The following is a 57,671-nucleotide window of genomic DNA, read 5'->3' as shown; positions in this document are numbered from 1 at the left end:
TGACCCCTACAGTGGACCATCTGTTCGACAGAGGATTCATCTCGTTCGAAGATGACGGACGGATGCTTGTATCCCCCGTTGCCCACAGACCTTCCCTGAAGAAGATGGGGATACCGGTCGATGAGAATCTTAATGGCGGTAGCTTTACTGAAGGACAGCGGAAGTATTTGGATTTCCACCGCAGCGAAGTTTTCCTTGAGACTGGCCGCTGACTGTAAGTCCGATCGGGTACAGGCCTCGTTTTTGGTTGCGGTCACGCTCCCGGACAAAAAATGGTAGGGTTCCTCGGGTACACATCAAGCACTGCGGCGATTTTGATGAGGTTGAGCGCCGCAACATTCCGCTCCTCCCCCCGCTCAACTCCCCATAATAGGCACGATTCGAGCCCGACTTCGGCCGCGAAGCCCTCTTGCGAAAAGCCCTTCGATTCCCTTATCGCCCGAACTCTGGCTCGATCGGTTTCGCCTTTGGTAGGCCCGCTCTGATGAGCCATCCCACAAATCGCCACAAGGTGATCAAGTAAGACCTCCAAGCCTATCCGTCAGGCCTGGAGGCCTTGGTCTCAGCCTTTCCAGTACTGGAGTTCTGGCGATAGCACGTCATCGATCTCTTTGATTCGCTTCTGGTACTGCCCAACCCAACTATCCGCAGGCGGATTGACGTACTCCCGATAGTCGAACCCGTTTTTGGCGATGTGTTCCCTGAGGGACTCTTGTAGTTTGATACGCTCTTTCACCAATTCCGCACGATTTTCGCTCACTGTTTTTTCCTCCGGAACATGAACATAAACGGACCCGCCGCTCCCGGTAGCGGACCTGTCGTTCTAAATGGGAGCGAGGAATGGCAAATCAAGCCTGATTACGTTTGTTCAGCCAATTATAGTGTGCTGCCGATCAGGCGAGCGTCCGTTGTGTGAATCTGTGCCGGTGACGCCCGCTGCTTCTTGCTAGGATGAGCCGGTTTTTTTATTGGAAGAGCAAACAATAATGAAAACGAGCGTTCTCTTCATGCTGGTGCTGAGCGGCGTTCTATTTCTACCCGGCTACGCGGTAGCGGAGCCCTGGAAAGATGAATCTGGCCATGGTTACAGCGACGGACCACCGCCCTGGGCGCCGGCCCACGGGTACCGTCGCAAGCATGAGGGTTCGCGTGACCATCGATACGGGGAGGAGAGACCGGTGGCGGAGATACGGGTCTCGAACGGAGATATCGCGATCGAGGGCAGCACCTGCAACCGTGAAGCCGCCGGAGCGGTCTTTGGCGGCATTCTTGGTGGCATCGTCGGCAATCAGGTCGGCCGCAACGAAGGCAACCAGGAACTGGGGACGGTTGCGGGCGCGATTACCGGGTTCGCTGTTGGCAAAAGCCTCGGCCGCAGCATGGATAGGAAAGATGCCAGCTGTACCGCGCACGCCCTGGACAGCGCACGCGACGGCCAGACGGTGAGCTGGCGCAATCCGGACTCCGGGGTCGATTTCCGCCTGACGCCGATCGAGACCTTCCAATCCGATGGTCTTCTGTGTCGGCGCTACCATACGAAGGTGATCAGTAGTGATGATCAGGCAGAGGGACGCTCGAAGGCGTGTCGCACGCAGGATGGCACCTGGCGATTCGGGCAGAAGACGTCCACCTGAACGGCTCTGATTAGCTAACTTTTTCGTAGTCGTACCAGACGGCCTCGATATTATGGCCGTCAGGGTCATAGACAAATGCGGCATAGTAGCCCGGCCAGTAGTCACGGTAGCCGGGACCACCGTTATCCGTTGCGCCAGCATTCAGCGCCGCCTTGTAGAACTCCTCGACCTCTTTTCGACTGTGTGCCTCGAAAGCGAGGTGAGTCGGCACGACGGTATCCTCGCTCTCAATCCAGAAGTCGGTATTCTTGCCGTCGTTGAAACCGGCCGCTTCGCCATATTCCATGTTGTTCTGATAACCGAGCGGTGCGAGAGCCTGCACGTAGAAAGCTTTTGACTTCGTGTAGTCGCTCACGTGTAACGTGGTGTGTGCGATCATCCTGATCTCCCATGCCTGGAGCTTAGGCAGCTTAGGTTCTGTGCTCTAGTGTAGATGACCCTGTTTTTCTCGGTCGTCCCGGCTTCCCGGGCGCCACCCGAAGCCCGGCGGGCGTTCGATGTTCTGCGTTGGAGTGAATATCGCAGGCGAGAATGGGGTCGGGTCTTCTTCTTGCATAACCCACAAATCCGACGGTAGCGCCCGGTTGGCGGTCACAATCCCAGTTATTGTCGTTTGCCGCGGCGCTCCCGGAACAACTTTAGCCGGGCCAGCAGGGGTGGGATGTCGTCCTGAACGATGCTCCAGACCGTATCGTCGTCTATGCCGAGGTAGCCGTGAATCAAGCGGTTTCGGGTGGCGATAATCATCCGCCATGGGATCTCCGGGTGAGCGGAGCGGATCTCGTTCGGTATATGGGTCGCAGCTTCGCCAATCAGTTCGAGATTGCGCAAAGTGGCATCGTAATTGAGACCAGTGGCGATGAAGCTTTTTTGGTCGAGACCGTTGCTATAGGCGAGCACCTTCTCTGAGAAGGCGATCATATCGTCGAGGTAAAAAGACCACTCGCGCTTCGATGTTTCAGACATTAACCCGTTCCTGTTCGATATACGGGCGTAATTCCGGACGTAGTGCCTTTTCAGTGACCAGGTCTACGGGGCAGCCGAGCAGGTCTTCTAAGTAAAACTGCACTCCGAAATAGCGGTCGGACGTGGCGGGCCCGTCGAAGTCCACCAGGACGTCCACATCGCTTTCTCTGCCCGCTGTATCGCGCGCCGTTGAGCCAAAAAGGGCCAGCCGGGTAACGCCGAAGCGGGCCTGCAATTCCGGCTTGCTGCAAGAAAGCAGTTGAAGGGCGCGCTGTCGTTTCATGCCGGTTTCCGAAAAGAATTACCTGAGATTAGAAGAAAAAGCTTATCACGGGAACCCTGCCAGGGCTTGAGTTGCAATCAGCCTTACGCCGCCTTGCGGACTTTCCCGGTGATCGGTTCGTGCACCAACCGATGCACGGTTGAATTGACTCTGACACCATTAACAAGTGCTTATCGGAAAACCGGGGGCGCTTCAGTCAGCCCCCGGTTCCGCGGGCACTATGGAGCCTGCGTGGCAAACGTGTGATACAGAATCTTGCCGTTGCGGACCACCAGCGTATCCGCGCAGAACGGATACCAGGGTTTCGCGTCCCAGAGGAGAAACGCGAGTTCACCCTGAACTTCCTGACGTCGCATGACAACGGCATCCTCGAACCCCTCTGGAAGATTCTCGATCATCGTCTTGAAGAACCCCCGAATTTGGTCGAGACCACGATATGTATCATCGTTTGTAATGAGAACCGATTCGTCGGTGAAGTCTTCCATAACTGGCTCAAGACCCTCGCTGAAAGCCCGAACATGGTGCTCAACGACCGATTGAGTTGACTCTGGCATATCCGCATCCCTTCATCGTTTGCGAAGCGCTCTTTCCCCTCCGGGCAGGCGTGAACCCGACTTCGCGAGCACACAAAATCAGGCACGCGCTCGATTTATTTTAGCCGCTGGAAGGTTTCATGCGTGGTCTATCCCCGGTTCAAAATATCGGACTAGACCCACATCCTTCGACTGTGGTCCTCTCTGTCTGGACCGTCTGGGCCGCACTAATGCGATGGCGAAGACGAGCACAGCACCTGCAAGGTTTTAATCCTTTCGCCCGCGGGAATCGAAGTGGATGCTCTATCTGCTGCGGGAAGCATTGGAGCCTCCTGTATCGGCCTACCGTCGCCCGGTCCTGCGTTTAATATCCATCACCTCGCGGACCATCTTGCCGAACACGCGTTCCCGGCGTCGGCGTTGATGGTCGGCGACGTTGTGACGTTCCTCGGCCTTCAGCTTCAGGTAGTGGTCCCACTCATCAGGATCGATTTCACCCCGGTCCACTGCCTGTCGCACCGCACAACCGGGCTCATCCTCGTGGCTGCAATCGGCGAACCGGCAGTACTCAGCCAATTCCCCAATGGTCCGAAACTGTCGGGCAACCGCGCCGTCCACCGGAGCCAACCCCACCTCACGCATTCCCGGTACGTCGATGATGCAGGCCCCGCCGGGTAGCCGGATCAGCGTGCGTGAGGTGGTGGTATGCCGGCCCTTCGAATCCTTGCGTATGCTCCTGGTGGCCTGGAGCGAAACACCTGCGAGATTGTTGACCAGTGTTGACTTGCCTACGCCGGAGGAGCCGACCACCACCAGGGTGGTTCCGGGTGCCAGAAAGTGAGCGAGACGCTGCGACAGCGGGTCGGAGAGTGTATTCACCGCAAGCACCTCGCCATCTTCCATGCGGCTTTGAACCATCGCGACGAAGGATTCCGGCTCGTCGACACAGTCGGCCTTGGTCAGGAGCACCAGCGGCATGACCTCGGCCTGTGCGGCGATCACCAGGTAGCGCTCGATACGATGCAGATTGAACTCGCCATCCAGCCCGCTGACGATCACCATCAGATCGATGTTGGCCGCGATGGGCTGACTTTCGGTTCCACCCGCCATCCGTCGCGCGATCAGGCTCCGACGCTTGAGCCGGTCCACTATCAGCGGCGACTCGAGTTCCAGCAGGACCCAGTCACCGACGGTCGGCAAATCCTCGGGTGCGGTGTGTGTGTGGCGAAAGCGACTGGCGAGAGTAGCCGCAAAGGGCTCCGAGCCGGCATCGACCAGGTAGCTGCCCCGCTCCACGCCGGTAACCCGCGCGGCACGGGAGCTGTCCATTTGTTCCAGCGAGAGCTGAGTGGAAAAGGCATTGCTCCAACCCAGCGGCTGAAGCGCAGTGAAATCGATAGACATGGCAGGTCATCCTCTCAACAGGATTCGGAACGGCGCGCGAACACGCCGCCAAAGTGACGGTGTTTTGTTGAGATGGGCCGCCTGCAGCCCGACCGCGTACGGTCTAGTGCTGATGCAGGCCGGCGCTGATGACAATGTCCATCGAGCCTCCGGCAGAACAGGAAAGGAGAGAATCGGAGAGTAGTTTAGTCGAACGGGCTTGCCGGGAACAGAAGTGGGCCGAAAATGGGCCGACGCTTACGGTTGTTACATCACTTCGTCCGCCTGCACAGCACAATTGAACCGGTCCCGCCTACGGCCTGGAAAGCCACCAGTACTGACAGGTTGCGGTCTGACGCTGCCCTGCCGCGCTAGGGGCCGCTATGCGAAAGATTTCGGCAATACGCATGCCGAAGGCAAAGACCGCTGGAACCGGGCAAAAAGGGTGCCTATTCTTCGTCTAATCATACTGGTCACAGCGGACCAAGGAGGGGACATGATTCTTGCCACTACAAAGGTCGCCGACTTCGATCGGTTCATAAAGACATTCTCCACAAAAGCCGCCGAGAAGAGGAAGGAGTACGGGTCCAGGGGTTCGCGAGTTTTCCGCGATCCCGACGACCCCAGCCGTGTGTGGGTGGAGTTCGATTGGGAGACGGAGGGCTATGATAGGTTCATTGCCGATCCCGAGGTTTCGTCGATCTTTCAGGAGGCCGGACTCGAAAGGCCGCCCGTGAAGGCCGAACCAGCCGGCGAGTACGACGCCTGATAGAGGCCGAATCGAGCTTAGGTCGCTTGATAGCCAGGAGGTCGCCCTCAGCACTCCTGGCTATCGAACGATCGGGTCAGAGTTGGTCAGAGTCGATTAAATTCCGGACCCCGGTACTAAGTAGCCGGTCTATTCCACAACGCTCAGCCGGTGGTAGCGCTCGGCCGGGATTTCGATGGCGACCACATGCTCCAGATTCACGAACCGCGAGCGGTAATCATCCTCATTTGCCAGCTCCGAACACAGTGCGCGTTACGGCGTGTCAGCCTTTTCTCTTGCATAACCCACAAATCCGATGGTACCCCCGCGGTCGCTTCTCGCTCCCTTCGAAAATTTACGGCTGAATACTCGGAAGTGGCGCGCTCGCCATTTCCGGATCGCCATGCACCCACAATCCGGTTTTCCTTCCTGCCGGCGAACTGAGCCGATCACTTCGGTGACGTCGGCGTACATCAGCTCGCCCTTGCAATTACTGCCCAGTTCAGTAATGAACACAATGTTTTAAGGCACCGGTTGGTGCTTGACTCATGGCCATGGCGAGGCAGCAAAAAGACCTCTTCAAGGAGCGTGTGAAATGGACGTTGTCGACAAGGACGGTATTCACGGACGCGTGGTGGCGAACGGGCCGCCGACCAATGGCGAAGAGCAATGGATTGTCGAGGTGGAGGACCGGAGCCTGTTGGTGCCCGTGCATGCCTTGGAGCCTCGCGGCGATGAATACTTCCTGCCGGTCCGTTTTGCTGACATCGAAACCGCTGGGGAGGGCAGTACGATCACCGTGCCTGTGATGGAAGAGCGCTTGCGGGTGGAAAAACGCCCGTACGAGGAGCGGGTGACGGTGGAGAAGTGGGTGGAATCCCATGATGAGTGGGTCGATCTGCCGACAGAAGGCGAAGAGATAGCAATCGAGCGCGTCGCAGTGAACCAGGAGGTGGATACGCCTGTCGATGCGCACTATGACGGGGAAACGCTGGTCATCCCACTGTTCGAGGAGGTGGTGGTAACCGAGAAACGACTGGTGCTTCGGGAGGAGGTGCGGATCACCAAGCACCGGAGTCAGCGCAGCAGGCCCGAGAAGGTCACGTTGCGCAGAGAGGAGGTTGCGGTGAAACGGGATAAGCAGCAACCGCATTGACCTAGTGGAGGGCAACGCCCGCCCAGTCTCATGGAGGAAACGTCATGACGGCAAAAACACTTTTAGGCCTGTTTAAATCAAAGGCGAAAGCCGATAGCGCGACTCAGGACCTCATGCATGAGGGCTTCTCTGCCCGCGATATCGAGGTACGGGACCACCGTGAATTCACCAAGGAGCCAGGACCCGAAGAGAGCGGTTTGCACGCGTTTCTGCGGGAGATGGGGCTGATCGGGGGTGACGGTGAGCACGCCTATAAGGAAGGCGATTACCTGGTGAAGGTCGATGCCGATGACACCCAGGTCGATCGCGCGGCCGATATACTCAATCGCCACGGTGCCCTGGATGTCGACCAGCGGGCCGCTGCTTACAAGAAGGAAGGGAAGGAGGCGCCGGAAAAACTCGAAAGCATCGAGGAGGAACTCAAGATCGGTACGCGACCGGTCTCCCGTGGTGGGGTCCGTATCTATACCCGTCCCACCGAGCGCAATGTGCAGGAGTCGGTGTCTCTACACGAAGAGGATATACACGTAGAGCGCCATCCGACCGACCGACCGGCGCGTGAAAAGGACACGGGGGCCTTCAAGGAGCAATCCTTTGAGGTGCGTGCCAAGGGAGAAGAGCCCGTGGTGGGCAAAGAGGCTCGTGTCAAAGAGGAGGTTGAGATCTCGAAAGAGGAAAAAGAGCGGAAGGAGGTTGTCCACGAGACGCTTCGCGGGACGAAGGTGGAGGTCGAGAAGCTGGGTCCCGAAGCAGAGGCCTCATTTCGGAATGTCGAGACGGAATTCCAAGACGACTACAACAAGGCGTATTCCGGCACCGGCGCCGATTATCAAGATGTGCTGCCGGCCTACCGTTACGGCTATCGAGTGGGTCATGATCCCTACTACCGTGATGGTGACTGGGGAAACGTAGAGCCGAAGGTGAGAAAGGACTGGGAGGACCACAACTACCCTGAATGGGACTTCTACAAGCCGGCGGTGCATCGCGGCTGGGAAAGCGGCATTCGCCATTAAGCGGCGGATTCGGGCCGGGGCCACGCCCCGGCCCTCCGGCGCAGGCTACTCTACAACGCTCAACCGGTGGTAGCGTTCAGCCGGGATTTCGATGGCGACCACATGCTCCAGATTCACGAACCGCGAGCGATACTGACCCTCTTGCACCAGCTCCACGAACGCAGTGCGTGGTACATGGGCGTGTCCGAACTCGAGGGCAAACAGGTCCGGAACGACCTCTTCATTGAGGTAGCTACACTCGTCTTCTCCGTTGTCGTAGGTCACCCGCAAGTCGGTGGCCAGTTGTAGGGCTCGTGCTTCGCCGAGTTCCGCAATCAGCTTTTCGCAGGCTTTTCGGACTTGGCCGGTGATCGCTTCGTGGCCCCAGCCATCCAGTGCCCGATAGACTTCGGGGTGTTCAAACCCAGGCATCGCTTCGACGTCATCCCCTGTCAACTCGATGTTCCTGACGAAGGTGGGATTGAGCAGCAGGATTCTGTTGTTCAGCGTCCAGGCGTAGAGCCAACCATCCGGGGTGCCTTCGGCGTGCAGGGGCTTGCGTGGTTCGAGTTGTTCCAGGAGCGATTCCCGTGCCCGTTCGTCGATGGGGAATTCGCGGTGGCCGACGGTGGTTTCTATGGTGAGGGTACCGTAAGGGGTGCCGGTATCGGTGACGGCGAACGGTGTCTCCGCCCACTCCTCGGGCTCGATCTCCCAGCCGAGCAGCTCTTCCACCGTACAATGCAGCACCATGCACAGGTCCTTCGCCTGGCGGACGCTCAATAGGGCGTCACCGCTCTCCCAGCGGGCGATGTTTCCCGGCTCTGTACCGAGGCGCGTCGCCAACTCTTCCTGGGTCATCCCCTGCTGGGTGCGAAGATCCCTGAGTCGCATCAGTGTGGCTCCTTTTCATCGGTGGCTCCAATATGTGGGCTCTGTTGTGCCGGTGTCAATCCATACCAAGAGGCGCGGATGTGGCACGGTGCGTTCGGTCGTACACTGTTCCGCCCGAAAAGGTCCATGACGGTGAGTTTTTGCCGAGTGAACAGGCAGGAGGGAAGCTGGGAAATAGGATACGGCAACGGCTCATCGCTTTGGGCGTGGAGGCGCTGGGGGACGCAATACCACTGGGCTGTGTTCATTGGCAAAAGTGTTTCATATTCTGCCGTTGTTCGAGTAATCTGACTTGCAAGCAAAGAAACTTTCGGAAGTATTCATGCCACGTTCTCCGGGGCAATACTATCGCCACCTGCATTCGAAGGTGACGAAATCTTTATTTGACGTTGTCTCCCAACGAACCTCAAAATGGCCCGTAACTCCACCATGGACCGTTGATCATTGCGCAAGATGATGGGAGAGCCGGTTGGGGAAAGGGGACATGACAGCAGCGCTCTGCTCCAACTGCTGCACTATCCGAAGAATACTCTTTTTGTCTTCTTTGTTTTTCTCGCCCTGCTCGTATCGTTGGGCTACCTGTTCATCGCCGAGCGAAACACCGCAATTGACGTTATCGAAAAAGAACGCCAGGGCTTGGCTTACATCGATCGGCTCCGGGGTTTACTGAAACATGTGCAGAAACACCGTGGAATGTCACTTCTGGTGGGCAGCGAAGACACGAGTAAACCCACCAAGCTTGCCGAAATCCGTTCCATCGTCGACCAGTCATTTTTCGCACTTTACCAAATAGATGAGCATTTTGGCGCCACTCTCCAGGTCGGTGATCGTCTGGAGCGTTTGATCCGACAGTGGAGCCGGATCAAGACGGGTGAATCCACAATGACGGCCTCCGAAAATTTTGAGGCCCACAGCAAACTGGCTGCCGGACTCATCGCCCTCAAAAGCTACATTGTCGATAATTCCGGGTTGATCCAGGAGCCTGATATCGACGGCTACTACATGGTGGATCTCGTTGCCATTCAGCTCCCGGCACTGACCGAGAGGATCGGGCATCTGCGTGCCATCGGCACCCACCTGCAAGCGAACGAATCAACCATAGCCGATGCACGTCTGCGACTTGCGTTTGACCTGGAGAGGGTTGAGGAGCGGAATAGCCGCCTGCGGCACAACCTGAGGATCATCTTCAATATTCATCCTCGGCTCGAGACCGATCTGAGCGACTTGGTCGGGGAAGCGGAGCAGGGCGTCGCGCAGTTCTCGGGTCTCATTCGGGAAATCCTGGATGCTGAGGAGCTCACCATCAGCGGGGAGATGGTGTTCGAACGCGGTAGTGAAACGATCGATAAGCTGTACACGATATACGACCATGTAATCCCCACGCTGGATGCACTTCTGCAAACGCGAATCGAGGAACACCGCAGGGCGCGGATGATCATGATCGGCGGGATACTGGCCGTCATGCTGGTTATTCTGTATCTGCTGACATCGCGCATCCGGCTGGAGCAACAGGTCGAAGAGCGCACCCGCGGCCTGAAGGCGATGAATCGGGAACTCGAGGCCTTCAGCTATTCGGTGGCTCACGACCTGCGGTCCCCATTGCGTGCCATCAATGCCTTCAGCCAGATACTCAACGACGAGCAGGCGGATTGTCTTACCGATGAAGGCAAGCGCTATCTGGGGCGAATTCAGGTCTCCACCCTGCAGATGGCGCACCTGATCGATGGTCTGCTTGATCTCTCCAAGGTGTACAGAAGCGAGATGGTGCCGAAGAAGGTGGATCTCAGTGCCATGGCCCGGAACATCGCCGATGCCCTGCACGAGAGCGATCCTGGACGGCGGGTCGCGTTCCAGATTGCTCCCGGATTGATCGCACAAGGGGACAGGGAGTGGCTGCAGGTCCTGCTGCAGAATCTGTTGGAAAACGCTTGGAAATTCACTGCGCCTCAACCGGAACCGCGTATCGAGTTCGGCGCCTACTCCGACTCCGGCGAGACCATCTTCTATGTCGCCGACAACGGGGTGGGATTCGACGCACAATTTTCCCATAAGCTCTTCAATCCTTTTGAGCGGCTCCACGATGAACGTGAATTCGTCGGGACCGGGATCGGACTTGCCACGGTGCGCCGTATCGTGGAGCGCCATGGGGGGCGCGTGTGGGCCAAAGGGGAACCGGGTGCGGGGGCGACATTCTACTTCTCGTTACCAACGATAAGCCGCCCACATCACGGGCTTGCCAGGTGACCCAAAACATCAGTGCACCGAGGCTGATGGTCAGCACCACGGGGACGTAATACAAAAGCACGCGGTCCGCCACCCGACCCACCCGAACGCAGGCGGCAGTCGCCAGAGCCCGACCCACATGCCGAACATGCCGAGAAAAGCGACGCCCGAGGCGATCGCCGCCGCGCGGAAGTCGCGCATTTTCCTGGAGATGCCGATTAGCTGAGGTCTGTCCTAGACTGAGGGTATGTAGTCACCGTTTCGGAGAATAGATGCAAAACGCGACCATCCTGATGTCCGAGTTCGTCACCCACGACGTGAAGCGCTTTATTGTCAGCAAGCCGGAGGGCTTCGAGTGGTCGCCCGGTCAGGGGGTCGAACTTGCCGTGGATGCGCCGGACTGGCGGGAGGAGACCCGGCCGTTTAGCCCGACTTCGCTGCCGGAAGACCGGGTGCTGGAGTTTACTATCAAGGGTTACCCGGAACATCGCGGCGTCACCGAAAAGCTCCATACACTGGGAGCCGGGGACTGCCTGCTGATATCCGAACCCTTCGGGACGATCACCTACCAAGGCCCAGGTACTTTTATTGCCGGCGGGGCAGGGATTACGCCGTTTATGGCAATTCTGCGGACCCTGGCCCGGGATGGTCAGTTGGCGGGGAATTCACTGCTCTTTTCCAACAAGACGCCGGACGATGTGATCGCCGCCAAGGAGTTTCGCTACTACCTGGGCGAGCGCTGTACTTACCTCTGCTCTCGGGAGGCGGGTTCCGGCTGTCAATCGGGACGGATCGACAAGGCGTTTCTCGAACGGCATATCACTGATGTGGACCAACGGTTCTATCTGTGCGGTCCGCCCAAGTTCGTCAGCGGCATTAAAGACGCCCTTGGCTCAATGGGGGCCAATCCCGACGCGGTGGTGTTCGAACGCTGAGCCTCCGGTAACCATCCCCATGATCTCCAGCGCCCTTCGGTCGACCTCAAGGATAGGGGGTACGGGTGGAATATGTTGCCTTTTTTCCTACTGTGCGAGCCTCTGCTCCATTGCCGCCTGATCCGGTCCAACGAAGGTGGGCGCGTCGATGGCCCGGTTGAGGATCTCACCCAACCGGTCGTTCATCCCCGGCGCGGGCGGCAAGTGACTGCTTAATATTATTTTGGGCTTGCGCTCCAGAAAGCTTGTGACCGCCTGCCTATGGAGACGGGCATCCACTACGCGGAGCCAGGGGGCATCTACGGTGGCCCAGGTTGTGAGCCCTTCGCCCAGTTCGTTGCCCGGGATCTGCCGGCTGTCCTCGTAGGGTGAACTGAGGAGGGCGCCGAAACAGTCGGCGCTGAATAGTGCCCCGGAAACCGGATCGAACAGGGCGGTCGTCTCCGGGGCGTCGTAGGTGGGCGGTCTGACTGCCTGGATGGTGCGGTCACCGACGTTCAGGGACTGTCCCGGATTCAGCAGATAAACCCTTTCGACGACCGGCAACCCGAGCATGGTCATTTTGGCCATGCCGACATAGTTCGTGACCACCCGTGCCTCGGGCGCTTCTTCCAGTACCGCTGCCAGATTGCCTACGTGGTCGGCGTCGGCGTGGGTCACCCAGATCCAGCGTAGCGTTTGCGGATCGAGGGCGGAGCTTAATGCGGAGAGAAAGCCTTCCCGCAGCATGGCGAGACCGGTATCGACCAGCATCGGCTGAGCGGCTCGGAGCAAAAATGCATTGACGGGAAGCACGCCGAACCCGGGAACCGGTAGGTACGACGGCAGTATCTCAACCCCGTCTGCCACAGTCTCGCGTTTGCCGAAGGTGGGCTCGTCCATGGTCCTTCTCCCACTGGGTATCAATCATTATTCAAGCGCGCCATTGGGATTGCGCAAGGGGTGGCTCTTTTTGGGTGCTACTTATCCAAACGCTGAGCACGGTAGATTGGGTGGTGCCAGCCGGTAATAGGCTTACGTCCAACGTATTGCCGGTGATGGAATGGTATCGGTGGTCCTACCTGGAGGCATGCTGCTCCTCCTTCCCGGCTACCCGTATCGCCCGTCGACCCGGCGCAGCACCAGCATGGGGCCGTAGATGGCCACGAACAGCCCGAAGGCGGCGATCCAGAGCAACTGGGAGGCGACGATCAGGCTGCCGTAGTAGCTCGCCGGGAGCACCAGGGGCAGAAGCACGCGCACCACGGTGCCGACACCCAGCAGCGCGAACATCCAGCCGACCGCCTTCGGCGGTTCGGACACGTTGCGCCCGGTGTGGCCGAGCGAGACCCGCGCCATCATGCCGAGGGTGATGAGGCCGATGCCGCCGTAGGTGAGAGCGTGCAGGCCCAGGAAGGGGTTAGTGAACCAGAAGGCGGCCATCGCCCGCATCACCAGGCCCAGTACCAGAAATGCGTAGCCGAGCCACAGCACCCACACGAGCGGTTTGTGCCACACTCCGGGCGTGTACCAGAGGTAGAGGCGCACGCCATGGGCCATTGCGGCGAACCAGGCGAAAAGCGCGGTCCAGGGCGATACCGGTGCGGTGAACTCGGCGACGGCGTAGACCAGGTAGGTGGCGATGCAGGCGATATCCAGCGCGGGCGGATTCCCGATGCTGGCCTCTTCGTCGACGCCGCGCTCGATGAAAAAGGGGATCACCCGCCGGCCCATGATGAAGATGAGCAGCACGACCAGAAACAGTCCGGCGTAGATGCCGGTACGCGGGGCAGGGGCGAGGATCACCAGCAGCTGGGCGATGAACAGTAGCGCGGGGATGATGATGACCGGCAGCTGGTTCCACTGTCGGGCGCGGGCCACCGGCAGGCCGATGGCGACGAAGACCCCGAGGAGGAAAAGGGCGTTGATGAGCGTGGCGGTGGTCAGCATGTCGGCTCCGCCGAGGGCGAACAGGACGCGCGCGGCGGCCCAGAGCACCACCAGTGCGGCCAGCCGGGCGCCGTTCCAGGTCTGCTGGTTGGTCCAGTTCTTCACGGACGTGAGCAGAAATCCGGCTATCACCGCGACGGCGTAGCCGAACACCATCTCGTGGGCGTGCCACAGGGTTGGCGAGAGCCCCGCCAGCGGCAGACGCCAGCCCAGGGTGTAGATGCCCAGCCACAGGAGCACACTGATGACGGCCCAGAGTCCCGCACCCAGGAAAAAGGGTCGAAACCCGAGATAGAGCAGCGCAAAGCGTCCGACCTTTTCGGGTCGATCAATATTCAGTACGGCCACGACCTGTCCTCTTGCCTTCCTAACCCGCTCCCTCGGGGAGAAGGGACGAAAACCCTCTTCCAGGAGCCTGCCAAACGCAGGGTAGAAGGTGAATGGCGGTGCGTCCTTGACCTCGGTTAAGGGGGGCGGCGCCCGGTTCGTGCTGCGGCTTTACCGATCAGGCCCGTCTTCGTGCCCGCTCTCGGGTTCCTCGGGCTGCTCTTGCGCCTCGGCCGCCGGCTCATCGGTCCCTTTCTGGTCGTGGGTATGTCCAGCGACCCCACCGGTGAGGTTTAGTACTGTTTCCCGGTCGCGCTGATCCTTTATGGCCGTGAAGAAAGAATACTCGCCGTTGGTTACCGTGCGGGAGGTCTCTTCCAACTCATTGGCCAGCTCCTGCACGCTACGAACCACGCGAATCAGCCGCTCCCCGGAACGGGAGACCGCAAACGAGTTCTTGAGCTGTGCTTCTGCGATGTCGGCGTTCAGCTTGGCCACCGTCTGTTCGCGATCAGCAAGGGTGGTGCTCAATTCCTTTTGCTCAGTACTCAGCTCGTCGATGCGGACCTTCAGCCGCGCCACTTCCGCCTCGTGGTGCTGCTGCAGTTCGGCAGCCTGGCGGTCCCGCTCCCGTTCGAGGCGTTCCAGGTTCTGTTCTCCATCCCGCCGCACAGCGGCCATCGCCTGCTCATGCTTCTCCCGCAGCGCCTGAACCACATTCTGGTGTTCCTGGTTAAGCTCCGCCGTCACCTGATTGAGGTTGGCCATATTCGTCGCATTGAGCTTCTCGATCAGGCCGGCGTGTTCGCTGGAGACGCGCTCCAGCTCGCTGGTGTGTTCGCGCTTCAGGGCGCCGAGCTGATCGGCGTGTTCCTGCTTCAGTGTACTCAACCCGTTCTGATGCTCCTTCGCGAGCGTTTCGATACGCTGCTCGTGCTCCCCCAGAACGCGGTGAAGATCGGCCTGCGCCTTTTCCTCTGCCTGGGTCAAAGCGACCCGCTTGCGTTTACGTTCTCCGGACTTGCCGATCAGGAAACCGACGATGAGCCCGACGATCGCCGCCGCAAGGCTGAGTGCGATGACGAAAGGCTCGGAGAGGGCTGAAAAATCCATATACAGTGCCTCGACCTCTGAATCTGGAAGTTACCACCAGTATCGTTCAGCGACTTCGCGTTTGAATGACCTGGCTAGAAAAGTCCCTGCGCAGGTCCAGGGAGAAGGACCGAGTGAGGAACAGGCCGTGCCGCAGGCGATCCGAAGAGAATCATCCCTAACGAATTGCGTCCTTTCAGCAGTATGGGTGCATCGTACCCGACGCTGCTCCTATGATTGCTGTCTGCCATTGTCAGTTTTTCGCAGTTGTCCATCTCGTGACATCAGCAAGGCGATCCACCGGGTGGTCTCGAAATTGTAGAAGATCATCATGGTGACCATGGTGATCGGCAGGGCCAGGAACATTCCGGCGATTCCCCACATGAAGCCCCACATAACCAGTGAGAGGATGATTACCAAGGGGCTCATATTCAGTGATCGGCCCATGATCTGCGGCTCAAGCACATTACCAACCAGCATCTGGATACTGCCGATGCCGAATAGCAGGATTAGAAAGGGTGCCACGGAGGTAAACTGAAGCAGTGCCAGGAGGGTGGGCAGAGCGGTGGCGACAATGGACCCGATATTGGGGATGAAGTTGAGCACAAAGATCAGTAGTGCCCAGAAGTCGGCGAAGTCCAGGCCCACCCATTGCATGAGTGTCCACGAAGCGAGACTGGTCAGAGCGCTTACCGAGGTCTTTATGCCTATGTAGCTGCGCACGTCTCGGTCGAGATCAAGGAGAAGGCGGCGGACGCGACGCTGGCGCTCCTCTGTGCGCAGCACCGCGGCCAACTTCGCTCCGAAATAGCGCTGCTCGAGAAAGAGAAAAAAAAGATAGACCGCGATGAGCCCGATATTGCCGATCAGACTTCCGAACCCGGCAGCGATTCTGCGGATCAGCGCGGCCAGGTCCAGTTCGCCGAACAGCTGCGAAGCCCCCGGCTGACCGGCCCACCCGAACCGCTGCTGCACCTCTTCGATAAGGTTTCGCAAGTTTTCCTGGTAGACCGGTGCAGCATTGATCAATTCACCGACGCTGGCGGTGATGATGCCGACCACGACGTTGGTGGCGATGAGGAGAGCCAGTCCCGCAAACAGGAACTGCAGCCAGCGAGGTGCCCGGACCCCGGCCACGCTGATAGCGCCAAATGAAGCTATCAGTGCATTCAGCAGATACCAGACAAAAATGGCGATGACCAGAGGGATAATAAGCGCCTGCGCCGTTACCAGAAGGTGACCAACGGCAAAGGCGATGAGTGTCCAGAGCGCAGTGGCGAGAAGGTGCTGTCTCGCGGAAGAATCCATATCGACTCCGGGTTCGCTCCCGTCTGCTTTTTCTGTCGCCTGAGGCGGAGCTCGGGTGCGTCAAAAGGCCAGTATCCAAACCTCAAGTGTAGGCCGGCCAGGATTTGGCAAGTCGGAGCTGGTTCGGGTTGCTACTTCGGGCACTGCGATTTCATTGGGCGAATTAGCCGATGACGGTCGAATTGCGCGAGGGGCAACCGGACTGTCTGTACGTTTTCCGCCCTTCTCCGTCTTGATGACAAACCGTGAGGTCATCGCTCGCACCAAGGCGCTGTAGTTGACGCCGAAGCGGACCTCGTCGCCCACGGACAGAGGGTTATCGCCGGCCTCAATGACGAAAGCGGTCAGGACCCGGTCAGGACCCGGGTCGGACCACAGTAACGAATTGATTCGAAGTCATTAATCCACGAAATACTCTACTTTTTTGTACTTAGAAGGCTGTTTTTGCCGTCGAAATTGACTGTGTAAGTGGCTGAGGACTCAGTGACCCAGGGTCGGACCACAGTAATCTGCAAGCCGACGGCGCCCCGGTTCCGTCCGGTGTCCGTTTTGGCTATGTTGTTGTAAAACCCGCTAGGCCGCCAAGAGCGGACACCGGACCGACCGTCGGCTTTGACCCCAAGCGAAAGGCACCCCCTATGCATCTGTTTCGACTACTCGCCCCTCTGGCCCTTTTTCTTGCCACTGTACCCGTACAGGCCCAGCCCCCCGAGGAGGCCGGCTGGTGGGACAACGACTGGTGGTTCGAGGGGGTCCTGCCTGCGCCGCAAACCCTCGCCGTGCGTACCGAATGGGTGGAGGTGAGTGGCGAGGACGTCGATATCCCCGCGTTGGTCGCCCGTCCGGATGACGGCAAGCGCTACCCGGCGGTGCTGTTCCAGCACGGACGGCGCGGACTCGACGAGCTGATCCAGCTGCACGTAAAGCGCCTCGCGGCACGTGGCTTCGTGGTACTGGCGCCGGATATCTACAGCGCCCGCTTCGTAGAGAAGTTCCCTATTGAGCATGACTATGCTCTTGAGCAGGATGTGGGGGTCGCCCTGGATGCCCTGTTGGAGCGTACCGATATCAGCTCGAGCCGCGCCTGCCTCTACTCGCACACCCGCGGCGGTTACTACACCCTCAAGGTGGCCGTCACGCAGCAGCGCCAGGAGCGCGATGTGGCCTGCTACGTCAGCTACTATCCTCATATGCAGGACCCCAACGCGCCGGAGCCGATGCAGGTCTACCGATATGCGCCTGAAGCAGACGAGTTGACCATCCCGACGCTCATCTTCATCGGGGAGGAGGAGCAGTATCAGCGCCGCCGGGGGATCGAGATGGCGGTGCAGTCTCTGCAGGAGAAGGGGCGGCCGGCGCGGCTGGTGGTCTATCCGGGTGTGGGCCGCGGCTTCGATTTCCGTCCGGATTCGGTGCGTACCTTCGCCGATGACCTGGCGGCCAAGGATGCCATCTGGCGGGCGACGCGCTTCATGCGCCGACACCTGCAGTAGCCCGTGAGCCCGAACTCAGACTGTGGCCAGACGTGGCCAGGGTCGGACCACAGTAACGACTTGATTCGAACTCATTAATTCACGATATCCTCCGCTGTTTTGTACTTAGAAGGCTGTTTTCGTCGTCGAAATCGACCGTATAAGTGGCTGAGGGTTCGCGCAGCCAAGCGGATTCTCTATCGACTTGCACGCTCCGTGAATGCGCCTCTGCTCCGAGCTGGGCCTGGATGTCCTGCACAAAGAGCTCGCTGCCCACAGTCAGGCTTTCTGACCAGCGGGCATCGCGGGAGAGACTGGATTGCCGCAGCGCCTGCTCAATCCACTCACGCTGGTGCTGCCGCAAGGTGTTCATTTGTTTGATCTCCAGCGATTTCTGTAACGCAACTCCGTCGATGATCCGATAGCGAGTCGGGGGCGATTGGATCTCGCGGTAGCCGCTCACTTCCCACTCCGACGGATGCGATACCGCACCGGCACGTACCATGTTCAGATCGATGTAGGCAAGGCAGCGAGCCAGATGCTCGCCAGTTTGAACGGCGGTCGCATGATAGCGGTCCTCCCAGAAGGCTCCTTTGCGCGCCTTGCGGCGGTTGAAAGCCTGCGCTGTCTGACCGGCGATGAGCTGCAGCGAGCGGGCAATCTCTCCCTTGCCCTGATCTCGAATGAGGAGGTGTATGTGGTTGGACGTGGCAACGTAGTTCAGCACGCAAAGGCCGTAGCGCTTGCGTGCCTCGAATAGCCAGCTCCGCCAAAGTCGTCGGTCTCGGGCAAACTTGAGCAGGAATTCTCTCTTGTGACAGCGATGTGTAACGTGCCAGATCAGTCCGGGCAGATAATGACGACTAGCGCGCGGCATAAGCTCCCTCCCTGGAAAGCTGTTTTTGGGGACAAAATGGGGCGTTTAAGGCTGAAATCTACCACAAAAATCCGAGGTTTTGGTGTCTGATCAGCAGGTTGGCTTGGTCCGACCCTCTTTGTCTTTGAACCGGTGCTCAACCCATCAGCGGTACACCGATGAGCCAGCCGTGCAGGCCGAACAGGAAGGCGGCGTAGATGCCGAGCCCGCCCACCACGGCGATGATGTCGTTGGCCGCTGTGGCGGGCAGTTCGGGTAACGGGCGCTGGATGCGTCGACGCATGGAGATGAGGTCGGCGACGGCCCAGATGAAAAAGGTTCCGAACAGCAGCAGGTCGGCAAGCATGCCGTTGGCGAGCAGATGGCCGCCGGCCCAGATGATGGTCGCCCACAGCATCGGGTGTCGGGTGAGGGCCCGGATGTGCCCGGGGGCATAAGTGGCGATCAGCAGGGGAAAGATCGGGAGCATCAGCAACCAGTTGAGATGGTTTGCCCACAGCGGCGGTAGATAGAGGATGGTCGGGTCCGTCCTGGCCATGCCGTAGCCCTGGATGATCAGTACCAGACCAACGATGGCGATAATCGAGTAGATACCCTTCCAGATTGGTTCGCCCAGACGTTCGGCCATACGGTTGCGCCACGGTTCATTGACGATAGAGACCGTGTGCGGGACAAAAAACAGTATGAGACCTGCAATGAATATCAGCATGCGGGTAGCTCCTGTGCGGCTTGTACTTCCTGATGTCCTTCTCTACAGCTTCGCTCCGAGCTGCGGAATTGTCACCCCGATTGGCCTCCAGGATCGATCTCATTGAAGGGTCGACGAGGATTCACCATGAAACCTCAAGGTTGTGTCGACATTTTTTCATCGGCGTGGGTGTGATAGAAAAGGCCCATTGCAAGTAGATATTGCAACCACCGATTGGAGACTAACAGCAGGTCGCAGACATGCCGGAGAGCGCGAAAATGGAAGATGAACCCCAATTGTGCCATCAGGAATACCCTCCTTCGAAATATCTCCTTCCGTTTGTTCGCCGGATTCTGCACAGCTACGGTCCCGAGGGTGCTTCCACCACCATTGCTGTCCCGCCCACCGGAGCGCATTACATCACCCACGTTTACAATGCCCCGATGCGGATGAGTTTCTCTGATGTTTGCTGGAGTCGATGTCCTGAGTTGTTTGTTGGTGGACAGTTGAAGAACGAAATGCCCGTTGCGGAAACTGCGCAGAACAGCGAGCTGTTAGGCATTGAGTTTCAGCCCACCGGGTTTTATCGGCTCTTTAAACGGGTCTGCAGTACCTTTACCGATTGCATCACCGACTTTCTTGAAATTGCTCCCGATGGTGGCGAATTGCTTGAGACGCTTCCCGCGCAGGTGGAGGTCACCAACAAGATCAACACGCTAGAGTGCTTCCTCTCGCGCTTTGTGGAGGATGCGGTGGAAACTCCACGGGTCGACCATGCAGTAGCCTTGATCGAGCAGTCTGATGGTTGTATCAGGATGGAAGATCTTGCCAAGCGGTGTCATTGGACCCCCAAGCAGATGTACCGGCAATTCGTCAGGACTGTGGGAGTGGGCCCCAAGCCGTTTGCAAAGATCGTGCAGATCAATCGGGTAGTCACGCATATGCTGACACAAAACAGCGAGGGGTTGCAGGAAGCAGCGTTACGCTGTGGCTACTACGACCAGGCACACTTTATCCATGACTTCCAGCGGCTGATCGGCACCAATCCGCTCGCTTTCCTGCACCACCCGGATCCGTTTCTGAAGAACTATCTTGGCCGGGCGGCATCGCTATCCGGCTGAACTTGTGTGGCCGCGTTCGCGGCCACACCTCCAAGTTTCCGCGCTACGCAAGTCCAGATCTGTCCGATTTTTACAATACCTCCCCCCTTCTGAACGCTAACTTCGTCCATTGACGGCCCGCACGGCTCCCATGCGCCAACTACCAGGGTTTCCATGGTATGGCAGGAGTGAACTGAAGCGCGAAGACAGGAAATGAAATACCGAGTCGAATGAGCTTCGGTGTCTTTGCAGCGGGATGAATTCGGTAATCGCAGGAGATGGAGAACCCTATGCAAAAAAAATCATACTTGATGCTGTTTCCCTTGTTGCTACTCGGGCTGCACGGCTGTGGTGGCGGAAGCAGTGGCGGGGATGATACCGATATGGACAGTGGTGGCGGCACGGATGCAACTGCTAAAGTCACCGATGACAACGCTCTTGCTGCCGCCCAGGAAGCCACTCGTGGCGCCGGTGGTGCGGGCTCTGCCGGTGATGAATTGAGTAGCGCCACAGACGAGCTTGCCAGTATTTCCGGTGATGCCGAGGAGAAAATAGCCAGGACCAGTGTCGTTTCCGCGGATTGTCCAGGTGGCGGTACTCTCGAAGCCACCGCGTTAAACAATACCAGTGGAAGTTCCACTATCGAATATGTTGCCACTAATTGCGATACAGGCGGTAGCGAGCCTTTCAATGGCGTGATGGTGCTTACGGTCGGCGAGTGGGATGAGTTTCCCAATGGTGGTATCGAGAGTTTAATCGAAACGGATAATGGCGCCTTCACGGGCAATGGGTGCAGTTTCGAGGGCGCATTCGGCTGGAGGATCTACACCGAGATGCCAGACACCCTGCCTGATGGTGATTACCTGTTCGTATTCGAATACGGGACTACTTCCGATCACGGTTTCTCGGTGGAGTGCGACACGGGCGCCGACTTCTCGCTCAATGCAGACGCTTCGGTCCGCAATTCCTTTTCCTATACCGTCAGTGGAAGCACTTACTCCAACTATTCCAATACGGTAACCGTGGGCGGGAGCTTCGAATCGCCCGACGGCGAGGGCACCCTTTTGTTGAGTGCCGAAGACCTCAGCTATCCGGTTGATGAGAATAATGAATCCCTTTACGGCGATTCGGGAGAAGTGTGCCCGGATGGTGGTTCCATCACGGTAACCGGTGCGGACAACACTGAAGTGGCCGTTTACTTCGGCGACGACGCGCCGGATCCCCATGAGGTGCAGGTGATTGGTCCCGATGGTTACACCGCTGAGTTCCAGACCTGTAACGACTTCCTGACTGCCACCCCATAGCAGACTGGGCTCGGCGAACGCGGGATCGTTCGCCGAGCCGCCGACATAAGCAACCCACAGGTATAGCACTGGTCCGGCTGGGCCGGCATTCGTGAGTGCGCCCGAACGCACCAGCAAAATGAAAAAGGGAGCATCAACATGAAATGTGATTCCAATAAACTGGGCACGATCCGGCTGTACCTGCTCACAAGTGGTCACCTCGTCGCCCTCGACGCGCCGTGGCCGGCACGGTGAAGTGGGAGCACCCCGTGGACACGACGGATTCATCCATAAACTACAACGCACCCTCCGGAGTGGTCACCATCGACAACGGTATCGCCTACTACCTGGCTCCGGATGATTCACATCTCTACGTCTACTTCGTGGACCTGTCCGGACCCACGCAAAACTGGCGCGAGGATGTCTCAGGCGGGTTTTTCTACCTGGTGAAAACCGACCCGGTTGTCGCGAACGGGAAACTCTACTACGTCGTGGCCGATAGCGGATACTCCAGCGCCGAACACCGCCTCCGCGCGTTCGATCTGCAGAGCAGGACCGAAGTCATCGACGTGGTTCTACCCGACGGCGTGCAATCCGATGCGATGGCGGTGACCGATCAGGGAGTTTATATCGTCAGGGATAGCTTCGCGCTCGTAGCGTTCGACGCCGAGGACGGGACACAGCTGTGGGACTCGGGGGACCTGTGGTACGAAGACCCCGAATCCGGCAACAACCTGCCAACCTACCCCGTGACCAACGGCGTCCCCATCGTGGTCGGCGACACCGTTTACCTGGCGGCAAGCGAGAGTCTCAAGACGTTCCTCTATGGCTTCGATCCGTTGAACGGTGACAAAAAGTGGACTACGGCCATTTTCACCGACGGGGCCAGCAAGGGACCGATAGGGTACGCAAATGGAACGGTGTTCATAACCGGCGACGAGGTATGGGCACTTAACGACGATACCGCGGCTGAAAGTTGCTGGTAGACGGGGTGTTTGGTGGGGAAATTGGATCGTGATAAGGGCTGCCACCCCGGGTTAGTTCGATCGGGATAGCGTCCCGCATGGTTCTCCCGCGCGATTGTTCGTGCCGGGCAGGGAACCGGTGTACGCAATATCAGGCCGGATTCAACCATCAGGACAACAAGGGGGTAACATTTGTGTGTGGCAACTTCATTCGACTATTGGTATGCGGTCTGTTTGCCGTGGCACTTGCCGCCTGTGGCGGTGGGGGCGGCGGTGACAGTGATGAGAACTCGTCCGTTGAAAGTAGCAGCGACTGGGACCGGATGGTCTGGGACCAGGATCATTGGAACTGAATAAATTCAATAATAGAAAGGGGCAATCATGAGCAAGCCTATACCGCTGTTGATTACCTGCGGGGTAATACTCTTGTTGATGTCGCATGCCGCCCGTGCGGGTCAGGTCAGCGTACCGCACAGCTTCCAGGCGGATACCCCGGCGGTCGCCGCCGAGGTCAACGCGAACTTCGATGCTGTCGCCACGGAAGTCAACGACAATGACACCCGCACGACAACTAATGCGGACGCGATCGCGGATCTGCAAGCGGCGGTCGACACCTTGCAAAATGAGGTCAATACCGCCAAGGACACCATTACGCAACTGGAATCGGATCTGAATGATGCCAACGCCACCATCGCGACACTGGAAAGCGAGGTCGCGACGCATGACTCCCAAATCAGCGGCATCAACAACAGCCATGTCATGGACCTGGAACCCTATCTTACGGTGGACACCGTTTCCGACAACCGCGGCCCGCTGGTACGCCTCATGGGCGTCAACCTGCAACTGGTCAACGGCGCGGGGCAGACCGACAGTATCAACGGCCTGGGCAACTTCATTGTCGGCTACGATGCCGCGCGTGATGCGGGGGATCCGATCTGCAGCGACGGTTCGTACGCTGATCCGACCAGTTGCGAGAATGCCGGTAAAACCTGGGCGCAAAGTCACAAGTCCGGCTCTCATAATATCGTTGGTGGGTCTAAAAACAGCTATTCCAGTTATGGCGGTCTCGTGGTCGGCAGTAACAACGCCATTCATCGCTTGCATGCCTCCGTCAGTGGTGGGGAGCGAAACACCTCCAGCGGAAAATACAGCAGCGTCAGCGGAGGAAGGTACCACACCGCCAGCGGGGACTTCAGCAGCGTCAGCGGTGGTGCAATGAACACCGCCAGTGGGGAGTACAGCAGCGTCAGCGGAGGAGAGACCAATACCGCCAACGGGGACTTCAGCAGTATTAGCGGGGGAGCTTTTAATTACGCCGGCGGGCAATCCAGCAGCGTCAGCGGTGGATATCTCAACACCGCCAGCGAGAGAGAAAGTAGCGTCAGCGGCGGTGACGAAGTAACGGCGGCAGACATGTATGGCTGGGCGGCGGGCAGCTCAGGCACCTACACCGACCCATAAATAGGTAACGGCACAGTAAATGATTTACTGGTGACCTCGTCCCTCGGAACTCGCCGAAGGACGAGGACGCTGGCCGGCCTGTTTGACGCGGGCGATTAGCTGGACTGCTTGATACAGTGTTTGGCGCGCAGGGTATGGGGCTTGAGTTCTCTGGGCAGGTCGAGGTATTCACTCAGCATGATGATTATCAGCGGCGAGGGAATTTTAGGGAGAGGATTAATTTTAGGGTCGGACCAGCGTAAGCGATTGATACCAATTCATTAATTCACGATATCCTTCATCCTTTTGTACTTAGAAGGCCGTTTTTGTAGTCGAAATTGACCGTATAAGTGGCTGAGGGCTCGCGCAGCTAGGGGATTTCTTATCGACCTGCACGCCTCGTGAATCCGCCTCTTCTCCGAGCCGGGCCTGGATGTCCTGCAAAGCTCGCGAGTCACGCTGCCCAAAAGCAAAAGTCCATTTGCGGCCGGAAGACGGGCGCTCTGTCTGGCGCACTTCAAGGTCGACAGACCGGTCGTGCGACCTCAGGTATTCGATATCACCTGCAGCCGGTTTCTCTCGTTGGCGTCAGTGTGGTAGAAGGGGGTTCGATCCCCAGCGAGGATATACCTTATGAAATCGATGCCTTTCCTGGTGTTTGCCGTCGCAGCAGTTCTCTCTGCCTCGGCTGCGCTGGCCGACACCCTATCGATAGCCGATGTGCATGCCAACCGCTCGGAACTTGGCGGCAAGCAGGTCTCTGTGGTGGGTGAAGTGGTGAAGGTGAACAACGGCATCATGAAGCGCAATTTCGTTCACGTTCAGGACGAGGGCGCTCCGGCCGGGGCCGAACCGCTGACCTTCACCAGTCAGCAGACGGCCAATGTCGGTGACCGGGTGCGTGCCACCGGTACCGTCAAGCTCGATACGGATTTTGGCATGGGTTACTTCTATCCCACGCTCGTTGAAGAGTCGACCATCGAACCGGTCGAATAGGGGAAAAGGAGCGCATTAGCCGCCCCGATTTTCCAACAGACGAGCCAGCTCGTCGCGCTCGGGCATTGGCCAGGGCACATAGCCATCATTCGTGAGCCGCTCCAGGCCTGCCGGACCCTCGCCCACCGTACCGATGTCGGCACAGGCGATCCCCTCCGACAGGAGAGCCGCTTTGATGCGGGCGGCATCTTCCGGGGCTGCAGTCACCAGCAGCGCTCCCGAGGCGATGGTCGCCAACGGGTCGATGTTCATGCTGCTGCAGATTTGCCGTGACAGTTCCGGGATCGGAACGGCTGCCGGGTCGACGGCAAGGTGGCGGTTACTGGCTTCGGCAAGTTCCCACAGGGCCGTGATCAGTCCCCCCTCGGTGGGGTCGTGCATGGCGGTGACTTGCGCGGCTGCGGTGGCGATTCGGGCATCCGCCGTGACGCTGATTCCGGGCTGGTGGGCGAAGGCCCGTGCAGCAGCGGCGACCTTGCTGCCCAGCTTTCTTGTCAGCTCTTCTGCCATCTCCCGGCCAATGATCGCCGTGCCCTCGATTGGGACACCTTTGGTGAGCAGGATCCGATCGCCGGGGCGAGCCCCGCGGGGCGTAATCAGTTGCCCCTCTTCAACCTCTCCCAGTAGTGCACCGACGGCAATGGGCCGGTCGAGGCCCGAGGTAATCTCCGTATGCCCGCCCACCAGGGCAATACCGAGTTCCCGGCAGGAGCGATTGATCTGATCCATCAGGTCGCTCACCAGGGCGAGGTCCGACTTTTGCTCGGGTAACAGCAGGGTGACCAGAAGCCAGCGGGGGCGGGCACCGGTGGTTGCGACGTCGTTGGCGTTGACCGAGACCAGGTAATGGCCGAGTCCATCGCTTGTGAGGGTGACCGGGTCGGACTTGGCGATCAGAAGCCGGTCGCCAAAGCGCAATACGGCGCAATCCATGCCGATCCCGGGGCCGACAACGATGTCGGGATCGTCGAGGGGTATTCGGCCCAGCAGCTCGCCAAGGATGTTGGGTGGCAGTTTCCCGAGCAGGAAAGGCATAGCATTGAAGATCGTTGGTCGAATCTGAAAACGTCGCTTGGGAGCGGCGAATCCGGGCAACCCACCCGTAGGGAATCCATGCGTCTCGTGCCGGATCGGGGAGTCCCCCGCTCCGGCACGAGCAGATTTACTGTTCGATGTAGGTCTTGGCGGTACGCATCCCGTGCAGGGTGACAGTGAAGCCGGCAATCCCGGTCGCTTGCAGCACTGCGTGATAGATTTCCCCGGGGCTTGCGCCTGCCTTTTGCGCCTGTGAGACGTGGGATACCAGACTGCCCTCATGTTCCTGCGCAGCGGCGATACCCACCTTGATCAACTCGACCGTTTTCTTGTCTAGCGGGCCATCGTGATCACAGGTATTCCGCAGATTCTCGTAGGCTGCCCAGGCATTCGGAAAGTCGTCCTTGAAATCGTCCAGTGTCTTGTGCACAGCGATAACCTCCAGGTTGTGAACAAGTCTCTTTTCCTCTTTCCATAGTAGTTCAGTGCTGCGAGTCCGCTTCCCGAGTACGGCAGCGAAATGCTCGATTTGGGGCGCATACGGAAGAGCCGATGGCCCGGGGGCGGGCGAGGGGAGCTGGAAAACCGCTGTCTTTCGGGTCTGTCATGAAAAACGGGGCCCGCAGGCCCCGTTCCGTTCCGCTCTGGCAGCTGGAATCAGCTGTACATGTCGTCCGTGATATTACGGAACCAGCCGTGAGCGTACCGGGATTCCCGCTTCAGTGCCTCATCGCTGGCGTCGGAGGGCGTGAGTCCACCGGCACCCTTCACCTTGACGATTTGGTTGTTGGCTTCATCGAAGGCGTAAACCACGGAGACCGACATCCCGTAATCCTTGCCCACGATGCTGTAACAGGTATTCATGTAGGAAGGATCACCCGGCTCCCGGTCATTGAGCATGTCCGAGATGGCCATTGCGCAGACCTTGGCCTGTACATTGGCGCTATAGCCGGACTTGGGCATGCCGGCAGAGATGGAGGCGTCGCCCAACACGTGGATATTGGGGTGGATCAGCGACTCGAAGGTCTTTTTGTTGATTGGACACCAGTCACCCTTGGTTAGCCCGGCGGTGAAGGCCAGTTTGCCGGCCTTCTGGGGCGGGATAACGTTGATGACGTCGCCTTTGAAGGACTCGACCGCGCCCTGAACCGTCATGCTACGGGCATCCACGCCCTCGATCTTGCCCCCGGCTGCGCCGGAAACCCATTCGATCATGGAGTTGTCGGTGCCGTAGCCGTAAAGCCTTTTCCAGCCCTGGGTGAACAGACCTTGTTTGGAGAACTTGTCTTTCGGGTCGAGGACCAGGATCTTCGAACTGGGCTTGTTGTGTTTCAGGTAGTGGGCGATCTGGCTGGCCCGCTCGTAAGGCCCCGGCGGACAGCGGAACGGGTTGGTGGGCGGTACGATGATTACCGTTCCTCCATCACGCATCGCCTCGAGCTGTTTGCGAAGGGTGACGGTCTGGGGACCGGCTTTCCAGGCGTGCGGAATGTTTTCGGCGACTTGTGCGTTGTAGCCGTTGATGGCTTCCCACTTGAAGTCGACGCCCGGGGAGACAACGGCCCGGTCATAGTTGAAGGTATCACCGCCCTTGGTGGTTATCGTTCGGGATTCCGGATCGATCGCGGTGACGAGATCGTGCACGACCCGAATGCCGCGCTTGCGAAGACCGTCGAACCCGAAGGCGATGGAGTCGATGGAGCGCTCTCCGGAGAGTACTTCGTTACTCATGAAGCAGGTGTGATAGGTGCGGTTGGGCTCGATAAGTGTGACATCCACATTCGGGTCGAGCATGGTCAGGTACTTGGCTGCCGTGGCCCCACCCGGGCCGCCGCCTACAACCACCACCTTCTTCGCGGCCATCGAGCTTTTGTTCGGGCCCGCGCAGGCGCCGAGTGTGCCGAGTGCGACGGCTCCGCCGGACAACTTGAGAAAATTACGCCGATCAATTGTATTCATACTGTCCTCCCCCTTATTTCTGGCTGGCGTAGTAGTGCAGAATGGTATCCAGCCCATCCGGACCATGCTCCTTGAGCAGGCTCTTCACGCGCCGCGCCATCTTTTTGGGTGTCTCCCGATGCCCTTCCTTGAAGTCGGCCATCGAGTAGTTGAGGTAGAGCATGGATTGACCGGCCAGGACGGCACTGGTTTCGGAGTCGAGGCCGCCGTCTTCGTGGCACTTCTCGCAGTAGTCTTCGTGCAGCGTTGCGCCGAGTTTCGCCTTTACCGGCGAATACTCCTGCTCCATGGGACGCGCCGGTTGTTTGGCGAAAAACTCGGCCATTTTCTGGATCTGGTCATCCGAATAGCCTTTGGCGATACGGTCCATCACCGTCACATTGCGATCGCCATTCTTGAAGGCTTGCATGCTATCGACGAAATACTCGGGATCGGCCCCTGCGATGGAGGGGGTGAAGGCTATGCTGGAACCGTTGGTTCCATGACAGGCGGCACAGGTTTGGGCCAGCATCTCCGGCGAGGGCCCGCTTGCCAGGGTGGTGGTACTCAACGCAATTCCCCCTGCGAGTACCATCTTCAGTGTTCGCTTCAGCGACATTGATGATCTCCTTTGTCTTGTTTTTTTGGTAGTACCGGTACGACCGTTCTGGAACGCACCTGCTCTGAGTATCCCTTTAATTTGTATGTTAAACAACTGTGCCTATGCAATCGTCTCGCCTGTCCCGGGCCCTGGCCGTGTGGCGGAAGGCGGTTGCGGATGAACACCGGCTGTGGATTTGTCCATACTGGGGCATAAGGACTAGTGATCGGAGGAGGTTCGACATGGAAACTCGGCGGCCCAGCCTGGCGGAAGTGGTGGTTCCGGGATTACTCGCGGGGGTCCTGTTCTCGGTCGCTGCGGCCCTGTTCGGGCGGCGCGACAGCGGTAGCGCCGTAGCGGCCCTCAATGCTCCCGGTCACGTCATCTGGGGTGAGTCGGCCCTTGACGAGCGGCGATTTTCGTATCGGCACACACTCCCGGGCGTGGTCATCAATCTGGGCGCAGGCCTCTTTTGGGCAGCGGTGATGCTGACGCTCTTTCGCGGGAGCACACACCGGGGTCTTCGCGGAGCACTGCTTGCCGGTACCAGCGCGTCTTTGCTGGCCTGGATCATTGACTACCACGTCCTCCCGCGGCGGCTCAGTCCGGGTATCCAGGAGCGGGTTTCAGGGGGCTCGCTGCTGGCCATTCATGGCCTGTTCGGGCTTGGACTGGCTATGGGCGCTCGGCTGGTCGGCCCGCCGAACAGGCGCTAGCGGTTGCGATTTCCGTTTTACTGCCAGGCGGTATTTACGGGTGGGTTCGGGTAAGCTAAACGGCTGTTGGCCCGCCTTCCCCATCGGATGACTTCGGTACCGCTAATGAAACTTTTGATTCGCAACCTCGCCCGTACCACCACAGAGAACGAGCTCAGGGAGCTGTTCGAGGCCTACGGAAGCGTGCAGTCCTGCTCGCTGGTCATGGACAAACAGACCGGTAACTCGAAAGGCTTTGGGTTCGTGGAGATGCCAAGGCCCGGTGAGGCCAAGGCGGCGATGAAAAACCTCAACGGCACCATGCTGGCCGGTCAACCGATTCGGGTGAAAAAGGCCGAGATCAAACCGGAAAAGGGCGATACGGATGGCGGCACCGATGAGTGAAGAGCGTCACCGGGACCCGTTACATGGTGTGACGCTGGAGATGATGCTCACACGGCTGGTGGAGGAGTACGGCTGGGAAGAGTTGGGTCGACGCATCAAGATCAAATGCTTTACCAAGGACCCGAGTATCTCCTCCAGTCTGAAATTCCTGCGCCGTACTCCCTGGGCCAGGGAGAAGGTCGAGAGGCTTTATCTCCGAAGCCGGTGATGCCGGGTAGTCGAAGCGGTAGCTACTCCGCCGGTTCCAGACGTATCAGTTGTCCCGGATTGTGGTCGGTCACAATCCACAGATAGCCGTCGGGCCCCTCGGCCACATCCCGGATTCGCATTTCTTCGCTCTCCAGTAGCCGCTCTTCGCCGGTGACTTCGTTTCCCGCCACTTGCAGGCGTACCAGTGCGCGTCCGGCGAGTGCACCGAGGAAGAGATCCCCCTCCCAGTTCGGGAATCGATCGCCGGTATAGAAGGCCATGCCTGACGGTGCGATTGAGGTCGGAGCCCAGTGATAAAGCGGTGGCTCCATGCCTTCCTGCTGGCTCGGGCCGATGGGAGTGCCGTCGTAATTGGTGCCGTGGGTGATCTCGGGCCAGCCGTAGTTGAGTCCGGCACGGATGAGATTGACTTCGTCGCCGCCCTGCGGCCCGTGCTCATGGCTCCATATATCGCCACTGAACGGGTTGCGGGTGAGTCCCTGGGGGTTCCGGTGGCCGATGCTGAACAGTTCGGATCGGGCATCCGGTGCAGAGAAGAATGGGTTATCGGCAGGTACGCGCCCATCATCATGGATGCGAATGATCGAGCCGACGTGGTCGAGCCGGTCCTGGGCTTGAGCGCGGTCGCCCCTCTCTCCCAGGCTGATGTAGAGAAAGTTCTGGCTGTCGAAAGCGAGACGGGAGCCGAAGTGTTTGCTGCTGTCCCGGTAGGGTTCGGCCTCGAAGATGGTCAGTAACTCCGACAACGCGCCGTTTTCATACCGGGCCCGTGTTACCCGGGTGGTCTGCTCCGAATCGGTGCCCGCGCTGTAGGAGAAGTAGATGAGCCGGTTGTTGGCGAAGTCGGGGTGCGCCTCGACATCGAGCAGTCCTCCCTGCCCGCCGACCCATACTTCCGGCAATCCGGTGACCGGCTGCTCGACCAGATTGCCATCTTGAATGAGCCGCAACCGGCCGGGGCGCTCGGTCACCAGAATGTCGCCGTCGGTCAGGAAAGCGAGAGCCCAGGGGTTCTCCAGTCCGTCGGCTACCGGCGTCATCATGATCGAGTGCGTGGCATCATCAGGGCTGGTCTTTCCGTCGTCATCGACAGCAGTAGCGCCTCCGCCGCCGCCTACACAAGCGATGAGTGAGAAAAAACAGGCCATAACCAGAACGGGTCTGCCGAATTCCATGCGTACTCCTGAATTCCTTTTCCGAATCGCTAATTCCCATGTTAGCCGAGTTGCTGCCCCCCGTCGTCGAGTCGGGGCAGTCGGCCCGAGATAGATGTCCCTCGTCGCGGGTTTCGGCTATCTTGTCAGAGTCCCGGGTCCACTCTGATAAAAAACCAACATTGAGGCCCTGCGTGAGCAAAGGGCGCCCGGCACGAAGCAGGTAGTGCATCAATGATCGGATACTCACAGGAGGCGATATGAAAGTGTTACCGACCGGCCGGGTTTCCGGGCGTGGCGGATTGTTGACCGCCGTACTGCTCCTGGTTTTCGCAACGAGCTGGATTCCGGGACGAGCGATGGCTGCGGATTTCTCCGATGGTGTGGTCAAGGTCGTATACCACGCCGATTTTGCCGACTCGCGCCGTTTCAGCGCCATGCTGACCAGCATCAACAACATGGTGACCCACTACCAGAATGAATTGGTCGACTACGACGTGCGGATCGTGTTCGTCGCGCACGGTATTCGTTTTCTCACCGATGACAAGCTGGTCGACACCCCCTTCGCTGAGGATGCCGAACTGGCGGAGCGTCGGGAGAGCATCAAGGGCCGGCTGCTCTCACTGAGCGATCGGGGCGTGAAGCTGGAGTTGTGTAATATTACCCGCACCCAGACCGGAGTCTCTGAAGACAAGCTCTACGAGCCGGTTGCAGCAGTCCCTTCCGGGGTCGTGCGGCTCGCCGAGTTGCAATCGGAAGGTTTCGCGTATCTGAAGGCTGAATAGGGCATCAACAGGCACATGGAGGTGCCGGGCCCCTCTCGGCTTTGGCCGTTTTGGATATTGTCTGAAAATAGTTCTGGCATTCACTCGGAAATGGGCCTATAGTTCTGCTTGCTACAGATATTGTTAATTGGTAATTTCAGCAGTGCCTCACAGATACTCCTCGAATCACCTCTTCATTACCTGTACGCACAACTCTCTCTATATATTTGATATTTAAAGGTAAAGATTACTATGTCTACAGGTACCGTGAAGTGGTTCAACGAATCCAAGGGCTTTGGCTTCATCTCTCAGGATGATGGCGGCGCAGACGTTTTCGTTCACTTCAGTGCAATCCAGGGCTCAGGCTTTAAAACCCTGGCCGAAGGTCAGCCGGTTAGCTTCACCCTGGAAAATGGTCCCAAGGGTCCCCAGGCCAGCAACGTTACTCCTCAATAAGACGTTGCTGACCGGCTGAGCCGAAACGCGCCACGCGCGCGTTCCGCGCTCGCCAACTAAGGACGGGCCGATGCCCCGCCCTCCAATTGTGGAGGATCCGGGGCTCGGCCCGTTTTTTATGGACACTGTTTCGTATTAAGCTATTCCCTGGAGCGAGCGGAAAGAGTCAAAAACGTCTGCCATGTTGCTGGATGTGGATTCGTTCGTCACGGATGTGGTTAAAGCCATCTCACTCCCCACTCGTCGTCACGGCAAACATGGGGGTTTTGACGCACGGCTTTGGGGGACTCGAGAAGATGAACACAGAAACCGAGCGAGCGGACCACCACGAGGCCGGCGCGGACATCCCGGTGGTCGGTATTGGTGCGTCCGCCGGTGGCCTCAGCGCTTACCGCGAGCTGTTGCAGGCCCTGCCGAATGACACCGGAATGGGCTTCGTGCTGGTCCAGCATCTGGCTCCGGGGCATCGGAGTATCCTGTCGGAGCTGCTGCAGCATGAGACCGATCTGCCTGTGCGGCAGGTCACCGAGGGCGTCGAAGTTGAACCTGATCATATTTATGTGATTCCACCGGGTCACTACATCGACCTTTCGGAGGGTCGACTTCACCTGCTGCCCGAAACACAGCAGATTCCGTCGGATCGTATCGATCGTTTCTTCCGCTCCCTGGCGAGGGACCGGGGCAGTATCGCCATTGGTGTAGTCCTTTCCGGCGCCGGTCACGATGGTGCCGCCGGGCTCCAGGTAATCCGTGCTGCCGGCGGCCTGGTCTTCGTTCAGGACCCTCAATCCGCCACCCAGCCGGCCATGCCGCAGAATGCCGCGCAAATGGGGGTCGACGGCGTGCTGCCCCCCGGAGAAATCGCCAAAGAGCTGGCTCGTGTCGCTCGTCACCCCTATCTACGTAAACCCGGGCAGCTTGAGCTGGAAAAAAAGGTCGCGGGCGGGAACCTGTCCGACCTGTTCGAGCTCATCCGGAGCCGCACCGGTCACGACCTCTCCGGCTACAAGGACGCCACTATCTTGCGCCGGGTCCGGCGGCATATGGTATCGAGGCATTGTGAGCGTTTGCCGGATTACGTGGCTCTGCTCAAATGCGAACCGAACGAGGTGGATGCCCTGTTCCGGGACATTCTCATCAACGTCACCGAGTTTTTCCGTGAGCCGGAGAGCTTTGAGGCGCTGCAGGAGAAGGTATTTCCCTCCCTGTTCGAGGAACGACAGGAAAATGCGCCGTTGCGTATCTGGATCCCTGCCTGCTCCACTGGCGAGGAGGTCTACTCGGTGCTGATCAGCTTGCTGGAATTCCTGGGCGATGAGGCCTACAACATCCCCATCCAGATCTTTGCCAGCGACTTGGATGCCGAGGCGATCAGGCAGGCCCGGCGTGCCGTCTATTCCGAGCAGGCGGTGAAGAAACTCTCCAGCAGCCAGTTGCAGCGTTTTTTCGTTCACACTCCCGAGGGTTACGAGGTGATAACGCCTTTGCGTAACCTGTGCGTCTTCGCTGCACACAATCTGTTGAGCGACCCGCCCTTTTCCCATCTCGACCTCGTCTGCTGCCGCAATCTCCTGATCTATCTTCAGCCGGTGATGCAGGAACGGGCCCTGCAGGTGATCCACTACGCCCTGGACCCCAACCGTTTTCTGCTCCTGGGCCGTTCGGAGAGTACCGCACGTGCGGCGGACCTGTTCTCGGTGGTCGACACCCACAACAAGGTCTATCGCAAGAGGGCGACGGCAAACCGGGTCCACTACAGCAGCCAGTCACTCGGCCATACGGCGGCCTTGGAAGAGCCCCAGAGCGGCTCCGTACCCGCCGAACGCACATCGTGGAGTCCGGAGCAGCTTGCGGACCGTTGCCTGCTCGATCAGTTCGCGCCGCCGGCGGTGGTCGTCACCGGGACCGGGCAGGTGTGTCATTTTCGGGGGCGTCGTACCGGCCAATACCTGCAGCCGGCCCCCGGCGCTGCAAGTCTGAATCTTTTGAAACTGGTAAGGGGGGACCTGGTCGTGCCCCTGCGCAGCCTGCTCCATCAGGTGGTCAAGACCGGACAGGCCGGCCGCAAGGAGCATGTCTCGCTCCACAATAAGGGCGACGGTGAATGGGTCGACCTGGCGATTCGGCCGCTGGAGACACCGGAGGGGGTTTCGACCTATTACCTGGTGGTGTTCGAGCCGGTGCGGGTTCAGCGCCAGGCCGTGCCGCAGAGCGGCGCCGAGGTATCGGATGCCCGAGTCGCCGAGCTGGAGGACGAGTTGGCCGAGACCCGCGAGTATCTGCAATCGATGCTCGATGAGCAGGAGCAGGTCAATGAGCAACTGCGCATTGCCCACGAGGAGGTCCTCTCCAGCAACGAGGAACTGCAGAGCAATAACGAAGAGGTGGAAACCAGCCGCGAGGAGCTGCAGTCCACCAATGAAGAGCTGGCGACCGTTAATCAGGAGCTGGAGTCGCGCAACCGGGAGCTGGGTCAACTCAATGCCGACCTGCAGAACTTGCTGACCTGCGTGAGTATCCCGGTCGTGATGCTTAACGGCGATCTGCGCATCCGCTATTTCACGCCCACGGCTGAGGAGGTACTCAATCTCATTCCGGGGGATATCGGCCGGCCGATCAGCGACATCCGCGCCAAGGTGGCGGTGCCGGACCTGCAGAGTCTGGCGCACCGGGTCATGGATACCGTCACTCCGGCCACCCGTGAGGTCGAGGGCGAGAGTGGACGGCTCTATTACGTCAAAATACGGCCCTACAAGACTCAGGATAACCGCATTGACGGGGTCGTGCTGGCCTATGTCGATATCACCCATCTCAAGGACATGGCCACGGCTCGTCGCCGCGCGGGCATGATGCACGAAACCAGCGATGCCATCGCAGTCGTCGAATTGGATGGGCATATTATCGCCTGGAACCATGCCGCCGAGAGGCTGTACGGGTATAGCGAAGAGGAGGCGGTCGGCATGAGCATTTTCGACGTTTACCTGGACGATGCTCATGAAGCATTGCGCGAAGCCCTCCAGCGTACCGGGCACAACACAGAGGATCAGCAGTTCCGGGTAGATTGCCTTTCTCGTGACGGACATCGCCAAACAGTGGATTTGACCCTTTCGCCGCTGCGCAATACCACCGATACTCCCGTCGCTGTGGTGACCGCTGAACCGGCCGTCGATTTCAATCGCACATAGCCGGGACCCGATTGAGGTACGGATTTATGTCGAAGCGCCATCCGGAAAACGAGAGCGAGCACGGCCGAAGTCCGTCCCAATGGGAATTGATAGAGGCGCAGAATCGCGAACTGCGTGAGGTTCAGCGGGTTCTTGAGGAGACCCGCGAACGCTACGCCGACCTTTACGATTATGCCCCGGTCGGTTACATCACCCTGGACCGGCTCGGCCAGGTCCTGGAGATCAATCTCACTGCGGCTGCCATGCTCGGCGTCGAGCGCGAACACCTGCTCGGGCAACCGCTGTCGCCGCATATCGCCCTAGGCGACTCGACCGCCTTTTTTAGCCATCTCAGGAAAACCCTGGATTCGGACCAGATCACGGCCACGGAATTGCGTCTGCGAAAAAAGGATCGCACGGAGTTCGACGCCTTGCTGGAAAGCGTGTCAGATCGCAGTGGCCGGTCTCCGGAAAGCTGCCGTACCATGCTGCTCGACATCTCCGATCGCAAGCGTACCGAAAACGCGCTGGCTCACAGTCGTGCTGTATTGGAGGACCGGGCGCGTCAGTTGGCGCACGTCAATAACGAACTGCGCAGTTTTTCGCATATGCTCTCCCACGACCTCAAGGCGCCTCTTCGCGCCATGTCCAACCTGGCTACGGTGGTGGAAGAGGATTACGGCCAAAGCCTGGCTCCCGAGGCTCGGCAGTATCTGCACATGCTGCGTGATCGTGCCCGACAGGCGGATGAGCTGATCAATCGCGTATTGGCTTTCTCCAGGGCCGATAATCCCGATGCCGGTACCGAACGCATCGACGTAGCGGCGCTGATAAAGGAAGTTTTTGCCGAGATGGGCGATGCCGCGTACGGATTCCGAATCGAAATCGGTGAGTCGGTGCCTACTCTTGAGGCTGAACGCCTGCCCTTGCGTCAGACGCTGGTCAACCTGATCGGCAATACCATTCAGCACCACGACCGGGATAGTGGGCGCATCCGAATCGATGCCCGGGAACAGGGTGATTTCTTCGAGTTCACCGTTACCGATGACGGCCCCGGGATACATCAGGCACAGCAGGAGGGGATCTTCGACATGTTTCGCTCCTTTGATCAGGGTAATGGCACCAGTAGCGGCATGGGGCTAGGTCTGGTACGTAAACTGGTTGCCAGTCGCGGCGGTAGCATCCGTGTGGAGTCCGACCCTGAGCAACGCGGCACCACCTTTCGCTTCACTTGGCCAAGGCAGCCACCGCCGGATGCGGATTCGACCCCCGCTGGCGGATGCTGTTAGATTGCGGAAAGGCCGTTTCGGCCTGTCTTCAAGGTGATTTTCATGGCGAACTGGCAACCGGTATGTCATCTCGATGAACTCGAGGAGCATAAGGGACACGAGGTGTGGGTCAACGGCAGACCTCTGGCGCTGTTCCTTCAGGGCCACAAGGTGCATGCCCTTGACGACCGCTGTCCTCACCGGGAGGGGCAGTTGTCACAAGGCGAGGTGCGGGATGGTGATGCGATCTGTCCGTTGCACGGCTGGAATTTCGATCTCGAGACAGGGATCTCGCCCTACAACCCCGGCGATCGGATTTCGGTCTTTCCCGTTCGCCTCGAGGAGGGGCGGGTGCTGGTGGATGCGGATGCGGTGCCGCCGCTGCCTCCTTCGACCTTTGAAGGCTATCAGGCGCGCTGGCGCCGCTGGTCGGATGATACCCGCGGCAAGGCGGAAATCCGCAAGCTGGCCAAGGGCAAAGGCCCGACGGTTGAGGCCATGGGTTCGGAGGCCACCGACCTGTCATCGTTCCCCGGTTTCGATCATTTTCACCTTAGCCCTGCGCAATTGCACCGGTTGCCGCGGCTGGCGGATGAGCCGATCGATACCCGGGTGGTGATTGGCGCGGGAGCCGATAAACCGCTCGAAATCGCACTGCCCGCCTTCGTCTCGCATATGTCCTTCGGAGCGCTCTCGCGGGAAGCCAAGATCGCGCTGGCGACCGGCGCACGGCGCGCCGGGACGCTGATTGGTTCGGGAGAGGGCGGCATGTTGCCCGAGGAGCGTGGAGCCGCCGGACTCTATCTTCTGGAGATGGCGAGTGGATACTTCGGCTGGAACGAAGAAACCATGGCGCTGGCAGACGGTTTCGAGTTCAAGTTGGGCCAGTCCGCCAAGCCGGGCCTCGGCGGTGAACTCCCGGGCAGCAAGGTCTCCGACGAGATTGCCAGCGTTCGCGGCATCCAGCCCGGGCATGCCGCGCACTCGCCGGGCCGCTTCCCCGACCTGCCCGACCTGGCTGCGTTTGCTGCACGTGTGCAACACCTCCGTGCGCTTTTTCCCGACAAGCCGATTGGTATCAAGCTGGTTGCCGGCGATATCGAAGCCGACATCAACGCGGCACTGTCGCTTGCGCCCGACTTCATCACTCTCGACGGTTTCGGCGGCGGTACCGGGGCGGCGCCGGTGGCGGTTCGCGACCACTTTGGCATGCCCCTGGTGCAAGCACTGCCGCTCGCACGGCGAATAGTGGATATCCATAACCGCAGCCATCCGGAAAGAAGGGTATCCCTCATCGCGACCGGAGGTATTCGCACGCCGGCGGACATCATGAAAGCGAAGGCGCTGGGGGCCGATGCCTGCGCGCTGGCCACCGGAGCCCTGTTTGCCCTCGGCTGTGAGTACTATCGGGCATGCGATAGCGGACACTGCCCAACGGGCGTCGCGACTCAGGATCCTGTGCTGCGCGAGCGGATCGATCCTGAGGCAGGCGCGGGGCGGGTGGCGAATTTCTTTCAGGGCACGCAGGCGCTTCTCGAAATGTATCTGCGCGCAATGGGATACCACGAAATCGGTCAAGTCAGTACCCGCGATCTGATCCCGCTCAGTGCCGAGGCCCGCACGATCCTCGAAACGGCCGAATGTTGATTTTGTAACGCCGGGGGTGAGCCGCCGCGAGGATTCGGAACGGATACCGGTCAGCATCTACTGCTCTCGTCCGGTGGTGGACAGTTTCGGTTGACCAGCTAATTTCAGGACAAATGCGGGGCTTTGGTTGCGGTGTTTCATCCAGCCACGGGAGGTGTGTATGGCTCAGGGACGGGAAGAGCAATTCCGGCAGGCGGCGGAGAAAGCGGCTGAACGGCAGAGGAACATCCAGCGCGCGATGGACGAGCACGACCAGCGATCCAAAGGCGGCGGAAACCGGGATTCGGCAATACAGGCCGGTTCTCATGGCTACCCGGAGCCTCCCCTTCCAGAGCAGCACCTCGAGAAACCGGGTCCCGAATCGGAGTTGGATCCACGGCCGGAATATTTGGCGCCGGAGTACAAGGGAAGTGGCAAGCTACGGGGTATGAAGGCGCTGATTACCGGTGGCGATTCCGGCATCGGGCGCGCAGTAGCCGTACTTTTCGCCAGGGAAGAGGCCGATATCGCCATCCTCTACCTCAATGAGGATGAGGATGCACGGGAGACGAAGAGCGCCGTGGAGAACGAGGGAGGAAAGTGCCTGGAGATCGCTGGCGATGTCAAGGCCCCGGCGTTCTGTCGCTATGCGGTCGAGCGTACCCTGGAGGAGTATGGCCAGTTGGACATACTGGTCAACAACGCGGCATTTCAGGAGCATGCCGCGTCCCTGGAAGAGATCAGCGAGGAGCATTTCGACGAGACGCTGCGCACCAACCTCTACGGTTACTTCCATATGGCCAAGGCGGCCGTGCCGCACCTGAAGCCGGGTAGCTCGATAATCAATACCGGCTCCGAGACCGGTATTTTCGGCCAGCCTGTCCTGCTCGATTACTCCCTGACCAAAGGTGGCATTCACGCCTTTACCAAGGCGCTGGCCACGAACCTGATCCCCAAAGAGATCCGGGTGAACGCCGTTGCCCCCGGTCCGGTGTGGACACCCCTGAACCCCGCCGACCGGCCGCCGGGCACGCTTTCGAAGTTCGGTGCCACCACCGACATGAAACGTCCCGCACAGCCGGAGGAGGTGTCCCCGGCTTATGTATTCCTGGCCGCCCCCTCGTGTTCAGGCTACATCACGGGAACGGTGATTCCGGTCATGGGTGGCGTGACCGGTAGCGCCTGATTGGGCGATTCAGGAAAAACAGGTGGCAGGGGTACTCCATAGTTTGGGCCTGGCGCTGGTTGTCGCGGTGGTTTTGCCCTGGATCCGCCAGGGTGATTGGTGGATTCGCATCTTTGATTTCCCCCGTCTGCAGCTTGCAGCACTTGGGCTGACCACATTGCTCGGCTACCGTTTTGTCGCCCCTTCGGTCGCGAGTTACGGCGTGCAATTCCTTCTGATTCTCGCCGTGTTCTATCAATTCCACCGCATTCGTCCCTTCACCCGTTTTGGTCCCTTGCAGGTGCAGTGGGCAGACCCCGGCGATCCGGCGGCCACAAGACTGCGTGTGATTATCGCCAACGTGCTGATGCCGAACCGGCAGGCGGAAACCCTGTTATCGCTGGTCGCGAGGCATGAGCCCGATCTCTTTTTGGCCGTGGAGACGGATGAATGGTGGCAATCGCAATTGGATACCATTCAGGGCAGCTATCCATACGCCGTCCGCTACCCACTACCGAATACATACGGGATGCTGCTCTATTCACGTTATCCCCTGACTCGGCCTGAGGTGAGATTTCTCATCGAAGATGACGTGCCCTCCATCAACACGGTAGTGGAATTGCCCGGCGGGCCCGGCATTCACTTTCATGCGCTCCACCCGAGGCCGCCCAGACCGACCAAGCGTCAGGACTCAACCAACCGCGATGCCGAACTGGTAACGATCGGGCAGCAGGTCGCGAGACAGCAGGGCCCGGTCGTCGTGGCTGGCGACTTGAATGACGTGGCATGGTCATACACTACCGATCTCTTTCAGCGCATTAGCGGCCTGCTTGATCCGAGGCGGGGCCGCGGTATGTACAACAGCTTTCACGCAGGTATCCCTTTTCTGCGTTTTCCTCTGGACCATCTCTTTCATTCGAAGCATTTTCGGCTCGTTCGACTGGAACGGCTGGACAAGTTCGGGTCTGATCATTTTCCGATACTGGTCGAGTTGGCCTTTCGGCAGGATGCCGCACGAAGCCAGACTTCGCCGGATGTCGACAGCGATGACCACGACCTTGCACGTGAGTTACGGAAGCGGGCCCGGTAGTACACAAAGCTCCCGGCCTGCGCGGCAGGCGGCGGCATCGCGTCTACAGTCTCGGTATCAATTCATGAAGGGAACCGGAGAAAGATCGTGTCGCAGAAACCTACAAGGATCGTCGTCGTCGGCGGCGTGGCCGCTGGAATGTCGGCGGCGGCCCGGGCACGTCGCCTCGACGAGCGCGCACAGATCATCGTGTTCGAGAAAGATCGTTACGTCTCGTTCGCCAACTGCGGGCTGCCGTACCACATCAGTGGCGATATCCGCGATCGCGAAGACCTGCTGGTGGTCACCCCGGATGACCTCTCTCGTCGCCTGAATCTCGAGGTCTACACCGAGCACGAGGTCATCCGCATCGACCGGGTGGCCAAGACCGTGAAGGTGAGAGATCAGCGCAACGACAGCGTGCTCAAGGAGCACTACGATAAACTGATCCTCGCCACCGGAGCGACGCCTCTGCGCCCCTCGATGCCCGGAGTTGATCACCCCTACATTTTCACCCTGCGAAATATCCCGGACATGGACGCCATCAAAGCGGTCGTGGATGCCGGGGTCTTCAGTGCCATCGTGGTGGGGGGTGGCTATATCGGTGTGGAGATGGCAGAGGCACTGCGGCGCCGCGGACTGCGGGTGGACCTGGTCGAGCAGTCGGATCAAATCATGGCCTCCCTGGACCCGGAGATGTCGCGTGACCTCGCTTATCACATGGAGAGTTACGGCGTGCATGTCACCCTCGGCAAGGGGGTACGTGAGTTTCGTGGTGAAGACGGGCGGGTCGAGGTGCGGCTGGATGAAGATGACGTGCGTTTTGCCGATATGGCGATCCTGGCGGTCGGGGTGCGGCCGGAGGTGAAGCTGGCCCGGGAGGCTGGCCTGGAGATCGGCCGGTGCGGGGGTATCCGTGTCGATGTGCACATGCGCACCTCCGATCCCTCCATTTATGCCGCCGGTGATGCGGTCGAGGTGCGTGATGCGATCACCGGCGAATGGACTCTGATGCCGCTCGCGGGTCCGGCCAACCGCCAGGGCCGCATCGCGGCGGACCACATCTTTGGCCGCGAAAGCCGCTACAGGAGGAGTCAGGGGAGTTCCATCCTCAAGGTGTTCGACATGACCGGCGGCGGCACCGGTGTGTCGGAAAAGAGTCTGCGCCGGGCGGGTATCCATTACCGAAAGGTCTATGTGCACCCCAATGGCCACGCCGCCTACTACCCGGGAACACACCCGATGCACCTAAAGCTGCTTTTTACGGCAGACAGCGGTCATCTGCTCGGCGCCCAGGCGGTCGGCTTTGACGGTGTGGACAAACGCATCGATGTGCTGGCCACTGCGATCCATGCTGGTATGACCGTCTACGACCTGGAAGAGCTCGAACTCTCCTACGCCCCGCCCTACGGTTCGGCCAAGGACCCGGTGAATATCGCCGGTTTCGTGGCCGCCAACCTTTTACGGGGGGATGTGACACCCTGGTACGCGGAGGAGTGGCCGGCGCTTGCGGAACAGGGTGGTGTGCTAATCGACTTGCGCACAGCGAAGGAATTCGCCGCCTGGAGCATTCCGGGGGCGATCAATATTCCTATCGGCGAGCTCCGTGGCCGCATCGATGAACTCGACGAATATCGGGACAATGGCCTTTATCTCTACTGTCTGTCCGGTTTTCGCAGTTATCTCGGTGTACGACAGCTCACCCAGAACGGTTTCAAACGGGTCTACAACCTGAGCGGTGGTGTGAAGACTTTCATGGCCTATCATCATAATCCGCTGGTCTCCGGTCGCCCCGGCGGGCCCTGGATTTCCTACGCCGAAGACCGTGCCGGTGGGCCGGGCATATCGGTTATTTGATGCGGGGTGAACTCCCCGCAAGCAGGCTGTAACCGGAGTCACATGGAAGATCGACCGCACCCCACCCTGAGATCGATTGACGTGGTGGCGATCATTGTCGGCCTCGTGATCGGCGCCGGGATCTTCAAGGCTCCCGCGGTCGTTGCCGCCAATGCCGGCAGCGAGACGGGGGTGATGCTGGCGTGGCTGGCGGGTGGGGTGATCTCGATTATCGGCGCCCTGTGTTATGCGGAACTGGCGGCGGCCTACCCCGATGCGGGCGGGGAGTACCACTTCCTGCGGCGAGCCTACGGCAACACCATTGGCTTCCTCTTTGCCTGGTCGCGGCTGGTGGTGCTGCAGACCGGCTCAATCGCACTACTTGCCTTCGTGCTGGGTGACTACGCCGCCCAGATCGTCCCTCTCGGTCCTCACGGTCCTGCCCTGTTTGCGGCCGCTGCGGTCACCCTGCTGACCGCTATCAACCTGTTGGGACTGCGCTCCAGCAAGTGGATGCAGAACCTGCTGACCCTCTTCACGCTGGGAGGGCTTGTCATGGTCATCATCGTTGGACTTGCGCTTCCGGGGGCCGTCACCGCACCGCCTTCGACTGGCGGCGGTGAAGCCACCTTCGGTCTGGCCATGGTGTTTGTACTGCTCACCTACGGTGGCTGGAACGAGGCTGCCTACATCTCCGCGGAGCTGCAGGATGTCCAGCGGCGCATGTGGAAGGTCCTGGTGGTGGGGATCGGTACCATCACGCTGATCTATCTGTTGGTCAATTGGGCATACCTCAATGTGCTCGGCCTCGAAGCGATGGCCGAATCCGAGGCGGTCACGGCGGATCTGATGCGGCGGGTGTTGGGGGAGTCGGGTGCGCAGATGATCAGCCTGTTGATCGTGGCGGCCGTGTTCGCATCCATCAATGTGACCATCCTCACCGGGGCGCGGACGAACTATGCCCTTGCCAGGGATTTTCGGCAATTTCATCTGCTTGGCAACTGGTCGGCCAGGGTGAATGCGCCGACCCGCGCACTGATGGTGCAGGGAGTCATTGCCCTGCTTTTGGTGGCAGTGGGGTCGGCCAGCCGTTCCGGATTCGAGGCGATGGTGAGCTATATCTCGCCGGTGTTCTGGCTCTTTTTCCTGCTTACCACCCTCTCCTTGCTCGTGCTGCGCCAGCGCGATCCGCTCCGGCCTCGCCCGTTTCGCGTGCCGGTCTATCCTTACACGCCAGTGCTTTTTGCAGCGGCCTGCGCCTACATGTTCTGGTCCAGCCTGCTCCACTCCGGCTGGGGTGCGCTGCTTGGCATGCTGGTGCTTGCGGCGGGCATCCCTTTCCGCTTGCCGCAATTCCGCCAGCAATGAACGGAATCTGACCATTGCTTCCAGGAGGAGCGCGAATGAGCATTCGAGCCCGTCATTGCAGCCTCGCCCTACTATTGCTGGCGATGTTGTCCCAGCCGCTCACTGCCCAGTGGGCTGACAACCTGGACGTGCCCTATGTACCGACACCCCAGTCGGTAGTGGATGAGATGCTGAGTATCGCAGGGGTTACCGAGGATGATGTGCTGTACGACCTGGGGTCGGGTGATGGTCGCATCGTGATCACCGCTGCCGAGCAGTTCGGCGCGCGAGCGGTGGGCATCGACATCGACCCGGCCCGGATCGCCGAGAGCCGGGAAAACGCCAGGGTAGCCGGTGTCGAGGACAGGGTCCGTTTCATTCAGCAGGATCTGTTCGATGCTGACATCGGTGAAGCGACCGTCGTAACCCTCTATCTGCTGGGCTCCGTCAATGATCGGCTGCGTCCCAAATTGCTCGACGAACTCAAGCCCGGTACGCGGGTGGTGTCGCACGCGTTCGACATGGGTGATTGGCAACCGCTGGAGACCAGGTCTGTAGGAGGCAGCACGATTTATCTCTGGGAAGTTCCCGAAAAGGCCGGGCAGAGCTCGGAGAGAGCGGATAACCGTTCGCTGCCAAAGGAACCGAAAAGCGGCAGCGGTTGAGAAGTGATGGGCCGGTTCCCTGGACGCCGGTATCGGTATCCGATCGAACACTGCGGTATGGTACTCACACGGGCTGGTGCTCGTGTTGGTATCATGTCTTGAGGAGTCTGCATGGCTGGCGTTGACCGTGAAAAGTTGGAAAGTGCGTTGCGCGAGGTGATCGACCCCGAGGTCGGCGTCAATATCTACGACCTCGGGCTCATCTATGACGTGCTGGCGAGTGAGGAAGGCGATCTGCAGGTCCGCATGACCATGACCACGCCCGCCTGTCCCGTGAGTGCGATGCTGGCGGATCAGGTACGCGAGGCACTTCTGAAACTGCCCCAGGTGCGGGACGTCGAGGTCGAACTGGTCTGGGACCCGCCCTGGTCACCGGAACGCATGAGCGAGTCGGCACGGCGGCAACTCGGATGGTGATCCTCTGTATTTGCCCCGGCAGCGGGGGCTGCAAGGGCCCTTGACGGTTTTCGGCTTTTTGAACCGATGTCGGCGCTCTGGTAAGTGTCTGGTCGTGTATCCGGGCGATGTCACCAGCGGATCCGGCATCAAATACACCCTTTGCCCCATCATGTCGCCAAACGCTGCCCCTGTTGTCAGGCCTCGCACATCCGATCGGGAACAGCTTCAGCCACCGCGACAGGGAATACGGCCCGATTGGGCAGCGGCTTTTCGGTAAAGCTGCCTACTACATCAGCAGGTTACCCACGTTAACCATAAGGCTTTTAGCCCCTCAAGGCACTCCTTGACACTCTCTCCCGCTTCCCGGATAACAGGGTCCAGAAGCTGTCACGCTGCATTCGGCACGTCGTATCGGGGCGGGGCGTGAATCACGGACGGCAAGGAGATGAGATACTCGACATGGCACTTCTCGACAATCCGGCACACGCCCCGCCCACAAGGATGGACTGGATGACCGTGTTCGATGCGGTCGCGGATGCGGTTTTTGTCCATGACCGCAATTACCGGGTCGTCTACGCCAATCCCGCCTATTGCAAACGCTCCCGTCTGGACGCCGAGGCGTGCCTGGGCCGGCCCTACTGGGAGGTATTTCCGTTGCGGGAAGGGCCCCTGCCCGGCTGTCGGCAGGCTATTGAACAGGGCGGCGTGGAGGCAAGCGAGGACGAATTCACCGACAGCGCGGGCAACGTCTTTCTCTCCCGTGGCTACCCGGTCCACTGCGGTGAAGGCAGCTACGCCGTCCATATTCTGGTCGATGTCACGGCAGCGCGGCGGGAGCAGAGTCGCCTGCGTCAACTCCGTCAGGCGCTTCACGAGGGCCGCGAGGCGTTCATCACCATCGATGCCATGTACCGCATCAACTACGTCAATCCGGCCTTTGAGGCCCTGTTGGGTTATCGCGCCGATGAACTTCGGGGCCGCACGCTGGAACTGCTCTCGCCGGAGGGTGCGGCAGATGAAATCCAGGCACTTCTGGAGAGTCCGACGAACTGGGAGGGGGAGACGCTGCGCCGCCACAAGGACGGCACGCTGATCCCGGTCTATCTGTGCCTGTCTGCTGTGCGCGATGAGGATGGCAACCAGGATGGCTGGGTGGCGAGCCTGCGCGACTTGCGCGGCGAAAAGGCGGCTCAGGCCGAGCTGGCACGCCAGGCCGGGGAGATGGCAGAACGGCTCAAGGAGCTGAACTGCCTGTACGCGGTCGCCAACCTGACTGCCCCCGGCGACCTGCCGCTGGAGGATCTGTTCGGAGAGATCGTCTCCCGGCTGCGCGCCGCCCACCAATACCCGGACATTACCGAGGCGCGCATTCGCTTTGAGGGGCGCGACTACGCCTCTACGGGGTTTGTCGAGACGTCCTGGCTTCGGCGCGCCCCCCTCCGGCTGGACGGCGCAACGGTTGGCGATATCGAGGTCGTCTACCGGGAGGCGCGGCCCCCCGCCGATCACGGACCTTTCCTGCGTGAGGAGAAGAGACTGCTGGAAGCGGTAGCCGACCAGCTCTCGGCGGCACTCGCCGATCGGCGCAGCCGCGCCGCTCTGGCGGAGCGGGAGGCATTCTACCACTCTATCCTCGAGGATATGCCGGGCATGGTCTGCCGCTGGCGTGCCGACGGCACGATCACCTACGTCAGCGAAAGTTTTTGCCGCTACTCTGGCAAGACACGGGATGAACTGGTCGGTCGCAGCTTCCTGCCGCTGATCCCGGCGGAAGATCGCGAAGAGTTGGCTCAGCGGCTGCGTTCGCTGACGCCGGACAACCCCACCATGAACGTCGAGAACCGGGTGTTCGATGCCAAGGGCGCAATACGCTGGCAGCGCTGGACCAACCGCGCCCTGTTCGATGCCGAGGGCAGGCTGCTGGAGTACCAGGGCGTCGGTGAGGATATCACTGACGAGCGAGAGGCTGCCGAACAGGTCGAGAGCTTCGCCCGCTTTCCGAAGGAGAATCCCTACCCGATTGCGCGGGTCGCCGCCGACGGCACCCTGCTGCTGGCCAACCCCGCGACCGACCCGCTGCTGGAGGCCGCCGGCGTACGGGGCGGCGCTCCGGTGCCGCCCGAGTGGCAGGCCGCGGTGCGCGAGGCGCTCGTCCGGGGGCAGCCGCAGCGGTTCGAGCAGACCTCCGGGGAGGTCTGCTTTTTGTTCGTTGTGACGCCCATCGCCGAGGCGGGATACGCCAACCTCTACGGCACCGACGTCACGGAACTGCGTCGCCAGGAGGAGCGGCTGCAGCGTCGCGTCGCCCTGGAGACCACGCTGGCCTCCGCCTCGCGGGATTTCGTGGAGAACCCGGGCGAGGCGCTCGACGGCGCCATCGAGCGGACCCTTGCCGCCGTGGGCGAATTGGCTGGGGGCGACCGCAGCTACCTGTTCCTGTTCGAGCGCGATGGCGAACGGATGAGCAACACCCACGAGTGGTGCAATGCCGGGATTACGCCGCTACGCGAGAACTTCCAGCACCTGCCCACGGCACCGTTCGAGTGGTCCCTGGGCGAACTGCGGGCCCACGGGCGCTTCCATATCGGCGATGTGGCCGGCCTGCCCGATGGCCCGGAGCGCGACACGCTACGGGCGCAGGACGTTCAGTCCCTGGCGTTGGTGTCGGTCATGGCCGGCGGGGAGATGGTGGGGTTCATCGGCTTCGACGCGGTACGCCGTAAGACGACCTGGCACACCGAGGACCTGCGCCTGCTGCAACTAGTCGCCGACCTGGTGAGCAGTGCCCTGGCGCGCCGGGGAATGGAGGCCTCCCTGCAGCGTGCCAATCGCGCCCTACGTACCTTGAGCGCCTGCAACGAGGCGCTGATCCATGCCGAAGATGAACAGGGGCTGCTGCGGAGGGTCTGCGAGCAGGTGGTGGAGGTGGGCGGGTACCGCATGGCCTGGATCGGCTATGCCGAGAACGACGAACAGAAGAACGTGCCCCCGCGGGCCCACGCCGGATTTGAGGCGGGATACCTGGATACCGTCAAGGTGACCTGGAGCGACGAGCCGAGCGGCCGCGGTCCCGCCGGTCGCGCCATCGTCACGGGCGAGCCGAAGGTGGTCCGCTTCGCCGGCAGTGACCCCCGCTTCGCCCCCTGGCGGGTGGAGGCGCTGAAGCGGGGCTACCGCTCGGTGGCCGGCCTGCCGCTCTCGGGGGGCGGCGAGAACTTCGGGGCCTTGCTCATCTATGCCGGCGAGCCCGATGCCTTCGACGAGGCGGAGATGGAGCTGCTGCGGGACCTGGCCGGCGACCTGGCCTTCGGGATCGTCTCGCTGCGGGCCCGCGCCGAGCGCGAGCAGGCGGCAGCCGACCTGGTGCGCGGCGAGGAGCGCCTGCTCCGGCTGGTCGACACTAACCCCAATGCCGTACTGGTGGTCGACCGGGAGGGCGGGGTCCGTTTCGCCAATCCCGCTGCCGAGGCGCTGTTCGATCGCCGCCTGGTCGACAACGCCTTCGGGTTACCGCTAGCGGCCGAGGAGCGCACCGAGGTGTACGTGACGCGGCCCGGCAAACCCGCCGTCGTCGCCGAGATGCACGCGGTGGAGCTGGAGTGGCTGGGTGACCCCTGCTGGCTGGTGACGCTCTACGACGTGACCGAGCTGCGACATCAGGAGGTGCGCCTGCTGCGTCTCAACCGTACCCAATCGGTGCTCAGCGAGTGCAACCAGGCCCTGGTGCGTGCGGCAAGCGAGCAGGAGCTGCTGGAGGCCTTTTGTGGCCGTCTGGCGGACATCGGCGGTTACCGCCTGGCCTGGGTCGGCTATCGGCAGGAGGATGCCGACAGGAGCGTCGAGCCGATCGCCCGCGCCGGGGCGGCGCAGGCCTATCTGGAGGGGCTGCGGGTCGGTTGGGGCGATGACGAGCGGGGGAGCGGGCCGACCGGGGTCGCCATCCGCACCGGCGAGCCTGCCATCTGCCGGGACAGTCTGGATGAGCCCGGATTCCGACCCTGGCGTGAGGCGGCCCGCGAGCATAATCTGCGTTCGGCCATCGCTTTGCCGCTGCGCATCGACGGCGAGGTTATCGGCGCCCTCCAAATCTACGCCGACCTGCCCGACGCCTTCGATACGGAGGAGCAGAGCCTGCTGGCCGAGCTGGCCGACGACCTGGCCTTCGGGATCCACGGCCAGCGCACGCGGCGGGCGCGGGAGCAGGCGGAGGCGGTGCTGCAGGTGCGTAACCGCGCGGTTGAGTCGGCCCATGACGGCATTATGGTCACTGCCGTAGACCGCGGTGTCGTCTACGTCAATCCCGCCTTTACCCAGATCACCGGCTATAGCCAGGAAGAGATGATAGGTCGCGATCCGGGCCTGTTGGCCGGGGATGACCGCGACCAACCGGGGATACACGCCCTCAACAGTGCCTTGAAGCGGGGCAAGGAGGCTGCCGTGCTGCTGCGCAACTACCGTAGCGATGGCTCCCTGTTCTGGAACGAACTGCACGTCTCCCCGGTGGTGGACGCCGACGGCACAGTAGGTCACTACGTCGGCATCATCAACGATGTGACCGATCGAAAGCGCTACGAAGAGCAGCTGGAGTATCAGGCCAACTTCGACCTGCTGACCGGCCTTCCCAACCGCAACCTGATGCAGGATCGGCTCGCCCAGGCCCTGGCCCATGCCCGGCGTCACGACTGCCTTGCGGCGCTCCTGTTCCTCGATATCGACCGCTTCAAACTGGTCAACGATACCCTCGGGCACGATCGCGGCGACGAGCTGCTGCAGGGGGTGGCCAAGCGGCTGGAAGCGGTGCTGCACAGCAGCGACACCGTGGCCCGCTACGGCGGCGACGAATTCGTGGTGATCCTCCCCGATATCGGCCGGCCCGAGGATGTGGCTCAGGTGGCCGAGCGGCTGCTGCACGTCCTCTCCGAACCCATACTCATGGAGGGGCATGAATTCCAGGCCACCGCCAGCATCGGCGCCAGTCTCTATCCGCGGGACGGAAGGGACGGCGGGACCCTGCTGAAAAACGCCGATTCGGCCATGTACCAGGCCAAGGAGATGGGGCGCAACAACTTCCAGTTCTTTACCGCCGAGCTGAATAGTCGGCTGCTGCAGCGCATGGGTCTGGAGAGCGGACTGCGGCGCGCCATCGAACGGGAGGAGTTGACGCTGCACTACCAGCCCCAGCTCGATCTGCATACCGGAGCCGTGGTGGGGGTCGAGGCCCTGCTGCGTTGGCATCACCCGGAACTCGGCATGGTTTCACCGGCGGATTTCATCCCATTGGCGGAGGAGACCGGACTCATCATTCCTATCGGCGAATGGGTGCTCAGGAGTGCCTGCCGGCAGGCGGTGCAGTGGAGGCAGGCCGGTATGCCGCCGTTGACCGTGGCGGTGAATATCTCGGCGCGACAGATGGTGCGCGGCGACCTGGTGGAGACGGTCACCGCGATCATCGAGGAGACCGGTCTGGAGCCGGCCGTCCTGGAGATCGAGTTGACCGAGAGCGCCATGATGGAGCGCCCCGAGGAGATGGCGGCGATGCTCCAGCGCCTGAAGGGGATAGGGGTGCAGCTGGCGCTGGATGACTTCGGCACCGGTTTCTCGAGTCTCAGCTATCTGCACCGCTTTCCCTTCGACAAGGTCAAAATCGACAAGGCCTTTGTCCACGATATCACCGTCAATCCCCACAACGCCGCCATCGTTCTCTCGATCCTCTCCCTGGCCAAGGGGCTCGGACTGACGGTGATCGCCGAGGGGGTCGAGAACGAGGCGCAGCTGCGTTATCTGCGCTACCGCGGATGCAGCCAGATGCAGGGCTTCCTCTACAGCCGCCCGCTGCCCCCGGGCGAGGCCGCCGACCTGGTGCGGGAGGGTGGACTCGACCTGGCGGCCCTCGACGAGGAGGAGCTGCCGACCCTGCTCGCGGTGGACGATGAGCCCGACATCACCCGCGCCCTGCGGCGCCTGCTGCGCCGCCAGGGTTATCGGGTGCTGACCGCCACTACCCCCGAGGAGGCCTTCGAGTTGATGGCCATGCACCGGGTCCAGGTGCTCCTGTGCGATCAAGGCATGCCGGAGATGAAGGGGACCGAACTGCTGAGCCGGGTCAAGCGGCTCTATCCGCACACCATCCGCATGATCCTGAGCGACTACATCGAACTGAACGTGATCACCGAGGCGGTGAACCGGGGCTGGGTGTACAAGTTCCTCACCAAGCCGTGGAACGATGAGGAGTTGAAGGCGGAGATCCGCGGCGCCTTCGTCGAATATGAACACAACCGGATGGCGGCCGACACCTGAGGCATGAGACGCGGCTCTGGCTACGCGGGATAAAACCGGTGACAATGAACTATGAACGATCAAGAGAACACCGAGACGAAAATCGCGCACCGGGGGAATCTGCCGCGCATGGAGACCGGCATCGCCGGGCTCGACCGTGCCCTCGAAGGGGGACTCCCCGCCGGGCGCGTCGTGCTAATCAGCGGTGAGAGCGGCACCGGCAAGACGGTATTCGTCAACGAGTTCATCTATCGCGGCATCAGCCGCTACGGGCAACCGGGGGTCTTCGTTACCTTCGAGGAGCCGCCGGCCGAAATTGCGGCCAACGTCCGGGGCTTCGGCTGGGACTATGGCCGGCTCGTGGATGAGGGCCGTCTCGCCTTCGTCGATGCGGGTATGGGGGACCGGACGCTCTCCGTCGAGCTCGACCAGCACTACGATCTCGCCCCCGTCATCGCGCGTATTCGCGCGGCCGTGGAGCGCATCGGCGCCAAGCGGGTGGCCGTCGACAGCATGGGCAATCTGTTCGGGCGTCTGGGCAGCAGCTGCGCCATTCGCAACCTCTTCCACAACCTTTGCCTGGAACTCAAGGCGCTCGGCGTCACCACCCTGATTACGGCGGAGCGCGGCGACGGGAAGCGCCAAACGCGCTTTGGGGTGGAGGAGTATGTGGCCGATGGGGTGATCGACCTCTCCATGGCGCCCGGCCAGCAGGAGACACTGCGCAAGATCGTGGTCCGAAAGCTTCGCGGTACGCATTACCGCAGCGGCAATATACAGTACACCATCGGCGCCGACGGTATCACTGTGTTCGCGAAGATACCCGTCGACCGCTCCTTCACCGCGACCCGGGCGGACGTGCGCAAGCGCTTCGAGATCCCCGGCTTCGACTCGCTTCTGGACGGCGGCCTGCCCGAGGGGCACATCGCCCTCATCAGCGGCAATACCGGTACCGGCAAGACCTCCTTCGCACTGCACTTCGTCAAGGCCGGGATCGACGCCGGGGAGCCCTGTGTCTACGTGGCCCTGGAGGAGCCCAGCGCTCAGCTCCGTCGCACCGGCGAGTCCTATGGCTGGGATATGATGGCATTGGAGCGCAGCGGCTTGCTCACCTTTATCGATATCCCGCTTATCGACATCGTCCCCGACCAGGTGCTCTACGGCATTGCCGAGGCGGTGGAGGCCACCGGCGCGAGGCGCATCGTCCTCGACTCGATCTCCAGTCTCGAGTCCGCCACGCTGAGCAGCGAACAGGTGCGCCAGTTCATGGTGCAGCTCAACGAGTTCTGCAAGAGCCGCAGTGTGACCTGCGTGGCCCCTTACCTCAATCCCGATGTGTTCGGCGCCACCCAGGGACAGCTGCTCGGGCAGACGGCGACCTCCGACATGCGCCTCAGTTCGGTGGTGGACGCCGTGGTCCTGCTGCGCTACGTCGAGCGGGGTCAGAGGGTGAAGCGGCTGGTCCATGTGTTGAAACTGCGCGGCAGCAATCACGATAACGCCATCTACATGTACCGGCTCAGCGATGGCGGTGTGATCATCGGCGAGCAGTACGAGGTCTAGATGTAGGTCGGGCTTCAGCCCGACGCCTATCGGTGTTCGGCTTGGCCGCGTTTCGGCCTGAAAGCCGACCTACGGGGGACGGGGGACCGGGCCGGGTGGATGGGAACGGCGAACAGCCAGGCCGAAACAGACGATATACAGGAAAGCCGGAATGGTAGAACTGAAGCTCAGACTGTTCGTGCTCGGCCAGACGCCCCCTTCGCGGCGGGCCGTCGCCGTGGTCGAGCGGCTCTGCCGTGAACACGCCGGCGAGTGTCGGCTCGAGGTCACCGACATGGCGGTCGAACCGGAGGCGGCGGAGCGCTACAACGTCCTGGCCACACCCACCCTGCTGCGCGAGGAGCCCCCACCGGTCAAGCGCATCATCGGTAATCTGTCCGACCGCGAACGGCTCATGGAGGCTTTGGATATCGAACCGGGCGAGTGAGCGTTCGCCCTCCTCCCCCTCATCGAGGCACCTCATACCCACACCCGGGCGGGGATTCCGAAAGGGTATCCAGCCGGTGTGTGGGTCGGGCTTCAGCACGATGCTAAGCCGGTGCCCGGTTCGCCCCCGTGTCGGCCTGAAGGCCGACCTATGAAGGGGGTCCCGGTTGCCCGGAAGGTGCCGTTACCGCTACCGTGGCAGACCGGAACCGGAGGAGCGGATGAGCGATATCGAGCGTGAAACACTGGAGGGGGCCTTGCCGGCGTCATCGCCCGGAGGTCAACGTCAATGTCTACGACCCCGGGCTCATCTACGAGGTGTTGGCCAGCGACCGGGGCGACCTCAAGGTGCGCATGACCACGTCCGCCTGTCCGGATCGCTGCTGGCGGACCAGGTGCACGATGCACTTCGGGGTTCTGCCCGAGGTGAGGGAGGTCGAGGTGGAGCTGGTCTGGGTCCCGCCCTGGTCGCCGGAGCGGATGAGCGAGGTGGCTCGCCAACAGCTGGGTTGGTGAGCCGGTGATCGCACGCGACCTGCCGCCCGTCGCGCGGCTGCCCCTTCTGGTGCTCGGCTTTCTCTCCCTGGCGTTTGGCGTCATCGCCGGCCTGGTGCGGCTCGGCTGGCCCCTGCCGCTGCCCTCACCGGAGCTGTTGGGCCTGCACGGGCCGCTGATGGTCTCGGGTTTCTTCGGCACGGTAATCGGGCTGGAGCGGGCGGTGGCGCTTGCCTCCCGCTGGGCCTACGGCGGCCCGGCACTGACCGGCGCGGGTGGATTGGCCCTGATCGCCGGTGCCCCGATGGGCGTGGCCAGCTCGCTGCTGAGCGCCGGCAGCCTCGTCCTGGTGGCCGCCTCCTGGGTGGTCGTCAGGCGCCAGCGTGCCCTGTTCACGCTTACCCTGGCGGCGGGCGCCGCGGTCTGGTCGGTGGGTAACCTGCTCTGGCTCGCCGGGGCACCGGTGGCCGATGTGCTCCCCTGGTGGGCCGGGTTTCTGGTTCTGACCATCGCTGGTGAGCGCCTGGAACTGAGTCGCTTCCGTCCTGCTTCGGCCCCGGCCAGGTGGGTGTTCGCCGCCGTGGCCCTGCTGTTGCTGGCCGGTATCGGCACCTCTTCCTTCAGCGGGGCGGGGAGAATGGTGCTGGCTGCCTCGCTACTGCTGCTTGCACTCTGGCTCGGTCGTTATGACGTGGCACTCTATACCGTGCGGGGCTCGGGACTGCCCCGCTTTACCGCCGTATGTCTGCTCTCCGGTTATGTATGGCTGGCCGTCGGCGCCGTCGTCGGGCTGTCGAGCGGCGGCCTGTTTTTTGGCTACGGCTATGACACGACGCTGCACAGCGTATTTCTCGGCTTTGTGTTCGCTATGGTCTTCGGCCATGCCCCGATCATTTTTCCTGCCGTAACGCGGTTCAATATCCCCTATCACCCGGTGTTCTACCTGCATCTGGTCCTCCTCCACGCCACACTCGGACTACGGGTTGCCGGCGACCTCGGTGGCTGGATGGAATTGCGCCGGATCGGTGGTCTCGGCAATGCCCTGGTGTTGCTGTTGTTTGTGGCCAACACGGTGGCGGCCGTGATCAAGGGGCGACGGGCGGCAAGCTGATATTGCGGCAGCGAGTCTCGGTAATGCGAAGGGCGGCAAACGTGGCCATTGCGGCGAAACCGGCCGAGGCGGCGAGACCGTAGCGATAGCTTTGCAGATCATAGACACGGACGCCTTCCAGCAGCGTGCCGTCCCAGCCCGCGTCGATAAGAGCGCCGAAAAGCGGCTGCATGATCGCCGCCCCCAGAAACAGCCCGGTATTGACTACGGCAATGGCCATGCCGGCATTGGCCGGCCGGACCACCTCCTTGGCAGCGGCATAGGTGACCACAAAGCCCCCGGCCGAGAGGCCGAGGAGGGTATACAGCAGGAACCCGGAGAATCCCGGTCCCCACGGCAACAGCATCAGCCCCAGCCAGACGGCGCAGGAGAGCACACCGGCACCGAGGATCACCGGCCGGCGCCGGCCAATCCGATCGGAAAGGCCGCCCATCAGGAATGAGCCCCCGGCGAAGCCGGCCAGTGCTGCGGTGGTATAGAGCGAGGCATCACTCCCCGAGAGGTCGAATACATCCCGCATCAGGGGCAATCCCCAGAGTCCGGCGAACGCAAACAGGCTGCCGGTGATGCCGAAATTGACCCAAAAGCCCGGCCATACCGCCCTGTTGCCCAGTACCGCCCGCAACTCGTGCCACCAGTGCCGCTCCCGTGGGGGCTCCTCCGCTTCCCCTGCCATTGCCCGCACCGAGGGAAAACCGGCATCCTGCGGCCGATTGCGTACAATCCACCAGCTTAGCAGGGCGAGAAGGATGGAGATGAAGCCGGCCGTAACAAACACGCTGCGCCACGAGTACTGCAGCAGCAGCACCGCAAGCGGGCCGGCGGCCAGGATTGAACCCACATTGCCCAGGAGCAGGGTAAGGCCGCTGACCAGACCGTAGCGCTGTTCGCTGAACCAGACGGTATTCCACTTCATCAGCCCCACGAACACCACCGAGACACCCAGCCCGACGAAGAACCGGCCGATCGAAGCGGTCATGAAATCGGGGGCCAGGCCGAACAGCAGGGAGCCGCCGCCCGCCACTAGTGCTCCGATGGTGACGCTCAGACGCGGTCCAAGGGTGTCGGCCAGGACCCCCGACGGCACCTGCATGGCGGTATAGATGTAGTAGTACATCGCGGCCAGGGAGCCGAGCGCTGCCCCACTGGTGCCGAAGGTCTGCATCAGGTCGGCGGAGACCGCGCCGGGCGCCATGCGGTGGAAGTAGACCATCATGTAGGAGGCCACCAGCAGGCCGAAGATGGTCCAGCGGATACGTTGAAAGCGGCGGTGAGAGTCGGGGCTCATGGTGGATTCAGCAATGGATTCGGTTGCATACGATAACCCGTTCCACCACCAATCAGAACCACAGGCTCAGGGCCAGGCCGCCTCTCCAGCTCCGCTTGGGGCAGCCGTCCTTACCGCAAACATTGGCGCGGCGGGATCTGCATGCGATGATATCTTTCTGGATCCCACTCAACGGTTTGTTCTTCCATGCGCTGGATACCGCTTCTGTTGCTGCTTGTCCTCACCGGCTGCGCCACGACGCCGCCCAGCAATATGGATAACAGCTGTGAAATCTTTCGGGAGAAGAATGGCTGGTATGACGTGACCCGGGATGTCTACGAGCGCTGGGGCGTCCCTCCCCATGTCCAGTTGGCGATCATCCATCAGGAGTCACGCTTTCAATACGATGCCAAGCCGCCCCGGCGCAAGCTCCTGTGGGTGATCCCCTGGTTCCGCAAATCCTCGGCCTATGGCTTCGCTCAGGTGAAGGACTCGACGTGGGACTGGTACCGGGAGAAGACCGGAAAGCGCTGGGCCAGCCGGGATGATTTCGAGGATGCCGTGGATTTCATCGGTTGGTACGGCAACATGACCTACAAGACCCTGGGTATCTCCAAGTGGGACACCTACAAGCAGTATCTTGCCTATCACGAAGGCCACGGCGGCTATCGGCGCGGCACCTACCAAAGCAAGCCGTGGTTGATCAAGGTCGCCGGCCGGGTCAAGGCCCGCGCCAGCCGCTATCACACCCAGCTCAGCGGCTGTAAGGACGAGCTGGAATCCTCCTGGCGTTTGTGGCCTTTCTGAAATGGGGCATCGGGGCCGTACTCACTTGAACGGTCGCGAATCCCGCCATGTCTGAAGGAAGAAGCGCTCCCCCGGTGAGGGAGCGCCTCGCGTGCGATTACGCTCCCATGTGATAGCGCTCGTCGCTGTGATCGCCACGGATGCGCTTGCTGGTGCCGCGGGTCCCGATGGCACCGCCCCAAATCCCCAGAACCAGTGATACGGCCAGTGTGACGATCAGCCACCAGGATGCTGCTGTTGCGACTCCCACGGCAGGTTCGGCTATCTGCTGCGCCTGTTGGCCGGGCTGCTGGAACAAGGGCATGGCCTGGTCCACAACCTGCTCCGCCCGCTGCTGTGAAAAGCCCATCTCACTGGTCATGACCTCGATGGCACCGGAACGGTCCTGCGCGGAGAGTCGGTCCCGCAGGGCGCCCATCGACTCCAGCGAAATATCTCCGCCTTCGGCTCCGCTGATGATTTGCTGCAGCTGCTCCGTTGCACCCGTTGCACCTGCGGCTTGACCGGCAGTCTGCAGTGTCTGGCCGAAAATATTCAGAGTGCCGCCGAGGATTCCGGCCACGGCCGTAGTGGCGAGATAGCCGGCAAACAGGACAGTCAGACCCCAGGCTACAAGGCCGTGAAGCGCACCGTCCATTTTGCGTCGCAGCCCGGACATCCGGCCGGCCACCCAGCCTCCGCTAAAGGCCGCGATAAGCATGCTGA

At 60.7% G+C, this 57,671-nt stretch carries 53 protein-coding genes (2 of these 53 cut by a window edge); 33 read left to right on the top strand and 20 right to left on the bottom strand.

Annotated features, from left to right (window positions below; all coding sequences use genetic code 11):
• A protein-coding gene (locus BLP65_RS11425; protein WP_092997085.1) for an HNH endonuclease crosses the window boundary here: on the top strand, nt 1-212 show its final stretch. The gene continues 760 nt to the left of window position 1, outside the view; only the last 212 of its 972 coding nucleotides appear in the window; its start codon lies beyond the left edge, outside the window; the stop codon is at nt 210-212.
• A gap of 350 nt (nt 213-562) precedes the next feature.
• Here BLP65_RS11425 and BLP65_RS11415 read toward each other — a convergent pair whose 3' ends face one another.
• Complete coding sequence (locus BLP65_RS11415; protein ID WP_092997082.1) at nt 563-760, bottom strand: hypothetical protein; 198 nt, start codon at nt 758-760, stop codon at nt 563-565.
• 226 nt (nt 761-986) lie between these two features.
• Between BLP65_RS11415 and BLP65_RS11410 the strand changes: the two genes are divergently transcribed.
• Entirely contained in the window at nt 987-1,634 is a 648-nt protein-coding gene (locus BLP65_RS11410; protein WP_092997079.1) for an RT0821/Lpp0805 family surface protein, read from the top strand.
• A 10-nt stretch (nt 1,635-1,644) separates the two neighbouring features.
• Here BLP65_RS11410 and BLP65_RS11405 read toward each other — a convergent pair whose 3' ends face one another.
• The 5 genes from BLP65_RS11405 to rsgA form a co-directional block, all read right to left on the bottom strand.
• Complete coding sequence (locus tag BLP65_RS11405; RefSeq protein WP_092997076.1) at nt 1,645-2,013, bottom strand: VOC family protein; 369 nt, start codon at nt 2,011-2,013, stop codon at nt 1,645-1,647.
• 224 nt (nt 2,014-2,237) lie between these two features.
• Nucleotides 2,238-2,600, bottom strand: a complete 363-nt coding sequence (locus BLP65_RS11400; protein WP_092997073.1) for a HepT-like ribonuclease domain-containing protein — start codon at nt 2,598-2,600, stop codon at nt 2,238-2,240.
• On the bottom strand, nt 2,593-2,883 hold the full coding sequence (locus BLP65_RS11395; RefSeq protein ID WP_092997070.1) for a nucleotidyltransferase family protein: 291 nt from the start codon (nt 2,881-2,883) through the stop codon (nt 2,593-2,595). Before BLP65_RS11395 ends, BLP65_RS11400 begins: the two co-directional genes overlap by 8 nt.
• A 218-nt stretch (nt 2,884-3,101) precedes the next feature.
• A complete protein-coding gene (locus BLP65_RS11390) occupies nt 3,102-3,368 on the bottom strand; it encodes a nuclear transport factor 2 family protein (RefSeq protein ID WP_139181493.1) in 267 nt (88 codons plus the stop codon).
• 390 nt (nt 3,369-3,758) lie between these two features.
• Nucleotides 3,759-4,820, bottom strand: coding sequence for a ribosome small subunit-dependent GTPase A (gene rsgA, locus BLP65_RS11385; protein WP_092997064.1), 1,062 nt, complete (start codon nt 4,818-4,820; stop codon nt 3,759-3,761).
• 475 nt (nt 4,821-5,295) lie between these two features.
• On the opposite strand from rsgA, the gene BLP65_RS11380 reads away from it, so the two are divergent.
• The 3 genes from BLP65_RS11380 to BLP65_RS11370 all read left to right on the top strand — a co-directional run bounded on the left by BLP65_RS11380 (nt 5,296) and on the right by BLP65_RS11370 (nt 7,716).
• The gene (locus BLP65_RS11380) at nt 5,296-5,568 is read left to right on the top strand and encodes a hypothetical protein (protein WP_092997061.1); all 273 of its coding nucleotides are present in this window, start codon (nt 5,296-5,298) and stop codon (nt 5,566-5,568) included.
• Between the two features lie 574 nt (nt 5,569-6,142).
• Nucleotides 6,143-6,703 carry a YsnF/AvaK domain-containing protein gene (locus tag BLP65_RS17090; protein WP_217631972.1) on the top strand — a complete coding sequence of 187 codons (561 nt, stop codon included), beginning with the start codon at nt 6,143-6,145 and terminating at the stop codon, nt 6,701-6,703.
• A gap of 44 nt (nt 6,704-6,747) precedes the next feature.
• The gene (locus tag BLP65_RS11370; protein WP_092997058.1) at nt 6,748-7,716 is read left to right on the top strand and encodes a YsnF/AvaK domain-containing protein; all 969 of its coding nucleotides are present in this window, start codon (nt 6,748-6,750) and stop codon (nt 7,714-7,716) included.
• A 45-nt stretch (nt 7,717-7,761) separates the two neighbouring features.
• Here BLP65_RS11370 and BLP65_RS11365 read toward each other — a convergent pair whose 3' ends face one another.
• Nucleotides 7,762-8,589, bottom strand: a complete 828-nt coding sequence (locus tag BLP65_RS11365; RefSeq protein WP_092997056.1) for a helix-turn-helix transcriptional regulator — start codon at nt 8,587-8,589, stop codon at nt 7,762-7,764.
• A 453-nt stretch (nt 8,590-9,042) separates the two neighbouring features.
• Here BLP65_RS11365 and BLP65_RS11360 point away from each other — a divergent pair, with 453 nt between their 5' ends.
• A complete protein-coding gene (locus BLP65_RS11360) occupies nt 9,043-10,833 on the top strand; it encodes a sensor histidine kinase (protein ID WP_245688310.1) in 1,791 nt (596 codons plus the stop codon).
• A gap of 251 nt (nt 10,834-11,084) precedes the next feature.
• Entirely contained in the window at nt 11,085-11,747 is a 663-nt protein-coding gene (locus tag BLP65_RS11355; RefSeq protein ID WP_092997050.1) for an FAD-binding oxidoreductase, read from the top strand.
• An 87-nt stretch (nt 11,748-11,834) separates the two neighbouring features.
• On the opposite strand, the gene BLP65_RS11350 is transcribed toward BLP65_RS11355, so the two are convergent.
• The 4 genes from BLP65_RS11350 to BLP65_RS11335 form a co-directional block, all read right to left on the bottom strand.
• Nucleotides 11,835-12,629: an oxygen-binding di-iron domain-containing protein gene (locus BLP65_RS11350; protein WP_092997047.1), complete on the bottom strand. Its 795-nt coding sequence runs from the start codon at nt 12,627-12,629 to the stop codon at nt 11,835-11,837.
• Between the two features lie 207 nt (nt 12,630-12,836).
• Nucleotides 12,837-14,024, bottom strand: coding sequence for an NnrS family protein (locus BLP65_RS11345; RefSeq protein WP_092997044.1), 1,188 nt, complete (start codon nt 14,022-14,024; stop codon nt 12,837-12,839).
• Nucleotides 14,025-14,174: 150 nt separating this feature from the next.
• A complete protein-coding gene (locus BLP65_RS11340) occupies nt 14,175-15,116 on the bottom strand; it encodes a coiled-coil domain-containing protein (RefSeq protein ID WP_092997041.1) in 942 nt (313 codons plus the stop codon).
• A 210-nt stretch (nt 15,117-15,326) separates the two neighbouring features.
• Nucleotides 15,327-16,403, bottom strand: a complete 1,077-nt coding sequence (locus BLP65_RS11335; RefSeq protein ID WP_092997039.1) for an AI-2E family transporter — start codon at nt 16,401-16,403, stop codon at nt 15,327-15,329.
• 638 nt (nt 16,404-17,041) lie between these two features.
• On the opposite strand from BLP65_RS11335, the gene BLP65_RS11330 reads away from it, so the two are divergent.
• Nucleotides 17,042-17,896: a dienelactone hydrolase family protein gene (locus BLP65_RS11330; protein ID WP_092997037.1), complete on the top strand. Its 855-nt coding sequence runs from the start codon at nt 17,042-17,044 to the stop codon at nt 17,894-17,896.
• Nucleotides 17,897-17,975: 79 nt separating this feature from the next.
• Here BLP65_RS11330 and BLP65_RS11325 read toward each other — a convergent pair whose 3' ends face one another.
• Both BLP65_RS11325 and BLP65_RS11320 read right to left on the bottom strand, forming a co-directional pair.
• Nucleotides 17,976-18,752, bottom strand: coding sequence for a transposase (locus BLP65_RS11325; RefSeq protein WP_092997035.1), 777 nt, complete (start codon nt 18,750-18,752; stop codon nt 17,976-17,978).
• Nucleotides 18,753-18,888: 136 nt separating this feature from the next.
• On the bottom strand, nt 18,889-19,461 hold the full coding sequence (locus BLP65_RS11320; protein WP_092997032.1) for an NnrU family protein: 573 nt from the start codon (nt 19,459-19,461) through the stop codon (nt 18,889-18,891).
• A gap of 257 nt (nt 19,462-19,718) precedes the next feature.
• Here BLP65_RS11320 and BLP65_RS11315 point away from each other — a divergent pair, with 257 nt between their 5' ends.
• The 5 genes from BLP65_RS11315 (at nt 19,719) to BLP65_RS11295 (ending at nt 25,224) form a co-directional block, all read left to right on the top strand.
• Entirely contained in the window at nt 19,719-20,561 is an 843-nt protein-coding gene (locus BLP65_RS11315; protein WP_175452543.1) for a helix-turn-helix domain-containing protein, read from the top strand.
• Between the two features lie 257 nt (nt 20,562-20,818).
• A complete protein-coding gene (locus tag BLP65_RS11310) occupies nt 20,819-21,844 on the top strand; it encodes a hypothetical protein (RefSeq protein ID WP_139181492.1) in 1,026 nt (341 codons plus the stop codon).
• Nucleotides 21,845-22,092: 248 nt separating this feature from the next.
• Entirely contained in the window at nt 22,093-22,809 is a 717-nt protein-coding gene (locus BLP65_RS11305) for an outer membrane protein assembly factor BamB family protein (RefSeq protein WP_175452542.1), read from the top strand.
• Nucleotides 22,810-23,169: 360 nt separating this feature from the next.
• Nucleotides 23,170-24,249, top strand: a complete 1,080-nt coding sequence (locus BLP65_RS11300) for a hypothetical protein (RefSeq protein WP_139181491.1) — start codon at nt 23,170-23,172, stop codon at nt 24,247-24,249.
• A gap of 612 nt (nt 24,250-24,861) precedes the next feature.
• Complete coding sequence (locus BLP65_RS11295) at nt 24,862-25,224, top strand: hypothetical protein (RefSeq protein ID WP_092997016.1); 363 nt, start codon at nt 24,862-24,864, stop codon at nt 25,222-25,224.
• 15 nt (nt 25,225-25,239) lie between these two features.
• On the opposite strand, the gene BLP65_RS11290 is transcribed toward BLP65_RS11295, so the two are convergent.
• From BLP65_RS11290 to BLP65_RS11275, 4 genes are all read right to left on the bottom strand, one after another.
• A complete protein-coding gene (locus tag BLP65_RS11290) occupies nt 25,240-26,259 on the bottom strand; it encodes an AIR synthase family protein (RefSeq protein ID WP_092997013.1) in 1,020 nt (339 codons plus the stop codon).
• A 127-nt stretch (nt 26,260-26,386) separates the two neighbouring features.
• On the bottom strand, nt 26,387-26,689 hold the full coding sequence (locus BLP65_RS11285; RefSeq protein ID WP_175452541.1) for a carboxymuconolactone decarboxylase family protein: 303 nt from the start codon (nt 26,687-26,689) through the stop codon (nt 26,387-26,389).
• A 227-nt stretch (nt 26,690-26,916) separates the two neighbouring features.
• The gene (locus BLP65_RS11280) at nt 26,917-28,218 is read right to left on the bottom strand and encodes an FCSD flavin-binding domain-containing protein (protein WP_092997007.1); all 1,302 of its coding nucleotides are present in this window, start codon (nt 28,216-28,218) and stop codon (nt 26,917-26,919) included.
• Between the two features lie 13 nt (nt 28,219-28,231).
• A complete protein-coding gene (locus BLP65_RS11275) occupies nt 28,232-28,816 on the bottom strand; it encodes a c-type cytochrome (RefSeq protein WP_092997004.1) in 585 nt (194 codons plus the stop codon).
• A gap of 224 nt (nt 28,817-29,040) precedes the next feature.
• Between BLP65_RS11275 and BLP65_RS11270 the strand changes: the two genes are divergently transcribed.
• The 3 genes from BLP65_RS11270 (at nt 29,041) to BLP65_RS11260 (ending at nt 30,106) form a co-directional block, all read left to right on the top strand.
• Nucleotides 29,041-29,514, top strand: a complete 474-nt coding sequence (locus BLP65_RS11270) for a hypothetical protein (RefSeq protein ID WP_092997001.1) — start codon at nt 29,041-29,043, stop codon at nt 29,512-29,514.
• 105 nt (nt 29,515-29,619) lie between these two features.
• Complete coding sequence (locus tag BLP65_RS11265) at nt 29,620-29,898, top strand: RNA recognition motif domain-containing protein (RefSeq protein WP_092996998.1); 279 nt, start codon at nt 29,620-29,622, stop codon at nt 29,896-29,898.
• Nucleotides 29,891-30,106 (top strand): VF530 family protein, encoded by a 216-nt coding sequence (locus tag BLP65_RS11260; protein WP_092996995.1) that lies wholly within the window; start codon nt 29,891-29,893, stop codon nt 30,104-30,106. The genes BLP65_RS11265 and BLP65_RS11260 overlap by 8 nt, the downstream gene beginning before the upstream one ends.
• Nucleotides 30,107-30,128: 22 nt before the next feature.
• On the opposite strand, the gene BLP65_RS11255 is transcribed toward BLP65_RS11260, so the two are convergent.
• On the bottom strand, nt 30,129-31,283 hold the full coding sequence (locus BLP65_RS11255) for a PQQ-dependent sugar dehydrogenase (protein ID WP_092996991.1): 1,155 nt from the start codon (nt 31,281-31,283) through the stop codon (nt 30,129-30,131).
• 239 nt (nt 31,284-31,522) lie between these two features.
• Between BLP65_RS11255 and BLP65_RS11250 the strand changes: the two genes are divergently transcribed.
• The 16 genes from BLP65_RS11250 to BLP65_RS11175 all read left to right on the top strand — a co-directional run bounded on the left by BLP65_RS11250 (nt 31,523) and on the right by BLP65_RS11175 (nt 54,892).
• A complete protein-coding gene (locus BLP65_RS11250) occupies nt 31,523-32,047 on the top strand; it encodes a DsrE family protein (protein WP_092996988.1) in 525 nt (174 codons plus the stop codon).
• A gap of 231 nt (nt 32,048-32,278) precedes the next feature.
• Nucleotides 32,279-32,482 (top strand): cold-shock protein, encoded by a 204-nt coding sequence (locus BLP65_RS11245; RefSeq protein ID WP_092996985.1) that lies wholly within the window; start codon nt 32,279-32,281, stop codon nt 32,480-32,482.
• 296 nt (nt 32,483-32,778) lie between these two features.
• A complete protein-coding gene (locus BLP65_RS11240; protein WP_175452540.1) occupies nt 32,779-35,667 on the top strand; it encodes a chemotaxis protein CheB in 2,889 nt (962 codons plus the stop codon).
• A 26-nt stretch (nt 35,668-35,693) separates the two neighbouring features.
• Nucleotides 35,694-36,935, top strand: a complete 1,242-nt coding sequence (locus BLP65_RS11235) for a sensor histidine kinase (RefSeq protein ID WP_092996979.1) — start codon at nt 35,694-35,696, stop codon at nt 36,933-36,935.
• A 42-nt stretch (nt 36,936-36,977) separates the two neighbouring features.
• Nucleotides 36,978-38,561, top strand: a complete 1,584-nt coding sequence (locus BLP65_RS11230) for a glutamate synthase-related protein (RefSeq protein WP_092996975.1) — start codon at nt 36,978-36,980, stop codon at nt 38,559-38,561.
• A gap of 160 nt (nt 38,562-38,721) precedes the next feature.
• Nucleotides 38,722-39,726 (top strand): SDR family oxidoreductase, encoded by a 1,005-nt coding sequence (locus tag BLP65_RS11225; RefSeq protein ID WP_092996972.1) that lies wholly within the window; start codon nt 38,722-38,724, stop codon nt 39,724-39,726.
• Nucleotides 39,727-39,748: 22 nt separating this feature from the next.
• Nucleotides 39,749-40,795, top strand: a complete 1,047-nt coding sequence (locus BLP65_RS11220) for an endonuclease/exonuclease/phosphatase family protein (RefSeq protein ID WP_139181490.1) — start codon at nt 39,749-39,751, stop codon at nt 40,793-40,795.
• A gap of 87 nt (nt 40,796-40,882) precedes the next feature.
• Complete coding sequence (locus tag BLP65_RS11215) at nt 40,883-42,631, top strand: FAD-dependent oxidoreductase (protein ID WP_217631971.1); 1,749 nt, start codon at nt 40,883-40,885, stop codon at nt 42,629-42,631.
• A 42-nt stretch (nt 42,632-42,673) separates the two neighbouring features.
• Nucleotides 42,674-43,978 carry an APC family permease gene (locus tag BLP65_RS11210; RefSeq protein WP_092996963.1) on the top strand — a complete coding sequence of 435 codons (1,305 nt, stop codon included), beginning with the start codon at nt 42,674-42,676 and terminating at the stop codon, nt 43,976-43,978.
• Nucleotides 43,979-44,061: 83 nt separating this feature from the next.
• Nucleotides 44,062-44,622 carry an SAM-dependent methyltransferase gene (locus BLP65_RS11205; RefSeq protein ID WP_317623058.1) on the top strand — a complete coding sequence of 187 codons (561 nt, stop codon included), beginning with the start codon at nt 44,062-44,064 and terminating at the stop codon, nt 44,620-44,622.
• 111 nt (nt 44,623-44,733) lie between these two features.
• The gene (locus BLP65_RS11200; protein ID WP_092996957.1) at nt 44,734-45,039 is read left to right on the top strand and encodes a metal-sulfur cluster assembly factor; all 306 of its coding nucleotides are present in this window, start codon (nt 44,734-44,736) and stop codon (nt 45,037-45,039) included.
• Between the two features lie 441 nt (nt 45,040-45,480).
• The gene (locus BLP65_RS11195) at nt 45,481-51,318 is read left to right on the top strand and encodes a PAS domain S-box protein (RefSeq protein WP_092996954.1); all 5,838 of its coding nucleotides are present in this window, start codon (nt 45,481-45,483) and stop codon (nt 51,316-51,318) included.
• A gap of 51 nt (nt 51,319-51,369) precedes the next feature.
• On the top strand, nt 51,370-52,860 hold the full coding sequence (locus tag BLP65_RS11190; protein ID WP_092996951.1) for a DUF7125 family protein: 1,491 nt from the start codon (nt 51,370-51,372) through the stop codon (nt 52,858-52,860).
• A 151-nt stretch (nt 52,861-53,011) separates the two neighbouring features.
• A complete protein-coding gene (locus tag BLP65_RS11185) occupies nt 53,012-53,287 on the top strand; it encodes a circadian clock KaiB family protein (RefSeq protein ID WP_092996948.1) in 276 nt (91 codons plus the stop codon).
• 236 nt (nt 53,288-53,523) lie between these two features.
• On the top strand, nt 53,524-53,802 hold the full coding sequence (locus tag BLP65_RS11180; RefSeq protein WP_245688307.1) for an aromatic ring hydroxylase: 279 nt from the start codon (nt 53,524-53,526) through the stop codon (nt 53,800-53,802).
• Between the two features lie 4 nt (nt 53,803-53,806).
• Complete coding sequence (locus BLP65_RS11175) at nt 53,807-54,892, top strand: hypothetical protein (protein ID WP_217631970.1); 1,086 nt, start codon at nt 53,807-53,809, stop codon at nt 54,890-54,892.
• Here BLP65_RS11175 and BLP65_RS11170 read toward each other — a convergent pair.
• Nucleotides 54,867-56,180, bottom strand: coding sequence for an MFS transporter (locus BLP65_RS11170; RefSeq protein ID WP_092996942.1), 1,314 nt, complete (start codon nt 56,178-56,180; stop codon nt 54,867-54,869). The genes BLP65_RS11175 and BLP65_RS11170 overlap by 26 nt on opposite strands.
• 186 nt (nt 56,181-56,366) lie before the next feature.
• Here BLP65_RS11170 and BLP65_RS11165 point away from each other — a divergent pair, with 186 nt between their 5' ends.
• On the top strand, nt 56,367-56,966 hold the full coding sequence (locus BLP65_RS11165) for a transglycosylase SLT domain-containing protein (protein ID WP_092996939.1): 600 nt from the start codon (nt 56,367-56,369) through the stop codon (nt 56,964-56,966).
• Between the two features lie 97 nt (nt 56,967-57,063).
• Here the strand turns inward: BLP65_RS11165 and BLP65_RS11160 are convergent, their stop codons facing one another.
• Nucleotides 57,064-57,671 carry the 3' portion of a hypothetical protein gene (locus tag BLP65_RS11160; protein WP_092996936.1) on the bottom strand. It continues 217 nt past the right edge of the window, so 608 of the gene's 825 nt are visible here — the last part of the coding sequence; its start codon lies off the right edge, out of view — the gene reads right to left on this strand; its stop codon occupies nt 57,064-57,066.

The sequence above is a fragment of the Thiohalomonas denitrificans genome, assembly GCF_900102855.1.
Classification (GTDB): domain Bacteria; phylum Pseudomonadota; class Gammaproteobacteria; order Thiohalomonadales; family Thiohalomonadaceae; genus Thiohalomonas; species Thiohalomonas denitrificans.
This window is presented reverse-complemented; position numbering and strand designations above follow the sequence as displayed.

Bases quoted from the DNA above. Each gene is read 5' to 3' on its own strand.
- BLP65_RS11400 (WP_092997073.1), bottom strand. From the start codon at position 2,600: ATGTCTGAAACATCGAAGCGCGAGTGGTCTTTTTACCTCGACGATATG.
- BLP65_RS11225 (WP_092996972.1), top strand. From the start codon at position 38,722: ATGGCTCAGGGACGGGAAGAGCAATTCCGGCAGGCGGCGGAGAAAGCG.
- BLP65_RS11270 (WP_092997001.1), top strand. From the start codon at position 29,041: ATGGAAACTCGGCGGCCCAGCCTGGCGGAAGTGGTGGTTCCGGGATTA.
- BLP65_RS11355 (WP_092997050.1), top strand. From the start codon at position 11,085: ATGCAAAACGCGACCATCCTGATGTCCGAGTTCGTCACCCACGACGTG.
- BLP65_RS11195 (WP_092996954.1), top strand. From the start codon at position 45,481: ATGGCACTTCTCGACAATCCGGCACACGCCCCGCCCACAAGGATGGAC.
- BLP65_RS11170 (WP_092996942.1), bottom strand. From the start codon at position 56,180: ATGAGCCCCGACTCTCACCGCCGCTTTCAACGTATCCGCTGGACCATC.
- BLP65_RS11350 (WP_092997047.1), bottom strand. From the start codon at position 12,629: ATGGACGAGCCCACCTTCGGCAAACGCGAGACTGTGGCAGACGGGGTT.
- BLP65_RS11300 (WP_139181491.1), top strand. From the start codon at position 23,170: ATGAGCAAGCCTATACCGCTGTTGATTACCTGCGGGGTAATACTCTTG.
- BLP65_RS11275 (WP_092997004.1), bottom strand. From the start codon at position 28,816: ATGTCGCTGAAGCGAACACTGAAGATGGTACTCGCAGGGGGAATTGCG.
- BLP65_RS11370 (WP_092997058.1), top strand. From the start codon at position 6,748: ATGACGGCAAAAACACTTTTAGGCCTGTTTAAATCAAAGGCGAAAGCC.
- BLP65_RS11165 (WP_092996939.1), top strand. From the start codon at position 56,367: ATGCGCTGGATACCGCTTCTGTTGCTGCTTGTCCTCACCGGCTGCGCC.
- BLP65_RS11380 (WP_092997061.1), top strand. From the start codon at position 5,296: ATGATTCTTGCCACTACAAAGGTCGCCGACTTCGATCGGTTCATAAAG.
- BLP65_RS11340 (WP_092997041.1), bottom strand. From the start codon at position 15,116: ATGGATTTTTCAGCCCTCTCCGAGCCTTTCGTCATCGCACTCAGCCTT.
- BLP65_RS11235 (WP_092996979.1), top strand. From the start codon at position 35,694: ATGTCGAAGCGCCATCCGGAAAACGAGAGCGAGCACGGCCGAAGTCCG.
- BLP65_RS11310 (WP_139181492.1), top strand. From the start codon at position 20,819: ATGGAGAACCCTATGCAAAAAAAATCATACTTGATGCTGTTTCCCTTG.
- BLP65_RS11325 (WP_092997035.1), bottom strand. From the start codon at position 18,752: ATGCCGCGCGCTAGTCGTCATTATCTGCCCGGACTGATCTGGCACGTT.
- BLP65_RS11295 (WP_092997016.1), top strand. From the start codon at position 24,862: ATGAAATCGATGCCTTTCCTGGTGTTTGCCGTCGCAGCAGTTCTCTCT.
- BLP65_RS11240 (WP_175452540.1), top strand. From the start codon at position 32,779: ATGAACACAGAAACCGAGCGAGCGGACCACCACGAGGCCGGCGCGGAC.
- BLP65_RS11190 (WP_092996951.1), top strand. From the start codon at position 51,370: ATGAACGATCAAGAGAACACCGAGACGAAAATCGCGCACCGGGGGAAT.
- BLP65_RS11315 (WP_175452543.1), top strand. From the start codon at position 19,719: ATGGAAGATGAACCCCAATTGTGCCATCAGGAATACCCTCCTTCGAAA.
- BLP65_RS11205 (WP_317623058.1), top strand. From the start codon at position 44,062: ATGTTGTCCCAGCCGCTCACTGCCCAGTGGGCTGACAACCTGGACGTG.
- BLP65_RS11265 (WP_092996998.1), top strand. From the start codon at position 29,620: ATGAAACTTTTGATTCGCAACCTCGCCCGTACCACCACAGAGAACGAG.
- BLP65_RS11280 (WP_092997007.1), bottom strand. From the start codon at position 28,218: ATGAATACAATTGATCGGCGTAATTTTCTCAAGTTGTCCGGCGGAGCC.
- BLP65_RS11410 (WP_092997079.1), top strand. From the start codon at position 987: ATGAAAACGAGCGTTCTCTTCATGCTGGTGCTGAGCGGCGTTCTATTT.
- BLP65_RS17090 (WP_217631972.1), top strand. From the start codon at position 6,143: ATGGACGTTGTCGACAAGGACGGTATTCACGGACGCGTGGTGGCGAAC.
- BLP65_RS11230 (WP_092996975.1), top strand. From the start codon at position 36,978: ATGGCGAACTGGCAACCGGTATGTCATCTCGATGAACTCGAGGAGCAT.
- BLP65_RS11200 (WP_092996957.1), top strand. From the start codon at position 44,734: ATGGCTGGCGTTGACCGTGAAAAGTTGGAAAGTGCGTTGCGCGAGGTG.
- BLP65_RS11320 (WP_092997032.1), bottom strand. From the start codon at position 19,461: ATGCTGATATTCATTGCAGGTCTCATACTGTTTTTTGTCCCGCACACG.
- BLP65_RS11360 (WP_245688310.1), top strand. From the start codon at position 9,043: ATGATGGGAGAGCCGGTTGGGGAAAGGGGACATGACAGCAGCGCTCTG.
- rsgA (WP_092997064.1), bottom strand. From the start codon at position 4,820: ATGTCTATCGATTTCACTGCGCTTCAGCCGCTGGGTTGGAGCAATGCC.
- BLP65_RS11210 (WP_092996963.1), top strand. From the start codon at position 42,674: ATGGAAGATCGACCGCACCCCACCCTGAGATCGATTGACGTGGTGGCG.
- BLP65_RS11185 (WP_092996948.1), top strand. From the start codon at position 53,012: ATGGTAGAACTGAAGCTCAGACTGTTCGTGCTCGGCCAGACGCCCCCT.
- BLP65_RS11405 (WP_092997076.1), bottom strand. From the start codon at position 2,013: ATGATCGCACACACCACGTTACACGTGAGCGACTACACGAAGTCAAAA.
- BLP65_RS11335 (WP_092997039.1), bottom strand. From the start codon at position 16,403: ATGGATTCTTCCGCGAGACAGCACCTTCTCGCCACTGCGCTCTGGACA.
- BLP65_RS11245 (WP_092996985.1), top strand. From the start codon at position 32,279: ATGTCTACAGGTACCGTGAAGTGGTTCAACGAATCCAAGGGCTTTGGC.
- BLP65_RS11255 (WP_092996991.1), bottom strand. From the start codon at position 31,283: ATGGAATTCGGCAGACCCGTTCTGGTTATGGCCTGTTTTTTCTCACTC.
- BLP65_RS11290 (WP_092997013.1), bottom strand. From the start codon at position 26,259: ATGCCTTTCCTGCTCGGGAAACTGCCACCCAACATCCTTGGCGAGCTG.
- BLP65_RS11250 (WP_092996988.1), top strand. From the start codon at position 31,523: ATGAAAGTGTTACCGACCGGCCGGGTTTCCGGGCGTGGCGGATTGTTG.
- BLP65_RS11260 (WP_092996995.1), top strand. From the start codon at position 29,891: ATGAGTGAAGAGCGTCACCGGGACCCGTTACATGGTGTGACGCTGGAG.
- BLP65_RS11390 (WP_139181493.1), bottom strand. From the start codon at position 3,368: ATGGAAGACTTCACCGACGAATCGGTTCTCATTACAAACGATGATACA.
- BLP65_RS11395 (WP_092997070.1), bottom strand. From the start codon at position 2,883: ATGAAACGACAGCGCGCCCTTCAACTGCTTTCTTGCAGCAAGCCGGAA.
- BLP65_RS11365 (WP_092997056.1), bottom strand. From the start codon at position 8,589: ATGCGACTCAGGGATCTTCGCACCCAGCAGGGGATGACCCAGGAAGAG.
- BLP65_RS11330 (WP_092997037.1), top strand. From the start codon at position 17,042: ATGCATCTGTTTCGACTACTCGCCCCTCTGGCCCTTTTTCTTGCCACT.